Below are 57671 nucleotides of genomic sequence, written 5' to 3'. Positions count from 1 at the left end.
GTGGTCGGGATGATGTTCTGGATCTGCGGCGTGCCCGGCAGCGAATCCATCGTGAACGAGAAGGCGCCGAGCGCGATCGCGCCGGGCATCAGCCGCTTCGGGATATTGCTCTGGCGATACAGTTCGGCCGCGAACGGGTAGACGGCAAACACCACCACGAACAGCGAGACGCCGCCATAGGTGAGCAGCGCGCAGACCGCGACGATCACCGCATTGGCGCGCGAGCGGCCGATGTAGCGGATCGCGGCGGCGACGATCGCCTCCGAGAAGCCCGACAGCTCGATCACCTTGCCGAACACGGCGCCGAGCAGGAACACCGGGAAATAGAGTTTGACGAAGCCGACCATCTTGTCCATGAAGATGCCGGAGAAGACGGGCGCGACGGCGGCGGGATCGGTCAGCAGCACGGCGCCGAGGGCGGCGACGGGCGCGAACAGGATCACGCTGTAGCCGCGATAGGCGGCGAACATCAGGAACGCCAGGGCGGCGAGGACGATGATGAAGGACAAGTGAGTCTCCTGATTGTTTGATTCTGATTCTGTCGATGCGGTTGCCCGTGCGTGGGGCGCCGCAGTGGTGCAGTTTCCGTGCCAGTGCCCTTGCCGACTGGGCGCCGGCCGGCTGGCGCCGGCTTGGCCGGCCGCCGCCGATCGATTCTACTCAAGCCGTCCCGGTTTCGAGACGAAATGCCGGTTGGACTGTCGCCCGATTCCGACAAAACCCGAGGAAAAGCCTGCCGGGCCTTTATTGGCGGGCATCTCTTTGGTGAGACAATCCGTCCCAATTCGGAGACGATGCTTAATTATCCGAAGATAAATCGGAGACGACGACACCATGATGAACGACTGGTCGAACCTGCCGGCGGGTTACGGCGACGTGCTCACGCGCGCGGCCGAATCGCTGTTCCGCACCTTCGAGCATTCGAGCGCCGGCACCCTGATCGTCGATCGCGACGCGCGCGTGGTCTGGATCAATTCGCGTTATGCCGCGCGTTTCGGTTTCGCCGATCCCAGGACGGCGATCGGGCTGGACTGCGAGGCGGTGATCCCGCACAGCCTGATGCGCGAGGTGGTCGCCACCGGGCGGCCGATCCTGCTCGACATCATGGAGACCGGCCGCGAGCCGCTGGTGGTCACGCGCCTGCCGTTGGTCGACGAAGCCGGCGAGACGGTCGGCGCGATCGGCTTCGCGCTGTTCGACGAGCTGAAGACGCTGACGCCGCTGTTCGCGCGCTACATGCAGGTGCAGCAGGACCTGCTGGCCGCGCAGCGCTCGCTGGCGCAGGCGCGCCGCCCCAAGTACACCTTCGCGAGCTTCGTCGGCACCAGCGCGGCGAGCCTGGAAACCAAGCGCCAGGCTCGGCGCGCGGCGCTGGTCGACGCGCCGGTGCTGCTGCTCGGCGAAACCGGTACCGGCAAGGAGCTGCTGGCGCACGCGATCCATGCCGCCTCGGCGCGCGCGGCCCGGCCGCTGGTCACCGTCAACGTGGCCGCGATCCCCGACGCGCTGCTGGAAACCGAGTTCTTCGGCGCCGCGCCGGGCGCCTACACCGGCGCGGATCGCAAGGGGCGGGTCGGCAAGTTCGAGCTGGCCGATGGCGGCTCGCTGCTGCTCGACGAGATCGGCGACATGCCGCTGCCGCTGCAGGGCAAGCTGTTGCGCGTGCTGCAGGACAAGGAGTTCGAGCCGGTCGGCTCGAACCGCATCGTGCGCGCCGACGTGCGCATCATCGCGGCGACCTCGGCCGACCTGCCGGCGCTGGTCGCCGCCGGGCGCTTCCGCGCCGATCTCTATTACCGGCTGAACGTCCTCACGCTGAACCTGCCGCCGCTGCGCGAGCGCGCCTCCGATATCGAGGCGCTGGTCTACACCATGCTCGAGGAGCTGGCCGCGCAACACGGCCACGCCGCGCACTGCACGCTGACCGCCGACGCGCTGCGTCTGCTCGCCGCGCATGCGTGGCCCGGCAACGTGCGCGAGTTGCGCAACACGCTGGAGCGGGCGCTGATGTTGTCGGACAGCGCGGTGATCGATGCGCGCGTGCTGGCGCCCTTCGTCGGCATCGCCCTGCCGGCCGGCGCGGCGGGCCCGGCGAGCGGCGGTTTGCCGGAGGAACCGGGCGGGATGCGCGAGGCGGGTGCCTTCGCGCTCGACGCCCGCGGACCTGACGCGGGGGATGCCGCCCTGGCCGATCGGGCGCCGAGCACGATGGTTGCGCCGGCAACGGTTTCCTATGCAGCGGCCTTCGCCGACTGGGAGCGCCGCTTTTTGAGCGAGGCGCTGGCGGCCAGCGGCGGCCGCGTCGCCGAGGCGGCCGCGCGGATCGGCATTGGCCGCGCGACGCTCTACAAGAAGATCGCCGCGCTCGGCCTCGACGCCTGAAGATCGACTCGGCGGCGCGTCGGCTATCGATAAGGCGAAATGATGCGCGCGACAATCCTGATTACGGAATATTCCTCATTGCCGGCATTCCTTGCGCCGCATGTGTCATATCCGCGTGTTATTGACGCTTCGATAACAATCCGATACGGACCTGTATGTCAGACGAATAAGATTTTCTACACAATTACGATTGAAAATTAATCAATCGCAGTGCAGCATCCCGGCAATGTCGGCGGGCATATCGATATGAATACTTCGTTGAACTGCCGAATGCGCGAGCTTCCGCCCTGCCGCCAGCGGCGGCGGGGCTCGCCGGCCGAGCCGCGATGCGAGGGACGGCGAGCCGAAGGCCGGTGCGACTCGCGCCGTCGCCGGCGGCGCGCCGGCAAGCATCGATTGAACCCGGGCGGCACGCGTGGGTCGGAGTCGAATCGAGACTGGAACAATCCCGAAAGGGTAGACGGCGCATAGCCGTCGCCTCGTGATGTCGCGAACCGGCCCGGCTATTTCCCGTATAGCGGGCGAAGCCGGTTTTTATCGCGACTCGAATTGACTTTCGAGCGGGGCGGCATGGCATACTCGCGTCGTCCCAAAAGCATACAGACCGGAACCCTCCATGACATATCGACTGGCGAAAGCGCGTTCGTCGCGCAAGCCTGCCGTCCGACTGGCATTGACGATTGCCCTGTTCGCGAGCCTCGCCGGATGCGGTGGCGGCGCGCCGTTGTTTACGCCGGATGGACGCGCCACCACCCAGGTGCAATGTCCGGAAGGCGGCCCCTGGGATACCTGCTTCCAGAATGCGCGCGGCATTTGCGGCGGCGAGTTCGACACGATCCAGCAATCGGTCAACAACGGCACCCGCAGCCTGCTGTTCGCCTGCCGCTCGAATCGCGCCAATTGAGCGGAGTCGTTTGCGCGACGAGCGCGGCGCGCGAAAAAAAATGAACCCCGCTTGAATTGATTTCTATACTGTCCAAATAACCATTCAGGAGTCGGATTCGATATGGCGACCTATAGGCAACTGACGGCCCAGCTCGAGAAGCTGCAGCAGAAAATCGACAAGGAGCGCGAAAAGGCCATCACCGACGCGATTGCCGATATCAAGGCGAAAATCGCGGAATACGACATCACGCCCGAAGAGCTCGGTTTCCGCAGCATCGGCGCCGCCGCGAAACCGAAAAAGCCGCTGCCGCCGAAATACCTGAATCCGAAGACGGGCGAGACCTGGAGCGGCCGCGGCCGTGCCCCGGCCTGGCTGGGCAAGAATCGCAACCGTTTCCTGATCAAGGACTGATCCCGGAAAGTCTCACCTTTGGCGCCTTCTGCAACGGTGCGAATCGACTGCGTGTCGTTCGCACCGTTTTGTTTTGGGGAAAATGCGCGCGTGTGGAACATATTTCTAATTATGTTTCCCAGTGGCGCCTGAACTTGAATCCCCGTGAAATACCCTGGTAAATAAGGGCTTTGGCCTTAATCCGAAGCGAATTCGCGTTTGGGCTCGGGCAAGGCCGGGGCAATTCGGTCGTCGCGCCGACCGCGGTTTCGCGGCGCCGGGATGGCCGATCGGCATGCGAATTGCGGCCCCTCCCGGATCTCCTCACCTTCGCTCCCGAGCCGTCCACCCTCTCTCCCGAAAAACCTCACCTTTGCGAGCGCGAGCCCGGCAAAGCGCCGGGCAAGGCGCGCGGCGGCCCGCCCGGCGCGGCCTTGATCCGGCTCGCAATGGGCCGCGCCGGCCGGCGCCCGAGCTATAGGCAGGCCCCCGGCCTTCCCCTATGCTACGGCTCACCGTCGCGTCATACGCGGCATGCCTTGGGGAGACGCCGTGACCGTCCGCAATCTCGATGCCTTGTTCCGACCGAAATCCGTCGCGGTGGTGGGCGCGTCCCGCCGCGCCGGCAGCATCGGCGCGATCGTCTGGGGCCGCGTGCTTGACGGCGGCTTCGCCGGCCCCGCCTGGCCCGTCAATCCCAAGTACGACGAGCTGGATGGGCAACGGGTGTTCGCGCGCGTCTCGCAATTGCCCGAGGCACCTTCGCTGGCGATCGTCTGCACGCCGCCGGCCACCTGGCCCGGCATCATCAAGCAGCTCGGCGCGCGGGGCGCGCGCGGCGCGATCCTGGTCGGCGAGGCACGCACGGCCGCCGAGCGCGCCTCGGTCGAGCGCGCGCTGGAGGCGGCCCGGCCGCATCTGCTGCGCGTGGTCGGGCCCGGCAGCCTCGGCGTGATCACGCCGCACCTGAACGCGCATTTCGGCGCGCCCGCCTATCGCGTGAATGCCGGCGGCGTGGCCTGGGTCTCGCAATCGAACGCGCTCACCAATGCCGCGCTCGGCTGGGCGCACGCGCGCGGTCTCGGCTTCTCGCACGCGGTGGCGCTCGGCGACGAGGCCGACGTCGACGCGGGCGACGTGCTCGATTACCTGGCCAGCGATCCCGGCACGCGCGCGATCCTGCTCGAACTCGACAGCGTGAAATCGGCGCGCAAGTTCATGTCGGCGGCGCGGGCCGCGGCGCGCAACAAGCCGGTGCTGGCGCTGCGCACCGGGCGCGCCGATCCGGGCGACGCGCTCTACACGGCCGCCTTCCAGCGGGCCGGCATGGTGCGTGTCGAGGCGCTCGACGACCTGCTCGACGAGGTCGAGACGCTCGGCGTCGGCCGCATCGCGGACAGCAATGCAGCCACCGTGATCACCAGCGATGCCGGCGTGGCGAAGCTCGCCGTCGACGCGCTCGGCGCGGCCGGCGATCTGCGCCTGGCGCCGTGGCCGGCCGCGGCCACCGAGGCGCTGGCCGCGGTGCTGCCGCTGCCGCGCGGCATCGAGGCGGGCAACCCCCTGCTGCTCGGCGACGACGCGCGGCCCGAGGCGTTCGGTGCCGCGGTGCGAGCGCTCGGCGCGCACGGCGCGGCGGGCACGCTGTTCGTGGTGCATGCCACCTCGCACAACGCGCCCGTCGAGGCCGTGGCGCGCGAGTTGATCGAGGCGCAGCGAAGCGCCTCGCGCGGTATCGTCGCCTGCTTCTTCGGCGGCGTCGACGCGGCCACGCGCGATGCGCTGCACGCGCACGGCATCCCCGTGCACACCACGCCGCAGCGCCTGGCGCGCGCCTATGCGCGGCTGGTCGACTACCGGCTTGGCCGCGAGCTGCTGATGCAGACGCCCGAAGGTTCGCCGCCCGAGCCGCCGGCCTCGGTGGTGCAAGCGCAGGAGGCAGCGCGCGCTGCGCTCGCGCGGGGCCCGGCCGAACTCGACGGCGCGCAGGCCGCCGCCTGGCTCGCGCATTTCGGGCTGCAGGGCGTGCAGACCGACGCGGATGCGCGCGACATCATCGTCGAGGTCACGGTCGAGATGCATGACGACCAGAACTTCGGCCCGGTATTCCGTTACTCGGTGCCGGCGGCGGACGGCGCGTCGGCGCCGCTGGTGGTCTATGGGCTGCCGCCTTTCAACACGGTGCTGGCGCGCGCCGTGGTGCGCCGCTCGCCCTATTCGCGCCGCGCCGAGCCCGAGCCGCTGCTCGAGGCGCTGATGGCGCTGTCGCAGGCGGTCTGCGAGGTGCGCGAACTGGCTGCACTGTCGCTGGTGCTGCGCGTGCTGCCCCGGCACGTGACGATCCGCGACGCGCGGCTGCGTTTCGCGACGGGGCGCGGACGGCTCGCGATCATGCCGTATCCGCGCCGCCTGGAGCAGCAGTTCGAATGGCGCGGCCGGACCATGACGGTGCGGCCGATCCGCCCCGAGGACGAGGCCGCGCACACGGCGCTGCTCGGCGCGATGACGCCCGACGATCTGCGCATGCGCTTCTTCGGCTCGATCCGCAGCTTCGATCACTCGCAGGTGGCGCGCATGACGCAGATCGACTACGACCGCGAGATGGCGCTGATCGCCACCGCCGACGATGACGACGGGCAGCGGCAGACGCTGGGCGTGGTGCGCGCGGTGGCCGACCCGGACAACGAAACCGCCGAGTTCGCGATCGCGATCCGCCCCGACCAGAAGGGCAGCGGGCTGGGGCGGTTGCTGATGGGGCAGATCATCGACTACGCGCGCTCGCGCGGCACGCACTGGCTGATCGGCGAGGCCTTGCGCGAGAACGGCGCGATGATCGGCCTGGCGCGTGCCTCGGGTTTCGCGGTGAGCGCGGGCGAGGAGCCGGGTGTGGTCGCGTTCCGCTTGAAGCTGCGGGATTGATCGCGGCTGACGCGGCGTGTCGCGCGCGGCTTCGCCGTCGCGCAGCGAGGCGACAGGTGAGCCGATGCGGGAGCGGAGGTGAGGTTTTACGGGGGCGGCGGAGAAGGCGGCGAGATCGAACGACGCCGTCGCGTAGCAAGCGAATCGCGAGATGCAGGGCCGTCGGCGTTGATGACGCCAGCGGCCCTGTCTGTTTTCAAGCGGAGTTCAGGCCGCGAGCTTGTTCGAGGCGTCGTCGATCAGCGGGCGCGACAGCGCCAGTTCCTCGAGCAGCGCCTCCGCGTAGACGGCGCCGGTTTCGCGCTCGAGCCGCGCGATCGTCAGCGCGCAACGCGCCACGTCCTTGGGCATCGCGATGAAGCGCTTGACCGATTCGCCGGCCGTGAAGGCCTCGAACAGCGCGCCGCGCACCTCGTCGGGCAGCGTCTTGGTCCACTGGTAGGGCTTGCCGTTGAAGGTGATCGAGGGCGGCAGCACGCGCTCCTTCTTGCTGGCCGAGATCAGGCCGTAGGTGCGCGCCGCGTCGCCGATCTGCTCGGGCGAGAACAGCTCGTCGGGCGAGATGTCGAACTGCTCGATGTAGGCTTCGATCGCCTGCATCGCGGCGGCGCGATCGTCGCGTTTCTTCTGGGCGCGCGCGACGATGTCGCGCAGCTCGTCCGCCTCCTCGGGCGTGATCGTGAAGCTTGCCTGCTTCTGCTGAAGTTCGGAAAAACGCTGGAATTCGATATCGGTCAGAAGTTTGGCCATGAGGGTCATCGTGCGCGCGCCGCCGGATCGACGGGCGTCGGTTTGCGAAAGGGTCGCTATTTTAGCGTCGCGCGCCGATGCGATCCAGCGCGCGTGCCGCGGTGCCGTTCACGCGACGCGCCGGGGCCGGCGTTCAGGCCGCTTGCAGGCTGGCCATCGACAGGCTCTCGGCGGTCCGCCGCAGCAGCTCGGTGGCTTCGTCGAGCGTCGTCGCGCAGCGCGTGTCGATGCGCTGCACGTAAGGGCAGGTCAGCACCGCGATGGCCTGCCCCGAAGGCCCGAGCACCGGAACAGCGATATCGGTAACACCCAGGGCCCGGCGAGACGCCTGGCGCAGGCAACCCTGCTGCCGCGCGCCGATGGCGGCTGCCTCGAAGGCGGCTTCGTCGAGGCCGGTCGCGTCGGCGAGTTTCGCGTGCTCGCCGAGCATGTGCTCGCGCTGGCCCGGCGTCTGGAACGCCAGCATCAATTGTCCAGAAGCGGTATCGGTGAGCCCGACGCGCGAGCCGAGCCGCACCGTGATGCCCCAGGCGCCCGGGTCGTCGACCTGGGCGATCACCAGCAGGCCGCCGCGGTCGTGGACGCTCAGGTGGCAGGATTGCCCGGCCGTGTCGGCGAAGCGCTGCATCGGCGGCAGCGCCTCGTCGATCAGCCGGTTCATCGGCGGATGGCGGTGGGCCAGCGCGAACAGCTTGAGGCTCAGCGTGTAGCGGTCCCCGGACGAGGAGCGCGTCACGTACTGGCGCGCCACCAGGCGTTCGAGCATGCGGTAGATCTCGCTGGCGTTGCGGCCGAGCTGCTTGGTGATCTCGGTGCGGGTCAGGCCTTCCTTGCGTTGCGCGAGCAGTTCGAGGATATCGAGTCCCTTGTCGAGCGCCGGTGCGCGATAGCGCTCGACTTCCTCGGGCGTGCACGGGGAGGTGGCGGAATTCGCGAGAGCGGCAGATATGGTCGGCATCGTGAGTGGTGGTGGCATGATCGGGCGCTCGCGTCCCGAGGACGGGGTGCGCCAGGTTGTGGCTACGAGGGGCGGATCGGCACGCAGGCGCCCCGCGCCGGGCCTGACGTGCTCCCGCCGTGCGGTCGCACAATGGCGGGTGCATCAGTTGATCCGTTTATTTCCGGAAAGTAAACGTCAAGAAATGAACAGTAAGCATGTTTACGTGCGCCGAGGCCTGGCCACGGCCCCGGCGAGCGGGGCGGATTTCCTTGCCGTTTCAGTCAGTTCGGCGCGTGGCGGCCGAGCGGGCGCCGGTTCGGCGGCAACTGTTGTCGTTTGACAACATACGATGCGGCCTCCGGCGGAGGAAACCGGTCCCGGGCGGGGCCCTCGGCTGCCGCTGCAATAGTGGATATCCGTGAGCCATCATTCCGGCGTCGCACGCAGATGATAAAAATCGCCAACCGGGCCGGGACCGCCGCCGTCGCAGCCGCCGCCGCGAGGCAAGCCGGCGGCTGCGCAGGCACAATCGTCCCGCGCCGATTTCGTCCATGTGATCCAACCAGAGGAAGTTCGTCATGAAACTGCTGCGTTACGGCCCGGTGGGCCAGGAAAAGCCCGGCCTGCTCGATGCCGGGGGCCGGATTCGCGACCTGTCGGCGGTGATCCCCGACCTGGCCGGCGAGGCGCTCTCGGATGCCGCGCTGGCGCGCCTGCGCGCGCTCGATCCGGCCTCGCTGCCGCTGGTGCCGGGCGAGCCGCGCATCGGCGCCTGCGTCGGGCAGATCGGCAAGTTCGTCTGCATCGGCCTGAACTACGCCGATCACGCCGCCGAATCGGGGCTGCCGGTGCCGAGCGAGCCGGTGGTGTTCGCCAAGTGGACCAGCGCCGTGTGCGGCCCGAACGACGGCATCGAGATTCCGCGCGACTCGCTCAAGACCGACTGGGAGGTCGAGCTGGGCGTGGTGATCGGGCGGCCCTGCAAGAATGTCGACGAAGCCGATGCGCTCGACTACGTGGCCGGCTACTGCGTGATCAACGACGTGTCCGAGCGCGAATGGCAGATCGAGCGCGGCGGCCAGTGGGACAAGGGCAAGGGTTTCGACAGCTTCGGCCCGATCGGCCCCTGGCTGGTCACGCGCGACGAGGTGCCCGATCCGCAGCAGCTTTCGCTGTGGCTCGAGGTCGACGGCCATCGCTACCAGGACGGCAGCACGCGCACCATGATCTTCGGCGTGGCCGAGGTGATCGCCTATCTGTCGCGTTGCATGAGCCTGCAGCCGGGCGACGTGATCTCGACCGGCACGCCCCCCGGCGTCGGCATGGGCGTGAAGCCCGCGCCGGTCTACCTGAAGCCGGGCCAGACCGTGCGCCTGGGCATCGACGGCCTCGGCGAGCAGCGCCAGCTCACGCGCGCGGCCGACTGAGCTCCGCGCGTGCCCGCGCCGGCGGGTTTCGATATCGGGCCGCGTCGCGGCCCCGATATCGGATCGGGCGGCGCGGGCGATCCGCCAGGTCCAGACAGCGTCGCGCCGCCGCAATCGAGCAGGACTCCTCCTCAATGCGGCCAGTGGACGAGCACGATATCTCCCCTGAAATCCACGGATCGACCGGCAAGGGCGCGGCGGTCATCGCGTCGAAGCGCGGTTCGATCTCGACACCATTTTCATCTCCCCATCGAGCAAAAAAGGGCGCGAAATCCGGCCAGGCTTTCGTGACATTTCGCTGCGGAACTCCTGCGAATCTCGACGCGCGTCGCGGTTGACCCGACAGTCGGGCATCTCTCGCGATGTGATTCCCGATGATTCGCCACGGAGTTGACCATGGACCGCGTTTCCCCTTCCCTTCTCGCCGTCGAGGCGCCGCTTCAAGCACCGCCTGAGATACCGCTTCCCGCCCCGATCGTTCCCATTGCCGACGATGCGCCGCTTCGCAGCGAGCGGCTGCCGTTCACGATCCGCGCGGTGCGCGACGAGGCCGACCTCGAACGCGTGCTGGCGATGCGCCGCGCGGCCTATGGCCGGCACACGCCCGAATTCGCGGACGGCATGACGATCGAGGCCGGCGACCGGCGCGACGACACGGTGCTGCTGCTGGCCGAATCGCGGCTCGATCGCGAGGCGATCGGCACCATGCGAATCCAGACCAACCGGCACGGCCCGCTGCCGCTGGAAAGCTCGGTGGCGCTGCCCGACTGGCTGGACGGCTGCCGGCTGGCCGAGGCGACCCGGCTCGCGGTGCGCGGCGGCATGATCGGCCGCGCCGTCAAGGTCGCGCTCTGCAAGGCGCTGTTTCTCCATTGCCGCTCGGCCGCGATCGACTGGATGGTGATCACGGCGCGCGCGCCGCTCGATCGCGAATACCAGGCGATGCTGTTCGAGGATGTGCACGGCAGGCCTGAGTTCTTCCCGATGGCGCATGTCGGCGGCATGCCGCATCGTGTGCTCGCCAAGCGGGTCGACGCGGCGCGCCGGCGCTGGGCCGAGGTGCGGCACCCGCTGTACGGCTATGTGTTCGACACGCATCATCCCGACATCGACGTGAGCGTGCCCGAAGCCTGAGATGCGGGACGAGCGGCGCGTTGCTCCCGACTGCCCAGTCGGGAGCATCTATGGATTCCGATTCTTTCTTGGTGAGAATTAATAACAGCGCGGCGCATGAAGGCCGATTAGAATCGAATGCGTTTTGGTAAGCGACAAACGGGGGATGACAGACATGCGGCTGTCGGCTTGGGCATCAGGATTCGGATAGCTGGCGGGCGGGCGCTCATTCGACCGCTGGTTCGATGTCTTTTCGATCTATCTCGTGCCCGCGATCCTGGCGATATCGACCGCGCTGTTCTTTACGATATCGCCATCGGGCGATGTCTCGATCGAGACCACTCCCCTCGATTTCCACGCCTTCATCGACGGCAGCGACCGGGCCTCGCCGGCCGAGGCCCTGCGCGCGCTGCGCGAGGCGCCCGTGACGGGGCGCTTCGGCACGCACCTGTCCGAGCACCCGGTCTGGATCCTGCTCGACGCGCAGCCGGTGAATCCGGCAGCCGATTCACGCGACTACCTCGCCTTCGCGTCGCGCCACGCGAAGTCGCTGTCGTGCTGGAATGCCGGCACGCTGGCGCCGCTCGGCGCGGCCGATCGCGTCAGCCCGCAAGGCGCGATGCAACTGGCCGCGGCCGGTTTCGCGCTGCGCCTGGAGACGCCCGCCGCGGGCGCGCCGATCCTCTGCCGGGGCCTCTACAGCGGCCCCGCCTACGTGACGGCCAGCCGCCTGACGGGCCGCGCGCTGACGGCGGCGCGGCTGCAGTTCGAGCGCAATGCCTCGCTGATCGGCGGCGGGCTGTTGACGCTGGCGATCTTCATCTTCGTGACCGCGATGATCAACCGCGAGTGGACCTACGTGGTGTTCTCGGTCTGGCTGGTCGGCAACCAGCGCCTGGCGGCCAACGCGCTCGGCTTCGACAACGCCTGGCTCGGCCATACCCTGTCGCCGGCCTGGATCGACCTGGTCCGGCAACTGAGCTTCGCGATCTACTACATCGTCACGGTCTCGCTGTTCGGCCGGCTGTTCCGCCGCGAGATCGCGCGGGTCTCGCTGCAATGGCTGCTCAAGACCGTGCAGCTCGGCGGCCTGCTGTTGCTGTTGCTGTCGCTGGTGCTGCCCTACCGCCAATTCGTGCCGGCGCTCTGGGCGCTGGCCGGCGCCGGCATGCTGCTGCTGCTCTACCTGCTCGTCACCCTGCTGTTGCGGGCGCGCTCGCGCACCGTGATCTGGTACGTGGCCTCGCTGTCCTTCGTGCTGTTCGCGATCCTCTCCGAGGTGTTCGCCGCCGCGCTCGGCACGCGCATGCTGTTCGGCGGCCTGAATCCGGTGATCACCGCGCTGGTCTCGAGCATGATGGCGGCCTTCGCGATCGCCGAGCAGATGCGCGCCGATCGCGCCCTGCGCCACAAGTCCGAAACCGAGCTGCGCACCACCTACGACCTCACGCCGATGGGGCTCTTCACGCTCGACAGCGAGGGCCGCTTCACGCGCGCCAACCCGGCGCTGCTGGCGATGCTCGGGCTCGATCGCGACAGCTATCGCAGCCGCCACTGGACCGATTTCTTCGACGAAGGCTCCTGGATCCGCCTGCGCGACCTGGCGCTGCGCCGCGGCGAAAGCGCCATCGAGATCAACGGCTCGCCCGACGCGGGCACCGCCCGGCGCCGTTATTCGCTGCGCGCGATCTTCTCCGAGAACGCCTACGAGGGCTCGCTCGAGGAGGTGACCGAGCGCGCCGAGGCGGTCGCGCGGCTGCACTTCCTGGCCGAGCACGATTCGCTGACCGGCGCGCTGAACCGGCGCGGCATCGAGCGCGTGCTGGAGGGGCTGACCAGCACGCGGCCGTCGTGGTCGGTGGCCTATGTCGACCTCGACCGCTTCAAGCTGATCAACGACATGTTCGGCCACGCGGCCGGCGACGAGGTGCTGCGCCAACTGGTGGTGCGCATGACGGCGAGCCTGGAAGGGCGCGGCACCATCGGCCGGATCGGCGGCGACGAATTCGTCTGCGTGTTCGCCGAGATGGACGTGGACGAGGCCGCGGCGCTGTGCCGGCGCCTGGAGCACGCGGTCAGCGCGCTGCCCTATCCGATCGGCAGCCGCGCGTTCCGCGTGCGGGCCTCGATCGGCGTGGTCGAGTGCCTGCCGAACATGTCGGTGCAGGACATCGTCGCGCACGCCGACCAGGCCTGCCGCGAATCCAAGCGCGACGGCAACGGCAAGGTGGTGGTCTATCGCAGCGACGCGTTCGACCTGGAGCGGCGCACGCGCGACATCGCGCTGATCGGCACGCTCAGCGAGGATGCGATTCCCGAGGGCCTGGTGCTGGCGATGCAGCCGATCATGTCGGTCACGAACGCGGCCGAGTCGCTCGATTTCGAGGTGCTGCTGCGCTTGCGGCGCGACGACGGCACGATCCTCAGCGCGGTCGACTTCATCGACGCCTTCGAGCGCTCGGGCACCATCGGCGCGATCGATCTGTGGGTGCTGTCGATGGTGCTGGAGTGGATCGAGCGCAACCAGGCCGCGCTGACGAAGACGCGCTTCATCTGCGTGAACCTGAGCGGCGCCTCGCTCAACGACGAGCGCATCGTCGCCGAGCTGTTCCGGCGGCTGGAGGCGCATGCCTCGATCGTCCATTACCTGTGCCTGGAGATCACCGAGACGGTCGCGCTGCACGACCTGAAGACCAGCCAGCACTTCATCGCGCGGGCCCACGACATGGGGATCCGCATCGCGCTCGACGATTTCGGCGCGGGCCACACCTCGTTCAAGTACCTGAAGGCGCTGTCGGCCGACGCGCTGAAGATCGACGGCGAGTTCGTCAAGACCATGTGCGAGCACCCGGCCGATATCGCGATCGTCGAGTCGATGGTCAACCTGGCCCGCAACCTCGGCATGCGCACCATCGCCGAGTGGGTCGAGGACCTGCGCACCTTCGAGGCGCTGCGCGCGATCGGCGTCGACTACGTGCAGGGTTACGCGGTCGGCCGGCCGGTGATGCCGGAGCGGATCCTGGCCGCTGATTCCTGCCTCGACCTGGTGCTGCTCGACTCGATCCGGCGGGTGCTGGCCGAGCCGGCGCCGGCCGGTGCCGAGGCGGGCGAGGAAGCGAACGACGCCGCGCGCGCGGGCGATCGGGGCTGAGGAAACGGCGGGCGGGAACGGGATGAGCGGCGTGCGGCGCCGGCCGGCAGCGGGCAGAGGAGGAGACCCGCGAACCGGGCCGGCGCGCGCCGCGAGCGGGCGGCGCACCGGGCCGCTGCCCGTGGCGGGCGCGGCCGGTCGCGCCGGCAAGGCGGGAACGACGGAGTCGCTTCGACAGGGGCCGCGAGCGCGGCCCCGTCACGACACGGCGATCAGAAGTCGGTGGTCATCGACAGCCAGATCGAGCGCGGCTCGCCCTGGCTCAGGTAACCGCCGATGGTCGAGGCCCAGTACGACTTGTTGGCGACGTTGCGGACCATCACGCGGAAGGTGGTTTCCTTCTTGAACAGCTCGGTCTTGTAGCGCGCGCCGATATCGAAGCGGTTCCACGACGGGATCGATTGCGTGTTGGCGACGTTGAGATACTGCGAGCTGGTATGGATCCAGCGCGCCGTCAGCGTCGCGCCCTGCAGCATCGGCAGGTCGTATTCGGCGTTCGCGGTGAAGGTGAACTTCGGCACGCCGATCGGGCGGTTGCCGTCGCTCGTGCCGCCCGAGGTGCCCTCCAGCGTCGCGTCGATGTAGCTGGCGCCGGCGATCAGGCGCAGGCCCTTGACCGGTTCGCCGTTGATCGAGGCCTCCACGCCGCGGTGGCGCTGCGTGCCGTCGGCGCCGTAGATCAGCGTGTTGGGATCGGTGTAGGCCATCGGCTTCTCGATCTGGAACAGCGCGAGCGCGGCGCCGAAGCGGCCGGCGTCGTACTTGGTGCCCACTTCATATTGCTTCGAGCGGTACGGGGCGAGCACCTCGCCTACGTTGCGCGCGGTGGTCGGCGCCGTGCCGCCCTGCGTCAGGGCTTCCGTGCGGTTCGCGTAGAACGCCCAGTTGTCGGTCGCCTTGAGCACCAGGCCGAATACCGGCGTGGTGACCGACTGGTCGTAGACGCTGCTGACCGCGCCGGTATAGCCGTAGTTGGTGACGGCGATCGACTGGCGGCGCGCGCCGATGGTGAACAGCACGCGATCGTTGAGCAGGCCGAGCGTGTCCGACACGGCCACGCTGCGCGTCCAGGTCATCGCGGTGGTGCCCGGGTCGGACATGTTGCCGCCCGAGTACAGGTTGTTGCCCGGGAAGGGCACCGCCGGCGGATTGTCGAGCGTGGTCGGGAAGGTGCCCGACAGCGTGTAGGCCGACTGGCTGTTCAGGCGCGTGTAGGCCGCGCCGGCGGTCACGAAGTGCGTGACGGGGCCCGTCGCGAAGCGCCCGCGCACGCCGGCTTCGGCCGATTGCGCGTCTTCCTTGTGCGGAACCGTCATGCGCGAGGCGGTGACGGCGCCGGTCGAGGCGTTGTAGGTCGGCGAGGAATAGATGCCGTTCTCGTCCGTGTGACGCGCGCCGCCCGCCACGTAGGCGGTCCAGCCCGGGAAGAAGTCGTATTCGGCGCGCAACTGGCCGACCGTGTCCTCCAGGTCGCTGTAGGCCCAGGGCTGGGCGTAGTTGTGGGTGGCCGAGGGCGGCGCGGGAATCGCGCCGGTGCCGCTCACGTAGACCACCGAGCGGCCCTGGTCGTCGCGTTCGCGCTGGTGCAGGAAGTCGGCGTAGAGGCGCAGCTTGTCGCCGCGATAGTCGAGCGCGAGCGCCTGGGTGGTGGCGCGGTGATGCGCGTCGTCGATGTCGGTCGAGCCGCCGCTGCTCGCCTGGTTCACGCGGATGCCGAACTGGCCTTCGCTGCCGAAGCGCCGGCCGATGTCGATGTGCTCGCCCACCTGGCCGCCGGTGCTGCCGTCGAGCGTCACGCGCGTGAGCGGCTTGTCGTCGGCGCGCTTGAGCTGGATGTTGACGCCGCCGCCCACCGCGCTGCCGGTCGGCGAGGCGCCGCTCAGGAACGCGTTGGCGCCCTTCAGCACGTCGATCCGCTCGACCGCGTCGGTGGCCACCAACTGGCGCGGCGTGACGCCGTACAGGCCGTTCAGCGAGACATCGTCGCCGTTGAGCTGGAAGCCGCGGATGATGAACACCTGCGAGAAGTTGCCGTAACCGAACGCGCTGCGCACGGCCGGATCGTTGTCGAGCACGTCGGCCAGCGTGCGGGCCTGCTGGTCCTCGATCAGTTTCGAGGTATAGGTCGTCATGCTGAACGGCACGTCGATGTTGCGCTGCTTGCCCAGCACGCCGTAGTCGGCGCCGCGCGCCACCTGGCCGCCGCCGAAGGTCGGCGAGAGATCGCCCGGCAGCTCCTCGACCTTGCCCTTCACGGCGATGGTCGGCAGTGCCGCGGCGGGACGCGCGGCCGCGCTGCCGGTCATGCTCGTATCGGACGAGGACGGCGCGCTCTGGGCGATGGCGACGGCGGGAAAGGCGCAGGTGGCGGCGAGCGCGAGGCAGCCCCAGGAAATCGGCGAGAGGGGCCAGGACGGCGTTTGGAAGCTTGGCATAGGACGCACTAAACGGATTGAAGAAAACTCCGTCCCAGGGCGTCGTTCGGAATCCGGGCGGGCCGGCCGTTCCGTCAATCGATCCTGCGAGTCGGACGAAGGCGGGACGGCGTTTTTATGAAGACGCGACTATAAATTAAATGCGAATCATTGTCATCTTGAAAGTAGTTCTTATCTCTATTTGCAACAACGGCGGCGAAGCTTCGGGGTGACCCCCGGCAGGCGGGAAGAGGGCCGCAGGCCCGCGGCGAGGGGCTCGACGGCGAACGGCCAGGGCGTGGGGCGGATCGCGGCAGGGATCGCCAAGGCAGGCGATCCCTGCCGGCATCTGATGGGGTTGGATGACGAATTCCGCGATGCGCAATGCAGGCGCATCGCGGACGGCCTCAATCCGGCACGGCGACGTTCATTTCGCGCAGCAGGTTGTCGGCGTGGTCGAGGTGGTGCATCACCCACAGCATGTAGCGCACGTCGACATGAATCGAGCGCGTGACGGCCGGATCGAACAGCCAGCCCGCGCTGACGCCTTCCCAGGCGCCGTCGAAGACCAGCCCGACCAGCTTGCCGTCGCGGTCCAGCGTGGGCGAGCCCGAATTGCCGCCGGCGATGTCGAGGTCGGCGAGGAAGTTCACGGGCAGCGCGTCGGCGCCGGGGCCGGCGAAGCCGTCGAAGGCATGCGCGCGGATCGCCGCGAGTTCGGCGGCCGGTGCGTTGAAGGGCGCGACGCCGGTGTTCTTCTGCACGATGCCGTCGGTGGTGGTGAACGGCAGGTACTCGACCGCGTCGCGCGGCCGGTAGCCCTGCACGGTGCCGAAGCTCACGCGCAGCGACAGGTTCGCGTCGTGGTAGACGGGCAGGCCGCGTGCCTCGCTGTAGGCGGTCAGGGCCTTCATGTAGCCGGCGCGCGCGGCGGCCTCGTCGCCGTCCTGGGCCTTGTCCGCGTGCTCGATGGCCAGCAGGTCCGGCATCAGCGCGCGCGTCAGCGCGATCCAGCTATCGTGGCTCGCCGCGAGTTCGGCGGGCGTGGCCGACATCAGCGCGACGCGGGTCGCCTGGTCGGTCAGCCGGCTGCCCGCGTAGAGCGCGTCGACCTTGGCGGCGAGCGCCGCGGCGTCGTTCGCGCCGCCCAGCCAGCGATCGAGCGCGCCGATGTGCTGGTCGGCGGGCAGCTTCACGTAGCGCTGCAGCACATAGACCAGCAACTGCCGGTCGACGGCCGGATCGTAGCGGCGGTCGATGCTCTTCTGCTGGCCGAGCAGGTCGATCTCGTCGCGCTGGCGGAAGCCGTCCTCGCGTTCGGCATCGGGCTTCTGCTTTTCGTCGGCGAGCCGCACGATCCGATACGAGGCGCGGTACATCTGCGTCTGCTGCAGCAGGTGCAGGATCAGGTCGCGCTCGCGCGTGACCATGCGCGCGTCGACCAGACGGTTCAGCCGCTCGACGTCGGCCAGCCGCGCGGGGGCGTCGAGCTTGCCGCCGGCCGGTTGCGCGGCGAGCCAGCGGCGCAGCGCGGCCTCCTGCTCGCGCCGCGTCGACAGGGCCTCGCCGTTGGCCAGCTCGTCGCGGTTGCCCTGGTAGAACTTGATCGAATTGTTGAAGCCGGCCACCTGGTCGGCATAGGCCACCGCCACCGCCGGCCGCTGCTTGCCGGCCGTGTCGATGATGCGGTTCATGTCGCCGAGCGCGCGGATCAGCGTCGGATACTGCCAGTCGATCGCGCTGCGCAGTTCATCGGGCAGCAGGTGGCGATTGGTGCGGCCGGGGTAGCCGGCCACCATCACGAAATCGCCGGCCTTCACGCCTTGCGGATTCACGGTCAGCCAGTGCTTGGGGCGATAGGGCACGTTGTCCTTCGCGTAGGTCGCGCTGCTGCCGTCGCGTGCCACGTAGGCGCGCAGGAAGCTGAAGTCGCCGGTGTGGCGCGGCCACATCCAGTTGTCGATGTCGCCGCCGTACTTGCCGATCGACTCGGGCGGGGCGTAGACGAGCCGCACGTCGCGCAATTCCTTCTGGCGCACCAGTTGATAGTCGTAGCCGCCGCTGAAGGTCTGCACCTGGCAGTGATAGCCCGGTGTGGTGCATTCGCGCACCAGGCGGTCCTTCTCGCGATCGATCGCGACGTAGCGCGCATAACCGTCGCTGCCGGGCGGAACCGCCGCCTCGATGCGATCGGTCACGTCGGTCACCTGCTCGGTCACGTAGACGCGCTGGGTGGGCGCGGCGGGCAGTTCGTCGGCCTTGGCGCGGGCCAGGAATCCGTTCTCGATCAGGTTCTTCTCGGGCGTCGAGTTGTATTGCAGCGCGCCGTAGCCGCAATGGTGGTTGGTGACGATCAGGCCGTCCGGCGAGACGAACGAGGCGGTGCAGAAACCCAGCCCGACCACGGCATCGAGCGGCCAGGATTTCAGCGAGGCGAGTTGCCGAGGATCGAGCGCGAGCCCGCGTTGCTTGAGCTGGGGAGCCAGGGACGGCAGCTGGGACGGTTGCCACATGCCTTCGTCGGCGCGCGCGATGCCGCCGGCCAGCAACGAGACGGCGACGAGCGTCGCGCTCGCCGTGCATAACAGTTTGAGACGCATTCGGATCCTCGGATTGAGACGGCCTGTGATCGACAGCTTTATTCAATCGGCATTGCGACTGCCGTGCGATTGTAGTCCGGGGGGAATGAAGGCGGTATTTTTATATCTTTGTAAGATGTAGGGAAATGAAAATAAAAATGCCCAATGAATTTTCTTGAGAATGTTCTTTGCGTGATGAATGTATTGGCAATAATTCCGGATCTCGATGAATTGGCGATGACATGCAATGGTGTGACGGGTGAGATGCGAGAGGCATTGCAAGGCGTTCAGGTGCTTGTATCGCGTTGTTCATATCAAGCCGGCGAGCGACTTTGCCTGGCATCGGCATGCATGCCGATATTGAAATGTCGATTATAAAATGCCGATTGATTTCATCATCAATGAAGCCGCTAGGAATGTTCTTTTATGTGAGACAGGCAAAAAAAATCCCTCGCCGCATGAGGGGGCATGACGGCGAGGGGAGGAGGGGATGCCTTGAACAACAACGCGTATTGCAGGGAGCCGGCCGCGGCCGGCTTGGAGGTGCTTGCGAACCGCGATCACGCTTCGACGGCTTCGCGTACCGGTGCCGCTGCCGTCGCGGGTGCCTCGACGTCCTGGCGGATCAGGTAGTCGAAGGCCGACAACGAAGCCTTCGCGCCTTCGCCGACCGCGATCACGATCTGCTTGTAGGGCACCGTGGTCACGTCGCCGGCCGCGAACACGCCGGGAATCGACGTCGCGCCGCGTGCATCCACCACGATCTCGCCGTGCTTCGACAGCTCGATCGTGCCCTTCAGCCATTCCGTGTTCGGCACCAGGCCGATCTGCACGAACACGCCTTCGAGGTCGATGCGCTTGGTTTCGCCCGTTTCACGTTCGAGGTAGATCAGGCCGTTCAGCTTCTGGCCGTCGCCCGTCAGCTCCTTGGTTTGCGCGCTGGTCACCACCGTCACGTTCGGGAGGCTGCGCAGCTTGCGTTGCAGCACTTCGTCGGCGCGCAGCGTCTGGCCGAATTCGATCAGCGTGACTTCGCGCACGATGCCGGCCAGGTCGATCGCGGCCTCGACACCCGAGTTGCCGCCGCCCACCACGGCCACGCGCTTGCCCTTGAACAGCGGGCCGTCGCAATGCGGGCAGTAGGCCACGCCCTTGTTGCGGTACTCGCGCTCGCCCGGCACGTTCAGCTCGCGCCAGCGCGCGCCGGTCGACAGCACGATGGTCCTGGCCTTCAACACCGCGCCGTTTTCCAGGTGAATCTCGTTGACCTTGCCCGGCATCAGCGCCGCGGCGCGCTGCACGTCCATCACGTCCACGTCGTATTGCTTGACGTGCTGTTCGAGCGCGACCGCGAACTTCGGTCCTTCGGTTTCCTGGACGGAGATGAAGTTCTCGATCGCCATGGTATCGAGCACCTGCCCGCCGAAGCGCTCCGCCACCACGCCGGTGCGAATGCCCTTGCGTGCCGAGTAGATCGCGGCCGCCGCGCCGGCCGGGCCACCACCCACCACCAGCACGTCGAACACGTCCTTGTTGGCGATCGCGGCGGCGGCGCGCTCGCTGGCGCCCGTGTCGATCTTCGCGAGGATTTCCTTCACACTGCTGCGGCCCTGGCCGAAGCTCTCGCCGTTCAGGAACATGGTCGGCACCGCCATGATCTGGCGCGCCTCGACTTCGTTCTGGAACAGCGCGCCGTCGATCGCCACGTGGCGGATGCGCGGGTTGATCAGCGCCATCACGTTCAGCGCCTGGACCACTTCCGGGCAGTTCTGGCAGGACAGCGAGAAATACGTCTCGAAGGAAAAATCGCCGTCGAGGTTGCGAATCTGTTCGATGGTGTCCTCGTCGAGCTTGAGCGGGTGGCCGCCGACCTGCAGCAGCGCCAGCACGAGCGAGGTGAATTCATGGCCCATCGGGATGCCGGCAAAGCGGATCCCGGTGGCCTTGCCCGGTTCGCCGATGCTGAACGAGGGCTTGCGCTCGGCGTCGTCGCGGCGTTCGATCACGCTCACGCGCGGCGACAGCTCGCCGATCTCCTTCAGCAGCGCGATCAGCTCCTGCGACTTCGCGCCGTCGTCGAGCGAGGCGACGAGTTCGATCGGGCGGGTGAGCTTGTCGAGGTACGACTTCAACTGGTTCTTGAGATTGGCTTCGAGCATGATGTTCGGTGTGTCTTGTCGGTTGTCGTGTGCCCCGGCGCGGGGCGCTCGATACGGCGTTTGCGTGCGCCGTATCGAATCGTTCTTGATGCCTTGAAGGGCGGCCTCAGATCTTGCCGATCAGGTCCAGCGACGGGGTCAGCGTTTCCGCACCCGGCGTCCACTTGGCGGGGCAGACCTCGCCCGGGTGCGATGCCACGTACTGCGCGGCCTGCACCTTGCGCAGCAGCTCGCCCGCGTCGCGGCCGATGCCGTTGTCGTGGATCTCGGCGATCTTGATCTCGCCTTCCGGGTTGATCACGAAGGTGCCGCGCAGCGCCATGCCTTCTTCCTCGATCAGCACGTCGAAGTTGCGTGCCAGGCGCGCGGTCGGATCGCCGACCATCGGGTACTGGATCTTGGCGATGGTTTCCGAGGCTTCGTGCCAGGCCTTGTGCGTGAAGTGCGTATCGGTCGACACACCGTAGATCTCCACGCCCAGCTTCTGGAATTCGGCGTAGCGGTCGGCCAGGTCGCCCAGCTCGGTCGGGCACACGAAGGTGAAGTCCGCCGGGTAGAACACCACCACCGACCACTTGCCCTTGAGGCTTTCCTCGGTCACCGGCACGAAGGCGCCATTGTGGTAGGCGGTTGCATTGAAGGGCTTGATCTGGCTGTTGATGATCGGCATCGAATAGGTCCTTGGGAATCGTTGAATGAGGTGTGAATCAGTGACTGGGGCGGCCGGCCCCGCTCGGGCGCCGGCCGGCATCGCGATCAGCGATGGCGATACAGATCGCCGGTCGCGGCGGGCAGCTTCACGCCGCTTTCCACGCCGGCAGCCGAGTTGGCGCCGTAACCCGAATTGCCCTGGGCGGCGTGCAGACGCGCCTGGGCTTCCTGGATCTGGTCGGGGTAATGCGGGTTGTTGCCGGCGCCGGGGTGGTAGCCGACCTTGACGAGTGCCGCCAGCTCGGCGCGGACTTCGGCGCGGGTGAGCGGCTGGCTGGTCTGGGCGGAGGCCAGGACCGGTGCGAACAGGGCGGCAGCGAGGATCAGGGCAGAGGTTTTCATACGGGCACTCACCTATGGATGTAAAAAATCGATAGGTGGATGCTATAGAGTTGCCGCGGATAGTTGAAATACTTATTTCAAAACTAATCAATAGGCATTGTCTATTCGAACCGGCCCTCCCGCTTGCGCCGATCCGGCCCCGGTTCAGCCGCGACGCCGGCCGGGTTTGCCCTCGGCGGCGGCGAGCTTGCGCCACAGCGTGGTCTTGCTGATGCCGAGCACGGCGCAGGCACGCTCGCGGTCGCCGCCGCAGGCGTCCAGCACGGCGCGGATCTCGTCGACCTCGACGCGGCGCCGCCGCTCGGACAGCGTGGGGGCCGCGGCCGCGCCGGCCACGCCGGCGCCGTCTGGAACGCCGCTTCCGTCTTCGTCGACGTCCGCGGCCTCGCTTCCCGTCGCGCCTTCGCGCGCGATGCCCAACTCCGGCGCGATCGCCCGCAGCACCTCGACCGACAGCGGCGCCGCGCCCTCGCTCTCCACCAGCTCGACGGCGATTCGCTCGATCACGTTCTGCAGCTCGCGCACGTTGCCGGGCCAGCGATGGCGCGCCAGCACGCCCACCACCGGCGCGACCACGCGGGCCGCCTCGGCGGCGTCGCGCACGCGCTCGGCCAGCCGCGGCTCGCGCCGTGCCGCCTGGGCCAGCAGCTCGGCCGCCAGCGCGCCGATGTCGGCCGGCCGCTCGCGCAGCGGCGGCAGGGCGATGTTGAGGATGTTGAGGCGGTAGTAGAGATCGGCGCGGAAGCTGCCGGCCTCCACCGCCTCGAGCAGGGAGCGATGGGTGGCCGCCACGATCCGCACGTCGATGCGGATCGGTTCGGTCGACCCGAGCCGCACCACCTCGCGCTCCTGCAGCACGCGCAGCAGGCGGCTCTGCAGCGACAGCGGCATTTCGCCGATCTCGTCGAGGAACAGCGTGCCGCGATGCGCGGCCTCGAACAGCCCGGCCTTGCCGCCGCGCCTGGCGCCCGTGAAGGCGCCCTCGTCATAGCCGAACAGCTCGCTCTCGAGCAGCGCCTCGGGGAAGGCGCCGCAGTTGGTCGCCACGAACGGGAACTTGCGGCGCGCGCTCAGCGCATGCAGGCTCTGCGCGATCATCTCCTTGCCGGTGCCGCTCTCGCCGAGGATCAGCACGGTCGCGTCGGATTTGGCGTAACGCTGCGCGAGCTCGCGCACGCGTGCCATCGGCGCCGATGCGCCGATCACGTCGTCCAGCCGGTAGCGCGCCGCGAAGCGCTGCGCATGCGGCTGCGAGCGCAAGGTGCGGTCGAGTCGCTCGACCGCGCGCGATTCCTGGAAGGTCAGCACGCTGCCGGTGGCCGCGCCGCTGGCCTCCAGCGGCCCGCGATGGACCACGTAGCGGACCCCGCGCACGGTAGCCAGCGTGTCGCCCTCGTCGGCGGCGCGCAGCGCGGCCAGCTCGGGCGTCAGTTCGTCGAGCGCGCGGCCCACCGCGGCCTGCGCGTCGACGCCGAGCGCCAGCGCGAGCCGCTCGTTGATCGCCTCCACGCGGCCGCCCGCGTCGAGCGCCACCACGCCGTCGCGCAGGTGGCGCAGCAGGTTGTCGAGGCGCTGGCGGCGCAGTGCCTCGGCGTGCGTGGCATGAGCGACTTCGAGCGCGGTCTCGACCGCCGCGCGCACCGAAGCCTGCGAATACAGAAACACCGCGTTCATGCCGGCGCTGCTGGCCAGGTCGGTCACCAGCCCCGGCCCGACCACGGTCTCGATGCCGCGATCGCGCAGTTCGCGCACGCGCGCCTCGGCCTCCTGGCTCGACTGGTAGGTGGCGAACACCAGGTCGAGCCCGAAGGCGGCCGCGAAGCGACGCAGCTCGGCCGGCGTGTCGCCGTAGCTGACCAGCGCCACCGGCGAGGCCCCGTCGCGTCGCGCGCGGGCCAGCGCGTGCAGCAGGTCGTAGCCGGTCGGCGCCACCAGCACCACCGGCACCTCGACGTGGGTCTTCAGGTACATGCCGTTCGAGCCGGCCGCCACGATCGCGTCGGGCCGCTCGGCGCCGGCCGTGGCGAGCGCGGCGAGCGCCTCGTCGTAGCCGCGCGTGATGATGCGCAGGTCGGCGCGCTCCTCGTACTCGTCGGCGAGATCGCGGAACAGCGCACGCAGCCGGCTGATGCCGACCGCCCAGATGCGGGGCCTGAGGGACGGAACGGAGGAGGGCGTCATGACGGGATTCGGGCGGGATGCGGGCTGGAGGGATCAACGCATTATCGCAGTCGAATTTCAAATGTGGAATCGAGTGTTTCCATAATGAAACGGGTTGACGCCATCGCCGAATCGCGTTTCGATTGCGAATCAGCAGCTTAGCGGCGCCCGGCGCGGCTGGCCCGGTCCTTGCAAGATCCGGCGCGGCAACGATCAATCGTCAGGAGGCAGTCGATGGGCAATTCCCAACTTTCCAGCGCCGGCGCGCGCTTTCGCGCGGCCGTGGCGGCCGAGTCGCCGCTGCAGGTGGTCGGCGCGATCACCGCTTACGCGGCCAAGATGGCCGAGGCGAGCGGTTTCAAGGCGGTCTACCTGTCGGGCGGCGGGGTGGCCGCCAATTCGCTCGGCATCCCCGATCTCGGCATCAGCACCATGGACGACGTGCTGATCGACGCGAACCGCATCACCAACGCCACCCAGCTGCCGCTGCTGGTCGACATCGACACCGGCTGGGGCGGCGCCTTCAACATCGCGCGCACCATCCGCTCCTTCATCAAGGCGGGCGTGGCGGCGGTGCACCTGGAGGACCAGGTCGGGCAGAAGCGCTGCGGGCATCGCCCGGGCAAGGAATGCGTGCCGATCGACGAGATGGTGGACCGCATCAAGGCCGCCGTCGACGCGCGCACCGACGACCAGTTCGTGATCATGGCGCGCACCGACGCGGCCGCCGCCGAGGGCCTGGACGCGGCGATCGAGCGCGCGGTGGCCTATGTCGAGGCCGGCGCCGACATGATCTTCCCCGAGGCGATGAAGACGCTGGACGACTTCAAGCGCGTCAAGCAAGCGGTCAAGGTGCCGATCCTGGCGAACCTGACCGAATTCGGTTCGACGCCGATGTTCACCACCGAGGAACTGAAGGGCGTGAACGTCGATATCGCGCTCTACTGCTGCGGCGCGTATCGTGCGATGAACAAGGCGGCGCTGAACTTCTACGAGACGGTGCGCCGCGACGGCACGCAGAAGGCCGCCGTGCCGACCATGCAGACGCGCGCCGAGCTGTACGAATTCCTCGGCTATCACGCCTACGAGGACAAGCTCGACGAGCTGTTCAGCCAGGGCAAGCGCTGAACCGGCCCAAACCGATAACCAGACCATCAGGAGAGCATCACGATGAGCGAGACGAAAGACGCGGCGCCGGCCGCAGCGGGTGGCTTCAAGCCGAAGAAGTCGGTGGCGCTGTCGGGCGTGGCGGCGGGCAACACCGCGCTGTGCACGGTGGGCCGCACCGGCAACGACCTGCACTATCGCGGCTACGACATCCTCGACGTCGCGGAAACCTGCGAGTTCGAGGAAATCGCCTACCTGCTGGTGCACGAGAAGCTGCCCACGCTGGCCGAGCTGGCCGCCTACAAGGCCAAGCTGCGCGCCATGCGCGGGCTGCCCGCCGCGGTGAAGACGGCGCTCGAGGCGGTGCCGGCCTCGGCGCATCCGATGGACGTGATGCGCACCGGCGTGTCGGTGCTCGGCACCGTGCTGCCCGAGAAGGACGACCACAACCTGCCCGGCGCGCGCGATATCGCCGACCGCCTGATGGCCTCGCTGGGCTCGATGCTGCTGTACTGGTATCACTGGTCGCACAACGGCCGGCGCATCGAGACCGAGACCGACGACGATTCGATCGGCGGCCACTTCCTGCACCTGCTGCACGGCAAGGCGCCCTCCAAGGCATGGGTCGACGCGATGCACATCTCGCTGATCCTCTACGCCGAGCACGAGTTCAATGCCTCGACCTTCACCGGCCGCGTGATCGCCGGCACGGGCTCGGACATCTACTCGGCCATCACCGGCGCGATCGGCGCGCTGCGCGGCCCGAAGCACGGCGGCGCCAACGAGGTCGCGTTCGAGATCCAGAGCCGCTATCGCGACGCCGACGAGGCCGAGGCCGACATCCGCCGCCGCGTCGAGAACAAGGAAGTGGTGATCGGCTTCGGCCACCCGGTCTACACGATCTCGGATCCGCGCAACAAGGTGATCAAGGAAGTCGCGCGCAAGCTCTCGAAGGATGCCGGCGACACCAAGCTGTTCGAGATCGCCGAGCGCCTCGAATCGGTGATGTGGGACGCCAAGAAGATGTTCCCGAACCTCGACTGGTTCAGCGCCGTGTCCTACCGGATGATGGGCGTGCCGACCGCGATGTTCACGCCGCTGTTCGTGATCGCGCGCACGTCCGGCTGGAGCGCCCACATCATCGAGCAGCGCATCGACAACAAGATCATCCGCCCGAGCGCGAACTACACGGGTCCGGAGGATCTGAAGTTCGTCTCGATCGAGAAGCGCTGAGCGCGCCCGGGGCGGCCGGCATCGCCCGCCGCCCCGGCCCGTGAATTTCCCCGCATGCCCCAGAACATGAATACCGCCCATCGCAAACCGCTGCCCGGCACCGGGCTCGACTATTTCGACGCGCGTGCCGCCGTCGAGGCCCTCGCGCCCGGCGCCTACGACACGCTGCCCTATACCTCGCGCGTGCTGGCCGAGAACCTGGTGCGCCGCTGCGAGCCCGACCGGCTCGACGCGTCGCTGCGCCAACTGATCGAGCGCCGCCGCGATGCCGACTTTCCGTGGTACCCGGCGCGCGTGGTCTGCCACGACATCCTCGGCCAGACCGCGCTGGTCGATCTCGCCGGCCTGCGCGACGCGATCGCCGACGGCGGCGGCGACCCCGCCAAGGTCAACCCGGTGGTGCCGGTGCAGCTGATCGTCGATCATTCGCTGGCGGTGGAATGCGGCGGTTTCGATCCGGATGCCTTCGCCAAGAACCGCGCGATCGAGGATCGCCGCAACGAGGACCGCTTCCACTTCATCGAGTGGACCAAGACGGCCTTCGAGAACGTCGACGTGATCCCGCCCGGCAACGGCATCATGCACCAGATCAACCTGGAGAAGATGTCGCCGGTGATCGGCACCCAGGACGGCGTGGCCTATCCCGATACCTGCGTGGGCACCGACAGCCACACGCCGCATGTCGACGCGCTCGGCGTGATCGCGATCGGCGTGGGCGGCCTGGAAGCCGAGAACGTGATGCTGGGCCGCGCCTCCTGGATGCGGCTGCCCGACATCGTCGGCGTCGAGCTGACCGGCCAGCGCCAGCCCGGCATCACCGCCACCGACATCGTGCTCGCGCTGACCGAGTTCCTGCGCAAGCAGAAGGTGGTGGGCGCCTACCTCGAATTCCGCGGCGCCGGCGCGGCCAGCCTCACGCTGGGCGATCGCGCCACGATCTCGAACATGGCGCCCGAATACGGCGCGACCGCCGCGATGTTCTTCATCGACGCCCGCACGCTCGACTACCTGCGCCTGACCGGCCGCAGCGACGAGCAGGTGGCGCTGGTCGAGGCCTACGCGAAGACCGCCGGCCTGTGGGCCGACAGCCTCGCTGGCGCGCAATACGAGCGCACGCTGAGCTTCGACCTGTCGAGCGTGGAGCGCAACATGGCCGGCCCGTCGAACCCGCACAAGCGGCTGCCGACGCGCGAGCTGGCCGAGCGCGGCATCGCCGCGCCGCACGAGGACATCGCCGGGCAGATGCCCGACGGCGCGGTGATCATCGCGGCGATCACCAGCTGCACCAACACCAGCAATCCGCGCAACGTGATCGCGGCGGGCCTGCTGGCGCGCAACGCCAACGCGCGCGGCCTCGCGCGCAAGCCCTGGGTGAAGAGCTCGCTCGCGCCCGGCTCGAAGACGGTCGAGCTGTACCTGAAGGAAGCGGGCCTGCTGCCCGAGCTGGAAGCGCTCGGCTTCGGCATCGTGGCGTTCGCCTGCACCACCTGCAACGGCATGTCGGGCGCGCTCGACCCCGACATCCAGCAGGAGATCGTCGATCGCGACCTGTACGCGACCGCCGTGCTGTCCGGCAACCGCAACTTCGACGGCCGCATCCATCCCTACGCGAAGCAGGCCTTCCTGGCCTCGCCGCCGCTGGTGGTGGCCTATGCGATCGCCGGCACGATCCGCTTCGACATCGAGAAGGACGTGCTCGGCATCGACGACCAGGGCCAGCCGGTGCGGCTCGCCGACATCTGGCCCGACGACGCCGAGATCGACGCGATCGTCGCCGCCAGCGTCAAGCCGGAGCAGTTCCGCCACGTCTACGAGCCGATGTTCGCGCGTAGCGCCACGGCCGGCGCCAGCGTGCCGCCGCTCTACGACTGGCGGGCACAAAGCACCTACATCCGCCGCCCGCCGTATTGGGAAGGCGCCCTGGCCGGCGAGCGCACGCTCGCCGGGATGCGCGCGCTGGCGGTGCTCGGCGACAACATCACCACCGATCATCTCTCGCCCTCGAACGCGATCCTGGCCAACAGCGCGGCCGGCGAATACCTGGCGAAGATGGGCGTGCCCGAGGAGGATTTCAATTCCTACGCGACGCACCGCGGCGACCACCTCACGGCGCAGCGCGCCACCTTCGCCAACCCGACGCTGGTCAACGAGATGGCGGTGGTGGACGGCGCCGTGAAGAAGGGCTCGCTCGCGCGCATCGAGCCGGAAGGCAAGGTGGTGCGGATGTGGGAGGCGATCGAGACCTACATGGAGCGCAAGCAGCCGCTGATCGTGATCGCGGGCGCCGACTACGGCCAGGGTTCCTCGCGCGACTGGGCCGCCAAGGGCGTGCGGCTGGCCGGCGTGGAGGCGATCGTGGCCGAGGGCTTCGAGCGCATCCACCGCACCAACCTGATCGGGATGGGCGTGCTGCCGCTGGAGTTCAAGCCCGACGCGAACCGGCTCACGCTCGGCATCGACGGCACCGAGACCTTCGACGTGATCGGCGAGCGCAAGCCGCGCGCCGACCTCACGCTGGTGATCCGGCGCCGCAACGGCACGCAGTTGCAGGTGCCGGTGACCTGCCGGCTCGACACGGCCGAGGAGGTGTCGATCTACGAGGCGGGCGGCGTGCTGCAGCGTTTCGCGCAGGACTTCCTCGAATCCTCGCAGGCGGCGTGAAGGCGTGAGCCTGACACGCGGCCGGCATCGGTATCGCATGAGCTCGGCCTGAGCAGTCATCACAGCGCATCGCGGCGGCTGCCGCGATGCTTCCGGGCGGCAAGCATGCCGCCTTCGTTTTTTCAGGAAGATTCACCATGGCACACGTTCCCCAGATCCGGATTCCCGCCACCTACCTGCGCGGCGGCACCAGCAAGGGCGTGTTCTTCCGGCTCGAGGACCTGCCGGAAGCCGCGCGCGTGCCGGGAGCGGCGCGCGACGCCTTGCTGATGCGCGTGATCGGCAGCCCCGATCCCTATGGCAAGCAGATCGACGGGATGGGCGGCGCGACCTCCAGCACCAGCAAGACCGTGATCATCTCGAAGAGCACGCGGCCCGATCACGACGTCGACTACCTGTTCGGCCAGGTCGCGATCGACAAGGCCTTCATCGACTGGAGCGGCAACTGCGGGAACCTGTCCGCGGCGGTCGGGCCGTTCGCGATCGCGGGCGGGCTGGTGGCGCGCGAGCGCGTGCCCGACAACGGCGTGGCGGTGGTGCGGATCTGGCAGGCGAATATCGGCAAGACCATCGTCGCGCACGTGCCGATCCGCGACGGCGAGGTGCAGGAGACCGGCGATTTCGAACTCGATGGCGTGACCTTCCCGGCCGCCGAGGTCCAGCTCGAATTCATGGACCCGGCCGCCGACGAGGACGGCGCGGGCGGCGCGATGTTCCCGACCGGGAACCTGGTGGACGACCTGGAGGTGCCCGGCATCGGCACGCTGAAGGCCACCATGATCAATGCCGGGATCCCGACCATCTTCGTCGAGGCCGAGGCGATCGGTTATACCGGCACCGAGCTGCAGGACGCGATCAACGGCGACGAGGCCGCGCTGCAGCGCTTCGAGACGATCCGCGCCTATGGCGCGCTGCGCATGGGCCTGATCCGCTCGCTCGACGAGATCGCGCAGCGCCAGCACACGCCGAAGGTCGCCTTCGTGGCGCGGCCGGCCGATTATGTGGCCTCCAGCGGCAAGCCGGTGGCGGCGAAGGACGTCGACCTGCTGGTGCGCGCGATGTCGATGGGCAAGCTGCATCACGCGATGATGGGCACCGCGGCCGTCGCGATCGGCACCGCCGCCGCGATTCCGGGCACCCTGGTCAATCTCGCGGCCGGCGGCGGCGAGCGCGAGGCGGTGCGCTTCGGGCATCCCTCGGGCACCTTGCGCGTCGGCGCGCAGGCCAGCCAGGCCGGCGGCGAATGGGTGGTCACCAAGGCGATCATGAGCCGCAGCGCGCGCGTGCTGATGGAAGGCGCGGTGCGCGTGCCGGGGGATGCGTTCCGAGCCGCGCCGCGGACTTGATCGATCGAAGGAGGAGGCTGGCATGAACGACGCGGGCTTGCCGCTCGACGGCATCGAGGTGCTGGAATTCGAGGGGCTCGGGCCGGCGCCGCTGGCCGGCTGGATGCTGGCGGCGCTGGGCGCGCGCGTCACGCTGGTGGCGCGCCCGGGCGGGCGCGTCGGCGGACCGGCCGGTTTGAGCGGGCAGGATGGCGACCTGCTGCGCGAGCGCAAGACCGTGATCGAATGCGACCTGAAGGCGCCGGCTTCGCGCGAGGCGATGCTGGCGCGCGTCGCGCGCGCCGACGTGCTGATCGAGGGCTATCGGCCGGGCGTGATGGAGCGGCTCGGGCTCGGGCCGTTCGATTGCGCGGCGCGGCGGCCCTCGCTCGTTTATGCGCGCATGACGGGCTGGGGGCAGCAGGGGCCGCTCGCCGAGCGCGCCGGCCACGATCTCAACTACGTCGCGCTGACGGGCGTGCTCGCGCTGGCCGTGAAGCCGGGCGAGGCGCCGGTGATCCCGCCGACCGTGATCGGCGATGCGGGCGGCGCGCTGGGCCTGGCCTTCGGCATCGTCAGCGCGCTGCTGGCGGCGCGCGCTAGCGGACGTGGGCGCGTGGTGGACGGCGCGATCGTCGACGTGGCGGCGATGCTCGGCGCGCTGGCGCTGTGGGCGCGCGAGCGCGGCCAGTTGGGCACGCCCGATGCGGCTAGCCTGTTCCACGATGCGCCGTTCTATGCCGTCTATCGCTGCGCCGATGGCGCGTATGTCAGCCTGGCCGCGCTGGAGCCGGCCTTCTACCGGCAGTTCGTGGAGCGCTTCGGGCTCGACGGCGTGACGGTCGAGGCGCAATACGAGCGCGCCGCCTGGCCGGCCTTGAAGGCGCGCTTCGCCGCGCATTTCGCCGGCGAGCCGGCCGCCGCGTGGTGCGCGCGTTTCGAGGGCAGCGATGCCTGCGTGGCACCGGTGCTCGATTTCGAGGCGGCCGCGCGGCACGCGCACCTGGTCGCGCGCGAGGTTTATTCGCCCACGGGAGAGGGCGCGTTGCGCGTGCGCGTGGCGCCGCGTTTCACCTGGCTTGGAGATGGCGGCGGAGCGGGCGAGACTCGAGCGACGCCGCGCGCGAATTCGGATGAGGAATGAAAAAGGGACGCTTTCGCGTCCCTTTTGACATCCAGATGCTTGCACCTCGTCGCGAGGCGCGCAAGTTCGGCTCAGGCCGCCGATTCCTGCGCCGTGTCGGCCTCGCGTGCCTCGCTGATCCGGTTGATGGTGCCCTGCGCGACGGCCACCAGCCGCTCCTCCTTGCCGTCCACCACGAACACGTGACACTGGCAGGTCGCCTGGCTGCGGCCGCCATACAGCAGCTTGGCGCGCGCCAGCAGGCGGCCCTTCATGGCCGGGCGCAGGTAGTTGATCTTGTATTCGCCGGTGACCACGCGCGGGCCCAGCGCGAGCGCGCCCGCGAAGGTCAGCGCATTGTCGGCGAGGTAGCTGATCACGCCGCCGTGCACGAAGCCGTGCTGTTGCCTGAGCTCGTCGCGGATCGGCAGGCACAGCTCCACCTCGTCCTCGCCCATCGTCATGAGTTCCGTGCCGAGCAGCATGCTGAACGGCTGGGCCAGGAGCGCGCCGCGCGCGTGATCCACGATATCCGTCATCGACCTTCCTTCGCTGGTGGGGCGTCGCGCCCCGCGCGGCCGACGGGGGCCGGCTGCCTGCGCTCCACTCTAGGAAGCGATCGGTCGATAAGCAAGGAGATTCGAGGAAAGCCTTGAAACGGTCGCGGTGACCGAGGCGAAAAGCGTGACGGCGCTGCCGGCGGCGGCATGGGACTTGCGAACGGGCGGGGCAAGGCGGCGTGCAGGGCGCCGTCTTGCCGCCGTCGTTACGCCGCGCCGGGCAAGGCCGCGTAGGCAGTCGCCAGATGATAGGGCGTGGTGGAGGGCAGGTCGTCGCGCGATACCTCGCCGTCCGCGCGCTTGCACTCGTACCAGCCGCGCGGATGCAGGAAGCGGGCGGCGAAGCGCTCGATCTGCAGCGCGAGATCGGGCGAGCCGGGTCGTGCGCCGCGCGTGGCCAGCGCGCGCAGGTATTCGGTCTGTGCCCAGATGCGCTGGGTCGCGTCGAGACAGGCGCCGCTCGCGTCGGTGGCCGCGCACACGCCGCCCGTCGCCGCATCGACGCCATGCCGCTCGGCGAACCCATAGGCGCGTTCGAGCGCGTCGGGCAGGCTCGTCTCGGCGAGCCGCTGGCCGGCCGCGCTGACCAGGTAGTACCACTCGAACTGGTGGCCCGGCTCGAAGCGGTTGCCGGCCGTGCCGAGCGGCAGCTCCGCGACGCAGCCCGTGGCGCCGTCGACGAAGTGCCGCTCGACCGCGCCGGCGGTGCGCAGCAACGCGTCGTCGAAGGCGCGGTCGCCGAACGCGTCGCCGGCGGCGAGCCAGGCTTCGGTCAGGTGCATCAGCGGGTTCTGCAGCGGGCCGCCGTCGAGCGGCGAGAAATCCTCGGCGCGCGCGGCATCGAGGCAGGCCTCGCCCGCGTTCGGCGCGAAGCGGTCCTCGATCAGCGCCGCGGTGTGCTCGGCGAGCCGGCGCGCGTCGCGGTTGCCGGAGGCGGCGAAGTAGCCGGCGCAGGCGAACACGATGAAGGCGTGGGTGTAGAGATCCTTGTTGCGATCGAGCGGCGCGCCTTGCGCGTCGACGCTGTAGAACCAGCCGTCGTGGCGCGGATCGCGGAAATGACGGCACAATCCGTCGAACAGCGCGTCCGCGTGCGCCAACTCGCCTGCCCCGGCGAACACGAACAACTGCCGCGCGCAGGCCATCGCGCGAAAGCGCGAGACCGGCAGCGGCGCATGCGTGTCGGGCGCGACGGCTTCGAACGGAAGCCCGATGCCGGTGTCGAAACCGGGGCCGCGCCACAGCGGCAGCACGATTTCCGCGAAATGCCGGCGCAGTTCGGCGGCCTGGACGGTGGCGGGGCGGGTAGCGGACATCATGGAACTGAACTCGTAGGTCGATCAAGGTACGGCGAGGGCCAGGGGCAAGGGGCGGCGGGGCCCCATCTCCGGTCATTCGGCCAGCGACCGTATCGCGCCGACACAATAACAGGAAGGAGAGAAGGCATGCTCAACAACATCGAACTCGTCTCGCGGCTGGTGCTGGCCGCCGCCCTCGGCAGCGTCATCGGCTTCGAGCGCGAACGCCTGTCCTGGGCCGCCGGCCTGCGCACCCACATGCTGGTCTGCGTCGGCTCCGCGCTGATCATGATCGTTTCCGCATTCGGCTTTGCCGACGTGCTCGGCAAGCCCGATATCGTGCTCGATCCGTCGCGGATCGCCGCGCAGGTCGTATCGGGCATCGGCTTCCTCGGCGCCGGCTCGATCCTGATGCGCGGCGAGATCGTGCGCGGCCTGACCACGGCGGCCAGCCTCTGGTCGGTTGCGGCGGTGGGCCTGGCGGTGGGCGGCGGGCTCTACGTGGCGGCGATCGCGGCCACCGTGATCGTGCTGGTGATCCTGGCCGGCATCAAGCCGCTCGAGAAGCGCTACATCACCGTGCGCCAGCGCCGGCACATGTCGCTGCTGGTCGAGCGCGGCACGCTGACCTTCGCCTCGCTGCATGCGGCGCTCGGCGCCGACAGCGCGCGCGTGAAGCAGTTCATCGTGCAGCAGAGCGAGGAAAGCCCCGAATGCGATGACGTGACGATCTCGCTGGCGCGCGTGTCGCCGGTCGAATACCAGCGGATCTCGTCGCAACTGCGGCACCTGCCGGGCGTGCAGGTGTTCAAGGAGCAGGAGGGCGCGACGGGCGCCGAGTGAGGCGGGCACGGCGCTCGCGGGCCTGCCCGGCACAGGGAGCGGGCCCGGGCGGCGAGCATGCGACAATGCCTGCTTTCCGTCTCAGGTAACTTCGCCCGCTGTCCGGGCAAGGCGCCTCCGCCGCGCGAGCCTCGCGCCGGAAGCGTCCGGACATCGGGCGCGCAGCCACCGATCCATGACCGAATCCCGCATGCCTCCCCGTCCCCGTTCCCCCCGTTCGACCAAGCCGACGCGCCGGCGCAGCGCCGCCGCGGCCGGCGGCGAGCGCCCCGCGCGCAACGCCGTGCGCGTCGATGACGAGGAGGCCCGGGCACGGGAGGCGGAAGCCGCCGGCGAGTCGCAGGACGAGCAGACGCCCGACCTGTTCGGCGGCTTGCCTGCCGGTGGACGCGGCACGCAGGCACGCCAGCCGAGCGCGGCGACGGCCTCGATCGGCGAGGCCGCAGCCCAGGAGACGGCGCCCGATACGCGGCAAGGCAGCTTCTTCGATGGTTTGGAATTGCCGCAAGCAGCTGCTCCGGACGAGGTGCGGCAAGGCGAGCCGGCCGATCGCGAGGCGCCGGCCGTGACGCAGGGCGGCGAGCCGCATCCGGCCGCGGTCGAATCCGCAGCCGCGCTCGCAGTGGATGTCAGCGAAGTGGCGCAGGCCGTGCAGGGTGCGGTTGCCGGGCTGGCTGCCGACGTGGCGGTACCGGATCAGCCTGCGCCGCAGCCAGCCGTCTCCTCTGCCGCTTCCAGCGAGGCAACGGCGGCTGTCGCGCCGAAGGTCGCCGGGGCGAAGCGTGCCGCCGCTGGCCGGCGTTCGGAATCCGCGCCGGCCTCGAGGCGGCGCCAGGCGGCGGGCAGCGCCGAACCGGCGATCGAGGCCGGCGACAGGCCGCCTGCTAGCGCGGCGGTAGCATCGCCTGTCGATCCGGTGCGCGAGCCCTCGTTCGCCAGCGGCTCGTCGGCCGATCCCGCGCCGAATCCGGCCGTGAATCCGGCTGTGAATCCGGCCGCCGCGCCGGCCATCGATATCGAGGCGCAACTGCGTCCGCTGAACGAACGTCTGCGCGCGACGCAGGCCGAGGGCGCCGAACTGCGGCGCCAGGCCGATCGCGAGATGCGGCGCGTCAACCGGCTGCTGCTCGCCCTGGCGGTGGTGCTGGTGATCGTGATCGTCGCCTTGGGCCTGCAGACGGCGGCGCTGTCGAGTGCGCATCGCGACGCGGCCGAACTGCAGGGGCTGCAGCAGCGCGTCGATCGCCTGACGGCATTGCAGGAAACGCAGCAAGCCGATCTGGCCGCCGCCCAGCAGCGTGCCGACGAACTCGGCGCCCAGGTCCAGCGCCTGACCAATCGCCTCGCCGTGGCCTCGCGCCAGCAGCCGGCGGCTGCCGCTGCCGCGCGCCGGGAGCGCCGCGCGCGCTAGCCCCGCACGCCGCTCCGCAAACGCGCCCAGGCCGGACGTCTCGCGACGATCCGGCCTTTTTCATGACGCGTTTCATGGGGCGATAACAGTCGAAAATCGGGGCGCCATGCTGTGTGGCGAGGTGTCGCGTCGCGTTTTCGACACGGAATGCTGCGCTGCACTAGCGTTGTTCAGGGAAAACCCTTAATATTCGTGCCTAGGGAAAACCCTGACCACCACTGTCCGTTGGGAGCTGGAAATGAGCCTCATCTTTGCGCTGCTTCAAAAGATCGACGATCTGTTCGTTTCGCCGCACCTGCCGCTCGACCGCGACTATTCATACGCCGCCCGCCATGCGGAAGCCGAGCGTCAACGCAAGTCGCAGGTGTCGCGCTTCGGCCTGCTGCGTCGCTGATCGTCCCCGCTGTTCGTTTCATCGCTGTTTCTCCCGTCATCGCCGCCGCCTGATTTCGCGTCGGCGCTGCCGGGTGTGTTTACCCCGCCTGTGCCGCTGATGGCGCGGGACCGGGATTCCGCCTCACGAGCGCCCTGCTCGATCTCTCGTTCGATCCCTTTCAGGCCCGGGCCGTGTCGGCTCATCCGCCGGCCTTGATTCCACGCATCCCCTCTTCACCGATCCGCTGCCCTCTGACGGCTTCGACGCTCGTCGCGCATGCGCGCAAGCGGCCTCGCCATCCGCTCATTCCGATTCGATGCCTCGATCCTCGTGGCGCAGCAGGCTGCGCGCGGCCTTGATCACGCGCGCCGACAGCGACGCCATGCTCGGCGACTGGACCTTCCACGCATGCCAGTACAACTCGACGTCGAGCGGATGCGCCGGCGCGAGATCGACCAGCCCGGTTTCGGACAAGGGCCGGTCGAGCGTCAGCAGTTCGGGAACCATCGCATAACCGAGCCCGTGCTGGACCGCCTGGAAATGCGTGTGCGTGCCGGGCACGTAGTGGCAGGGATAAGCGCCGTCCGGCAGGCCGAGCCGCTTCTTCAGGAACGAGGAGGACAGCGTGTCCCGCCGCGAATAGGCGACCACCGGTGCCTGCCGCGCGTCCTTGCGGTTGAGCCCCTGGGGGAACCAGCGCGCCGCGAAGGTGGCGGCGGCCAGCAGGCGGTAGCGCATCGCGCCGAGCGCGGTGGCGCTGCAGCCGCGCATCGGGTTCGGTTCGGTCGAGACGCAGCCGATCGTCATGCCGCTCTCCAGCAAGGCGAAAGTGTGGTCCTGGTCCTCCATCACGATCTCGAACAGCAGCCGGTCGCCGGCGAGGATCGACGACAGGGCCGGCAGGAACCAGGTGCCGAGGCTGTCCGAATTCAGGGCGATGGCCACCGGCACGGGCGACTGATGGTCGGCGCCGAGATCGGCCTGGAGGTCGGCCTGCAGCAGCGAGATGCGCCTCAGGTATTGCAGCAGGCGCATGCCGGCCGAGGTCGGGCGGCATGGCCGGGTGCGTAGCACCAGCGAGGCACCCAGCGCGGTTTCCAGGGCGCGCACGCGCTGCGTGACGGCCGAGGCCGTCACGTGCAGGCGCTGGCTGGCCTGCTCGAAGCTGCCGCTCTCGACCACGGCGAGGAAAGCCGCTGCCTGTCGGGGATCGATGTCCATCCGTCAATCCTGAAAAATTTTAAGCATCGGCAAGTTTCCTTAAGTTTGGTTTCGCTGACAAGTCGGCATCGGGACAATGCCGGCTTGGTCGTTTCCGATTCGCGCCGCGACATGGCACGAGCGAGGCGATATCGCCGAAATCCGTCGGCACCCCTGCATTCGCAGGCCTTTTCCTCGAATCGAATCGTCCGGAACCGTCATGCACATCCTCTACCTCATCGCGATCACCGCCGAAGCCATGTCGGGCGCCGTGATGGCCATGCAGCGCAGGATGGACCGCTTCGGACTGGCCTTCGTCGGCTCGGTCACGGCGCTGGGCGGCGGCACGGTGCGCGACGTGATCCTCGGCCACTACCCGCTGGTGTGGATCGAGCAGCCGGGCTACCTGCTCGTCACCTTCGGCGCGGCCACGCTGTGTTCGTGGATGGTGCGCCACCTGGCGAAGCTGCGCGCGGTGTTCCTGATGGTCGACGCGCTGGGCCTGGCGGCCTTCTCGATCATCGGCAGCGACGTGGCCGCGAGCGTCAGCGGCAATGCCATCGTCATTGTGTTGTCGGGCGTGATCACCGGCGTATGCGGCGGCATGCTGCGCGACCTGCTGTGCAACGAGGTGCCCCTGGTCCTGCGCGAGGAGCTGTATGCCAGCGTGGCGGCGCTCACGGCCACGCTTTATATCGTGATGCAGAAAATCGGGATGCCGATCGAAATCGCGACGGTCGCGGCGCTGCTCGCCGGCTTCGCGACGCGCATGCTCTCGCTGAAATACGGCTGGCGGATGAAGGCCTTCGATACCTCGGTGCGGGATTGAGGCGGATGGCGACGAGCGCGACGATGGAACCAGGCGACGGGCAAGCCGGCATGCTGACCTACCGGGATCTCTGCGAGGCGCAGGCGCGCAGCGAGGAACGGGCGATCGCGAGCGGCAGGGAGATCCGGCGGCAGCTTCCCTTGTTCGCCGAGGGCTATGCCGACTTCATCGATGCGCCGCGCTCCACCTATGAAGCCGACGACGGCTCCTTGCGCGAGCATGTGCGGCTGGTACAGGTCCTGTCGGCGGCGCCGCCGCGGGAAGCGTCGATGCGCGGCGGCGGGGCCGGCGAAGCCGTCGGCCTCGACGAGCACGGCATGGTCTGGTTCGAACTGGAGCTGGCCTTGCGGATCGACGGTGGCGCGGGAGGCACCTCGATCCATCGCTTCCGGATCGGCATGAAGCTGGTGCGCGACCGGATCTTCGTGTTCTTCCCGCGCAGCCGGAAGACGATCTCGGCCGAGCGCAGCCGCGACGCCTACGACTATGGCGAGGCTTATCTGGAGATCAACCGGGCCGTGCTGGAATCGATGGAAAGCGGGTTTCCGCTGTGGTCGCGTCAGTGAGGGGGCGTTCATGAGCGCGAGGCGAGGCAGGAAGGCGGTTCCGTCGCCGTCCTTGATGCCGGTGCGGCAGGCGCGCGACGTCCAGCTGAAGTATTACCTGGCGCTCGACGCACTCTGCATCGGGGCCGGCTCGCGGGAGAGCGTCGCGACCCTGCTGGGCGTGGTTCATACCGCGTATCGCCTGCGTGAATTCATCGGCGTGGCCGATGCGCAAGGCTTTCGCGCGGCCGAGAATGCCTTGCTGGCCTGCCTCGATCGCCTTGAATGCACGGCATCGCCCGAGCCGGCCGCGACCCTGCAGGCAAGCGAAAAGGCCGCCGTCGCACCCGTGTTGCGGTGCTTCGACGGCCTGCTCGAACGCGTGCCGATGCCGCTCTACCTCGACGCCCTGCTGGCCGCGATTGCCTGCCTCGACGCGCAACTGCCCTCGCCGATTCCGCCCGCGGCCACCGAGCCTAGCGCGCCTCGCCCTTCCACATCTTCAGCAGCAGCGCATTGGTCACCACGCTGACGCTGGAGAAGGCCATCGCCGCGCCGGCGATCATCGGATTGAGCAGCCCGAAGGCGGCCAGCGGCACGCCCACCACGTTGTAGACGAAGGCCCAGAACAGGTTCTGCCGGATCTTGCGATAGGTGCGACGCGAGATGTCGATGGCCGCCGCCACCAGGGCCGGGTCGCCGCGCATCAGCGTGATGCCGGCGGTGTGCATCGCCACGTCGGTGCCGGTCGCCATGGCGATGCCGATATCGGCGGCGGCCAGCGCCGGCGCGTCGTTGATGCCGTCGCCGACCATCGCCACCACGCCCTGGGTCGAGGCCTTCAGCTGCGCGATCACGCGTGCCTTGTCGTCGGGCAGCACCTGGGCGTGGACTTCGTCGATGCCGAGTTCGCGCGCGACGGCCGTCGCGCTGCCCGGGTTGTCGCCCGTCACCAGCGCGGTGCGGATGCCCAGCGCATGCAGCCGGGAAATCGCCTCGCGCGCGCTCGGCTTCACGGTGTCGCCGAAGGCGATCAGGGCCAGCACCGCCGCCGGCGCGTCGAGCCGCATCAGCCAGGACACGGTATTGCCGGCCGCCTCGAGTTCGGTGGCACGCTGGCGCGCGGCGGCCGGCACCTCGATCGCGAGTTCGTCGAGCCAGCGCGCGCTGCCGATCGCGTGGCGCGTGCCGTCGATGCGCGCTTCCACGCCGCGTCCGGCCACCGCCTTCGCGTCGCTTGCCTGAGGCGCGCGCGCCTCGCCATGCGCTTCGCCGTGGTGGGCCGCGACGATCGCGCGGGCCAGCGGATGCTCGCTGTGCCGCTGGATCGCGGCGGCGATGGCCATGGCCGTCTCGCGCGTCGTGCCGATCGGCTCGAAGGCGGTGACCGAGGGCTTGCCTTCGGTCAGCGTGCCGGTCTTGTCGAAGGCGACCACGGCGGTGCGCTGCGCGAGTTCGAGCGCCAGCGCATCCTGGATCAGCACGCCGTGGCGCGCGGCCACGCCGGTGCCGGCCATGATCGCGGCCGGCGTGGCGAGCCCGAGCGCGCAGGGGCAGGCGATCACCAGCACCGCCACCGCGTTGAGGATGGCGGTTTCGGCCGGCGCGCCGGCCAGCATCCAGCCGGCGAAGGTCAGCACCGCGAGCGCGAGCACGGCCGGCACGAACACGGCGCTGACGCGATCGACCAGGCGCTGGATCGGCGCCTTCTCGGCCTGGGCCGATTCGACCAGGCGGATGATGCGGGCCAGCGTGGTTTCGGCGCCGATCGCGGTGGTCTCGACGCTGAGCGCGCCTTCGGCATTGATCGAGCCGGCCGTGACGCGATCGCCCGGCGCCTTCGCCACCGGCAGGCTCTCGCCGGTGATCAGCGATTCGTCGACGTGCGAGGCGCCGGCGGCGATCCTGCCGTCCACCGGGAAGCGTTCGCCCGGCCGCACCGCGACGATCGAGCCGACCCGCACCTGGGCCAGCGGCACCTCGCGTTCCACGCCCTGTTCGACGATGCGCGCGCGATCGGGGCGCAGCGCGTTGAGCGCGCGGATCGCGTCGGTGGTCTGGCGCTTGGCGCGCGCCTCGAGCCATTTGCCGAAGCGCACCAGGGTGACGATCACGGCGGCCGCCTCGAAGTAGAGGTGCCCGGCCTGCTCCGGCGCGCGCAGCATCTGCCAGACGCTCAGGCCGAACGCGGCCGAGGTGCCGAGCGCGACCAGCAGGTCCATGTTGCCGGCGCGCGCGCGCAGCGCGTGCCAGGCGGCGCGGTAGAAGCGCGCGCCGAAACCGAATTGCACGATCGCGGCCAGCACGAATTCGAGCGGCGCCGGCAACATGAACGACAGGCCGAAGGGCGCGGCGAACATCGGCGCGACCAGCGGCAGGGTCAGCACGGCCGAGCCGATCAGCAGCAGGAGATCGCGGCGCGCCTCGGCGGCCTTGCGTGATTCGGCGCTCGGGCGCGGGGCGGTGGGGGAGGTGGCGGCAGGGGCTACCGCGCCGATCGAGCCGGCAGCGAGCGTGGCGCGATAGCCGGCTTTCTCTACGGCGGCCACCAGTTGCGCGACTGACACGGCGGCTTCGGCGCTGACGCTGGCGCGCTCGGTGGCGAGGTTGACGCTGGCGCGCGAGACGCCCGGCACCTGCGCCAGCGCCTTCTCGACGCGGCCCGAGCAGGAAGCGCAGGTCATGCCGCCGATCTCGAGTTCGATCGGCTGCCGCGCCGGGGCTGCCGGCGCCGGCGCGCTCTCGATGTCACTGGCGCCGGCGCCGAGCGGCGTGGCGCGATAACCGGCCTTCTCGACAGCCGCGATCAACTGCGCGGCGGAAACGGAAGCTTCGGCGCTGACGCTGGCGCGTTCGGTGGCGAGATTGACGCTGGCGCGCGAGACGCCCGGCACCTGGGCCAGCGCCTTCTCGACGCGATTCGAGCACGACGCACAGGTCATCCCGGCGATATCGAGTTCGATCGGAGCCGTAGCCGCGGTCGGTGCGGGAGCCTGCTCGATCGCCGCCGGTTCCGCGTGGTGCGCATCGCTTGCCGCCGGCTTCGCACGCGATTTCGGCTTCGGCATCGGCACGAAGCTGACCGCGACCGGCGGAGCTGCTGGTTGCGGCGCCGGTGCGGCAGGTGCCGCCAAGTCCGCCGCATCGCCCTCGATACGCTCGGCCTGATAACCCGCCGCGGCAACCGCCGCGACCAGCGCCTGCGCATCCACCTGGGCATCGGTGGCGAATTCCACCTCGGCCCGCGTGGCGGCCAGGTCGACCTTTGCCTGCGCGACGCCGGGCACGGCGGCCAGCGCCTTCTCGACGCGCCGCGCGCAGCCGCCGCAGGTCATGCCCGTCACACGCAGCGCGACAGCCGATGCAATCCCGCGAGCTCGCGCCTGGGCGCGATAACCGGCGCGCTCGACGGCCTCGACCAGGCTCGCGGCCCCGACTTCAGGCGCGGCGCTGACGCTGGCGGTCTTGCCGGCGAGGTCGACATGGGCGGAGATCACGCCGGGAAACTGGGCCAGCGCGGTTTCGACACGGCGGGCACAGCCGCCGCAAGTCATGCCCTCGACATCCAGCTCGGTGATCTCGGGCGTAATGGGATGGGACAGGTCGTTCATCATGTTTACCGGTCGGAAGCGGCCGAAGCCGACAATGGACGCAGTATCAAGCTTCCCATCATGGGAAGGTCAAGCGCTTTCTCGACGATGATTTCGACCTTGCGCGACCGACGACGTTTCGGGGTGCAAGCGATCCCGCCCCGAAAATCGGGCGACGGCCGCCCACAGCGAAACGGCCCGCCAGAGCGGGCCGCGAACCATCACCGGGCTGCCCCGGGTGCCATCAGAACTTCCAGAAATGCCCGCCCGGCGACGGGGGCCCGAACACCTGGCACTGGCTGTCGCTCGCGCTCAGCACCAGTGAATCATCGAGCGTGGTGCCGGCCGCCACCGAGTAGTGGAACACCTTCTGCGCCGAACTCAGGGCGTTCACATAGACGATGAAGGTGGCGGCGGCGCTGGATTTCGTATTGTCGAAGCTCAGCGCGATCGAGGTGCCGGACTTGCGGGCCGTGACCGCGGCCTGGTAAGGCAGCGGGCAGGCGCCGCGCGACTTGGCGGGCACGCCCGGCGAGAAGGTATCGCCGTCCGAATACGGATAGGGCGCGTAGCTCGCGTTCGGCCCGTTGCTCGGCTCGGTGATCGACCAGTGCAGCACGTCCGAGTCGCTCGGCGTGTTGACGGGCGCCGCCAGGTTCAGCGTCTCGGTGAGATCGCCGCACACGGCGCGGCGCCAGGCCGAGATGTTCGGGCATTGCACCTTGCCGGCCGGATAACCGCGCGCGGTGAGCCAGGTCTCGAGGAAGCGGATCACCGAGGTGTGGTCCGAGAGCCGCGAGGACACGCGCCCGCCCTTGCTCCACGGCGACACCACCATCATCGGCACGCGCGGCCCGAGCCCGATCGGGGTCGACTGGTAGGTTTCGTCGCCGAGATCGATCGGCGTGCCGGCGGCGGTCTGCAGGTTGTGCTTGCCGTAGCCGTCGAGCGGCGGGATCGGCGGCGGCACGTGGTCGAAGTAGCCGTCGTTCTCGTCATAGGTGATGAAGATCGCGCACTTGCTCCACACGTCCTTGCTGCCGATCACCGTGTTGATCACGCGCTCGGCGAAGGATTCGCCGTCGCTCGAGAGCGCGGTCGGGTGCTCGCAATAGGTATAGGGCGCGACGATCCACGAGACGGCCGGGAAGCGGCTCTTGCCGTTCGCGTCCTTGGCCGCCAGGTCGGCCTGCAGCGCGGCGATCAGGCCGTTGGCCGATTGCGCGTCGTTGTCGCCGGACTTGCCGCCGTAGCTGCGCGCCCGCGCGATCTTGTCGGCATCGCCGCCGCGCCGGAACGGGTTGAAGTAGGCCAGCGCGTTGTCGCCGTAGTTGCCGTAGCCCTGGTACACCTTCCAGTTCACCTGGTTGTCCTCGAGCACGTCGGCATAGGTCTTCCAGTCCCAGCCGTTCTGCTGGCCCCTGTCGTTGGCCGGATCCGAGGTGACGTTGCTCTCCCACGGGTCGTCGTTCTCGACGATGTAGTGCTTCCAGGACGAATTGGTGATCGTGCTGGCGCCCGAGGTGCCGGTCCACAGATAGCGGCGGTTCGGGTTGGTGGGGCCGAACAGCGAGCAGTGATAGGCATCGCAGACCGTGAAGGCATTGGCGAGCGCGTAGTAGAAGGGCAGGTCGGCGGGCTTCAGGTAGCCCATGCTCCAGTAGCCCTTCTTCTGGATCCAGGCGTTCCAGTTGGCCCAGGTGCTCTGCGAGCCCTTCCAGTCGTGATTGAGATTGACGCCCTGGTAATTGACGGGGCTGCCGGTGCCGGGGTTGAGCGGATAGGGCATCACGTTGGCCACCAGCTTGCCCGAGGGATTGCGCGCGGCGTAGCTGCCCGAGCCGTTGTTCGGCTGGTACCAGATCGTCTGGCCGCTCGGCAGCGGCGCCGGATGCGGATCGGAGAGGCCGCGCACGCCCGGCAGCATGCCGAAGTAATGATCGAACGAGCGGTTCTCCTGCATGAAGATGATCACGTGCTCGATGTCGGCGAGCTTGCCCGGCGGCGTGGTCTGGGCGAGCGCGTTGCGGATCGCGGGGGGTAGGACCGACGCCATGCCGGCGGCCGCCAGCGTGTGGGTTCCCAGTTTCAGAAAATCGCGGCGTTTGTTCGATGTCATTGGATGCCTCGTTTGTTCATGGGGTGACAGGCACGATGGCGCCGCCCGGCCAGTCGACGGCGCCCAGCACGATAACCGCGAAAGATGAAACGAAAATGGCAACGCGATCTCGCCAACGCAGCATGAAAAATCAAAAAGCCGCGAGGCTGATGGAATTCGACGGATTTATGTCATCGAGCGACAAAAATCGATGATTTCACGGGGAAATTCGGCGGAAGAGGCGGGGTGAGGCTTGGCGAAATGCTTAATTAAATATGTCGTTCATTTCGCGGAAGCAATAATGCGAATCGATTACCGATTTCAGGAAATGCGAATTGAGTCTCACCGGGGAGCAATTGCCGGTAATTCGAAACTCCAGGTTGAATCATTCGGGAGGTGCATCGAGCGATGCGAACCCCCGAACGACGAGCGGCAGGAGGCAGGGCCGGCTAGCCGAACAGCGCCTCGAGACGCAGTTGATGCGAGCGGCCGATCCACACCGCGCAATCGCGATGGTCGCGCAGCGCATCGCCGGTGTTCGGATGGACGAACACGTCGAGTGCGCCGTGGTTGAGCGCGAGCCAGCCGAGCACGGGCGTGAGCTGGCTGCCGTCGAAAGCGAGCTGGTACGACCACATCGGATGCGGGCCGACCGGGCGTTCATGGAAACGGCCGAGTTGCACGCGAGCGCCGAGCTGCTCGTCGATCACCTTGCGCAGTGCCCACGCGGCGTCGCGGCTGTCGGCGTCGAAGTAGACGTGAGCGTGCCAGCTATCGATGCTGGCGGGGTCGAGTAGGGTCATGAAGGGAGAACGGGATGTCGGGAAGGGCGAGCGATCATTGTGCGCGATTTCGGCCGGGGCTTGCTTGGCGTGGCGCTGGTTGCCCGGCGAGGTGTCCTGTGGAAAAGGTTCCGGATCGAGGCGGGGCGCTGGATCCGGTCCCATCGTGGCGAATCTCACGCATGTGAATAACTCAACAATGACGCACTATTTTGCCGTATTGCTGCGCATTAAGATTCAATGTGGTTTCCGGCATCGAGAGCTGTGCATGCCCACTGTTTTTGTTCCGACGCGCGCGGTACGATGCACGCCGTTCGAGGAATCGAATGCAGCCCGTCACACGCTACGAGGAAGACCCGCGCGTCCGGCTGCCGCTCAACATGCGCAGCCAGGCTGCGCCGCGCGCCAACACCAATGACAATCTTTCGCCAACTTCCCGTCGCCCGGCTGACCTTCGGCGCGACGGCCGCCGTGTTCGTCCTGCTGGCCGGCTGTGCGTCGCCGCAGCAGCCGCCCGATGTCGTCGCCCGCAAGACGGGCTGGATGCGCAGCGAGGTCGCCGACTCCTACCTGTATGCCTACCCGCTGGTGATGATGGAGGTGGCGCGTCAGGCCGCCACCGATCCTGGCGCCGCCGGCCCTGGCCAGGCGCCCGCCAACACGCTGCGCATCGACGCTTCGTTGCCGCCCGCCGGCGCCGTCAATCCGCCGCTGCCGGGCATCGACACGCTCGACGCGAGTGGCTGGCTCGATGTCGGCACCGAGCCGCTGATCCTTTCCCTGCCCGATACGCGCGGCCGTTACCTCGACGCGCGTGTGCTCGACATGTGGACCAACGTGGTCTGGTCGACGGGCGCCGAGGCCAGTCCGCGTAATGGAAGCAGCCGGGCGCAAACGATTGCGCTGGTCGGGCCGGGCTTCCAGGGCACGCTGCCGGCCGGCGTCAAGCGCGTCGACCTGCCGGCGCGCCACGCCTGGCTGGGCGTGCGCGTGCGCAGCGGCGGCGCCGGGCGCGAGCTGGCCGAGGCGCGGCGCTGGCAGCGCGCGGTTCGGCTGGTGCCGTTGTCGGCCTGGAGCGCGCGCCCGGCGCGCGGCGCGGCCTCGGCGGGGGCTGCCGCGGTTGACGCGAACGCGGACAACGGTGCGGCCACCTCGGCAAGCGCCGCCGCCCGCGTCGCCGCGCTCGATGCCAAGGCCTTTTTCTCGCGCTTCGCCAGCGCCTTGCCCGACAATCCGCCGCCGCAGCCCGATCCGCACGTCGACCAGGTACTCGACGAGATCGGCGTGAAGGCCGGCGTCGAGCCCGACTGGAGCGGCGAGCGGCTCGCCGCCGCCGCGCGCGGGGTGGAGGATGCGCGGGCACGGCTGAGCACGCCGCCGTCGAACCTGTTCGCGGCGGACGGCTGGCGCTGGCTCGGCGGCGATGCCGGCCGCTACGGGCAGGACTACACGCTGCGCGCCTACGCGGCGGCGACGCATTTCGGCGCCGGCACGCGCGACGACGACACGGTGGCGATCGTGGCCGCCGACGGCGATGGCGAGGCGCTGAACGGCGGGCGCCGCTACGTGCTGCATTTCGCTGCGCGCGAACTGCCGCCGGTGCGTGCGTTCTGGTCGCTCACGCCTTATACGGCGGATGGGGCGCTGCCCGATCCGGGCCGTGGCCGGCGCGCGATCGGCAGCCTCGACCGGCTGCAGCGCAATCGCGACGGCTCGGTCGACATCGTCGTATCGGCCAGCTCGCCGGGCCGCGCCCGCGCGGCCAACTGGCTGCCCGCGCCGCGCGCCGATTTCCAGTTGGCGCTGCGTCTCTACGCGCCCAAGCCCGAGGCGACCGACGGCTCCTGGCAGCCGCCGCCGCTGGTGCGCCAGTAAATGGGCGGCTAATGCATAAGTGAGCGGTTGCTATCGAAGCAATCAGACGGCGCCTTCGGGCGCCGTTTTCGTTTGGGGCGAGGTGTGTCGGAGGGTTTTGTTCTCCCAAGCCTCGCTGGACAGAGGGGCTCGAGACAATCGACCCCAATTTTCCCTTCCATATTTCTTTCGATGATGTCTGTAATCACAAATACAATACCGATTGTGACCGTGATTGCAGACTTGACATCGTTCATCGCAAACCTAAAATGTCCGCAAAGATAGACTTTACGGATATTCAGACTGGGATTGCAGACATGAAGCGCGATGAGCAACCGTTGATGAGCCCTGAGCGGCTACAAGAAGCTCGCCAGTTGGGAGAGAAACTGGCTCGTCTGCGTATCGCCCGTCGCATTCGGCAGGCGGACGCGGCTACTCGCGCCGGGATTTCTCGCTCCACGGCGGTTCTGTTGGAGAAGGGGGACCTCGGTCGCACACAGGCCCAGATACTTCGATATTTGGAAGCTATTGCACCTGGTGTCAGCCTGCTTTCACTGTTGAAGGAGGACGACCCTTCGCTTCAGGCGTTGGCGGCACGTGAGACGACGCAGCGCGTTCGCGAGGCGAGCAAATCCGAACTGCAACGGCTGGATTTCTGATGGCACGCAAGAAAACGGAGGTTTTCGTATTCGGCCACCTTGCGCAAGCTGACGGCAATCGGTTCGTACCAGCGGGCATCCTTGGTCTCACCGAGACAGAAGGCGCGCGTGTCGCAGATCGTGGGCTTGCCAGTGAGTTTGCGTATGGCATGGGATACCTCCGGCGAGGCGAGTCGTTCGAGCTGGACCCGGTGAGTTTGGCACTGGGTGAGCGTGAGTCCATCAGGGGGAAGGTTCTGTTTCCCGTGAACGGGCTCGGTGAATTTGGCGGTATTCGCGACGCGGCTCCCGATGCCTGGGGGCGCAGGGTAATTGAAGCTCGCCTCAAGGCGCCGGCGAACGGTTTGCTCGAAGTGGAGTACCTGCTGCATGCCGGCGGGGACCGCGTTGGCGCCCTGGACGTGCGGGAAGACATCAAGAGCCCTGATTCGGCGTCCGCGAGCGACATGCATTCGCTGGAATATGTACTGCAGGCGTCGGAGGCGGTCGAGAACGGGGCGCCGGTACCGACAAACCTGGAGCGTTTCCTGGGCTCGGGCCCATCCGCCGGTGGTGCTCGGCCGAAGGCGTCTGTACGAGACGGGGACGGCGCACTGTGGCTGGCCAAGTTTCCCGCGAATGGCGATAGATTCGACGTGGCGCGCGCGGAGTCCTGCACCTTGGAGCTTGCCCGCCGCTGTGGTCTGACGGTCCCGGAGGTACGCCACCAGGATATCGGCGGCCGGCCTGTCATGCTGATTCGTCGCTTTGACCGCTACTGGAGCCAGGTTGGTCAGAAGCCGCCTGAAGGCGCCTTGCACGATACCCGCCCTGGGGAGGGCCGCATCGAAGGCCGGCTTCCTTTCGTCAGCGGCCTTACGCTCACCGCCTGCAGCGAGCTGGAGTCGCCCGACAAGACCTATGCCGACCTGGGCCGCGCCATCCACAAATACGTCCACCTGGATCGTGTCAAAGCCGATGGCGAGGAGATGTTTGCTCGCATGGTGTTCAACATTTTCGTGACCAACGACGACGACCATCTTCGCAATCATGGCTTCATACGGGACCCACGGCGTAACGGCTGGGTGCTCAGCCCTCTGTACGACGTCGTTCCGCACCCCGTTCTTGCCAGTGAACGAAGACTGCACCTTGGTGTAGGAGAGCACGGCAAACTCGCCACCCTGGATAATGCGTTGAGTCATTACGCCGCTTTCATGCCGGCGCGGCCGACAGCAATCGGCATCATGCGTCGAGTCTGGGGTGAGGTACGCGAATGGATGACGTGCTTCGAAGAGCATGGCGCCGACAAAAAGCTCCTTGACCAGCTATCACGAGCCTTTCGCGACATCAGCGACATCGCTTCGCCAGGGCTCGAGGCTGAAATACGCAGAGGGACGTAAGGGCAAGGCGTGCTTTGCCGCTCCCGGCGTCGCCAAATACAGCTGGCAAAAGGGCATTGCCTATGTCCAGGCACGAATCGGGCGATGTCCCGCCCTGTCATGAAAAGTGAGCAGACGCTTTCCGTATAATCCACGACTGGCGAGCATCGACCCGCTTTGAAGGTGCGGCGGGCAGGCCGCCCGGCAGCACCATCGCGAGATGCGTCGTCGCGGCTGGCGATCGCCCACGAGGCGACATCGCCCATGCCCGCCGAGCGCCTATACTTCGGAAAGCCGGGCTTTCCGTCCCGATTTTGCAGACGACGTTCGTCGTCCTCTCAACGGCACCTCAGCATGGCCAGCATCCAGAAAAATCAACCTGAGAACTCCCGTCCGTCCGTCGGCAAGCGGCTCGGCGACGTGGCCCGGTCGCGCCGCACCAGGCGCGTCGCGCTCGGCATCCTCATTTTCCTGGTCGTGTTCGGCCTGCTCGGTTTCTTCGCGGCGCCGCCGCTGATCCGCCATATCGCCGAGCAGCAGTTGAGCCGCCAGCTCGACCGCCCCGCCACGATCGCGCGGATCGCGCTGAACCCCTACACGCTGCGGCTCGAGGCCGACGGCGTCCATATCGGCGAGCGCGGCGGGCAAGGCCCCTTCGTCGACATCGGCAGGCTGACGGTGCGGCCGGCCTGGAGCTCGCTGCTGCGCGGCGCGCCGATCGTCGACGAGGTGCGCATCGACGCGCCGCGCTTCCACATCGTCCGCTACGACGCGCAGCGCTTCAATTTCACCGACCTGATCGAGAAGTTCTCGAAGCCGTCGCAGCCGTCGTCCTCCGGGCCGACGCGCTTCTCGGTGTCGAACATCCAGGTCACCGACGGCCGGATCGACTTCGACGATCGCCTGCTCGGCGCCAGGCACGTGGTCGATCAATGGGCGCTCGGCGTGCCCTTCGTCGCCACCCTGCCCTCGAAGACCGACATCTTTGTGCAGCCGACCCTGAAGCTGCGCCTCGACGGCAGCCCGATCGCGATCACCGGCAAGACCAAGCCCTTCTCGCAGACGCGCGAATCGGAGATCAACCTGAAGTTCGACGGGCTCGACGTGCCCGAGCTGCTGTCCTACGCGCCGGCCAGGCTGCCGGTCCAGATGAGTTCCGGCAGGCTGTCGAGCGACCTGGTGCTGCGCTTCTCGATCGACGGCGAGACGCCCGCGCTGCGCGTGTCGGGCACGGTCGACCTGGCCGACGCGAATCTCAGCGATGCGGCGAACCATCCGCTGTTCGCGGCGCGCGCCGTGCATGTGGCGGCGGGCTCGCTCGAACCGCTGCGGCAGGTGCTGCATTTCGACGAGATCCGTGTCGACGCGCCGGTGCTCATGCTCACGCGCGATGCGGCCGGCGTGCTGAACGTGCAGAAGCTGGCGGCGGCCCAGGGCGGCGCGGCGAATGCGGCGAACGACGCGAAGGCCGGGAGCGCCGCGAAGGCGGCGCCCGCCGCGGCCTCGTCGCCGGCGGCCGTCACGGCAGCCGCGTCGGCACCGGCAGGCGCGGCGAGCGGTGCGAGCGCAACCACGCAGACCCAGGCCAAGCCGGCCGCCGAGGACGCCAAGCCGCAGCCGCTCGACCTGACGATCGCCCGCCTCGCGATCGACGACGGCACCATCCACATCAGCGACGCCTCGGTGGCCCCCGCCGCCGATCTCACGCTCGCCAAGCTGAAGACCACGCTGTCCGGTTTCACCCTGCAGGGCCGGCAGCCGGCCAAGTTCTGGATCTCGACCCAGCTCGCCCAGGGCGGCGCGCTGAACGCGGCCGGCGCCGTCAGCCTGGCCCAGCAGCAGGTGGGTGGCCATCTGGGCATCGACGGCTTCGCGCTGCCGGCGATCGCGCCGTACCTGGCCGGGGCGAGCTCGGCGAAGCTGCTCGACGGCAGGCTCGGCGCCTCGATCGACGCCTTCGCGGATTGGTCGAAGCCGGAGCTGGCGGCCAATGTCGGCCCCAGCAACCTGACGCTCGATGCGCTGAAGATCGGCGCGCCTTATGCGAAGGCGCCGGTGCTGGCCTTGTCGAAGGCCGACGTGAAGCTCTCGCGCATCGATCTCGGCGCGCGCACGGCCGAGGTGGCGAGCGTGGCCATCAACGGCCTGGACGTCGACGCGGCGCGCCTGAAGAACGGCGAGATCGACCTGGCCGCGCTGGCCGAGCCGGCGGCATCCACGCGCGGCGCGCGTCGCGAGCCGGCGGAGAAAACCGCCGCCCAATCGGCTGCAAAGCCGGCCGCGAAGCTGGCCACAAAGCCGGCCAACGGCAAGACCACCGCGCCCTGGCATTACCGGATCGGCGAGCTGAGCCTGGCCGGCGCCAAGGCCAGCTTCACCGACCTGTCCACCCCGCGCCCCGTGAAGCTGGCGTTCGCGCCGCTCGACGTGAAGGTCGGGCCGCTCACCGACGATCTGTCCAAGCCGCTACCGGTCTCGCTGCGCACCACGCTGAACCGCAAGGGCAGCTTCGCGGTGGCGGGCGAGGTGACGGCCACGCCGCTCGACGCGAAGCTGCGCATCGACGGCAACCGGCTCGATGCGGCCGCCTTCGAGCCGTATTTCGGCGGCGCGCTCAATGCCACCATCGCCAGCGCGCTGCTCAATGCAAAGGGCAACCTGGCGGTGTCGCAGGCGAAGGCGGCGACCAAGGCCTCGTATCGCGGCGATCTCGCCGTGGTGGACGTGCGCATGCTCGACAAGGCCAGCTCGGACCCGTTCGCGGGCTGGCGTTCGCTGGCGCTGTCGAACCTGAAGGCGAACTACGACAGCGAGCGCGGCACCGATGTCGACGCTGCGCGCGTGACCTTCTCCGGTTTCTACGGCCGCGTGCTGCTCGACGCGCAGGGGCGCCTGAACCTCAACGACGTGGTGGCCAGGCAGAGCGGCCCGGCGCAATCGCTGACGCGCGACGCCAGCGGCGCCGAACCGGTGCCCTTGTCGCCGACGGCCGCGGCCGTCGCGGCGGCGAGCGCGCATCCGGCCTCGGGCGCTTCGGCGGCCACCGCCACTACCGCGACCGCCTCGGGTGCCGCCGCGCCGCTGCCGGCCTCGGTGCCGAGCGTGGTGGTGAAGGCCGCGCCGGCGCCGAGCCAGCCGGTGCGGATGCGCTTCGGCGAACTGGTGCTGCAGGACGGCCGCGTCACCTATACCGACAACTTCATCCGCCCGAACTACACGGCGGACCTGGTGGCGATCAAGGGCACGGTGGGCGCGTTCGGCACCGATTCGCAGACCAGCGCGCCGGTCGACATCGCGGCCAGCCTGGCCGGCAACGGCCCGATCTCGATCAAGGGTTCGGTCAATCCGCTGATCGCCAAGCCGGCGCTGGATCTGACGGCCTCGGCGCACGGCATCGAGCTGACCAACCTGACGCCGTACTCGGCGAAGTACGCCGGCTACCCGATCACCAAGGGCAAGCTCAACGTCGACCTGCACTACCAGCTCGCCGACGACCAGCTCAGCGCCAACAACCACATCTTCATCGACCAGCTCACCTTCGGCGACCACGTCGACAACGACACGGCCACCAAGCTGCCGGTGCGCCTGGCGATCTCGCTGCTGAAGAACTCGCGCGGCGAGATCGACGTGAACATCCCCGTGTCGGGCTCGCTGTCGAACCCCGAGTTCAGCATCGGCGGGCTGATCTGGCATGCCGTGCTGAACCTGCTGAAGAAGGCGGTGACGGCGCCGTTCTCGCTGATCGCCAGCGCCTTCGGCGGCAACGGCGAGGAGCTCGGCTACGTCGAATTCGCGCCGGGCGTGGCCACGCTCTCCGACGCCTCGAAGCAGAAGCTCGACACCATCTCGAAGATGCTGGCCGAGAAGCCCTCGATCCGCCTCGACCTGACGGGCCGCGTCGATCCCGCGCGCGACGCGCCGGGCCTGCGCGATGCCTATGTCGAGCGCCTGGTGCGCCAGCAGAAGCTCAAGGACGTGGTGGGGCAGGGCGAGAGCATCGACCCGATGACGGTCAAGGTCACGCCGGAGGAATACACGAAGTACCTGACCAAGGCCTACAAGGCGGCCGATTTCAAGAAGCCGCGCAATCTGATCGGCATGCAGAAGACGCTGCCTGACGCGGACATGAAGGCCGCGCTCGAGGCGCACGCGCCGGCCGACGACGCGGCCCTGCGCGAGCTGGCCCAGCAACGCGCGCAGGCGGTGCGCCAGTACCTGGACGGCAAGGTGGATGCGAGCCGGATGTTCATCGTGGCGCCCAGGCTCGACGCCAAGGGCATCGAGGACAAGGGCGCGACCACGCGCGTCGACTTCGGGCTCAAATGAACGCGAGGGCCCGCGCCGATGAACGGCGTGGGCCCTCGCGGCGCATCGGCGGCGCAGGCGGCGGCCGATGCTCGGGCCGGCTCGCGCGCGCGGCACGGCCGACCCGCTGCTTCAATGCTTCAACCTCAGCGCTTCAGTCGGCGTGCGCCGGCTCGCGCTTGGCGATCTCCTTGCGCGCCGCCAGCGGAATGCGTGGATCGTCCCAGGTGCTGAGCCATTCCACTTCCTTGGTGGTGAACACCTGGCCGTAGTTGCGCAGCGCGTACTGCAGCGAATCGATGATGTGGTTGCGGATGATTTCCGGCGTGTGCGCGTCGTCGAGCACCGAGCGGAATGCCTCGAGCGTGGCCATCGTCTTGCTCCGGGTGACTAAGGGATAACCCGGTTATCGCACGTCAATAGTCCCGCGCCAAGCCCGAAAAAAATAATTCGTGCGACGCAGCAATGCCGGGCGGGGCGCGCGATCTGCGCCGATCCGGAGCGATGTCGCCGAACGCCGCCGCAGCCTGCCTCAGCGTCCCGCCGAGCCCGCAATCCGGCCCCGGAGGTGGATCCAGGCATTCAGCGCCGCGCACAGCACCAGCAGCGCGCTGGTGACGAAGAACACCGCATGCAGCCCGACATGCGCACCGATCTGCCCGCCGATCAGCGGCCCCACCACCTGCCCCGAGAACTGCGCCGACTGCAGGTAGCCGAGCACGCTGCCGGAGCGGTGTTCCTCGACCGAATGGCGCACCAGCTTGGCGATCGCCGGCAGCAGGCCGGCCAGCGACATGCCCATCGCGCCGCGCAGCACGGCGAGCTGCCACCAGTGCGTGACGAAGGCCTGCGGCAGCATCACCAGGCCCGTCACCAGCAGGCAGCCGATGATCACCGGCCAGCCGCCGATGCGATCCGCCAGGGCGCCCAGGCGCGGCGCGGTCAGCATGCTGCCGAAGGCGGAGGCGGCCATCACGATGCCGGCGGTGCGCGCCAGCGCGGCATGCGCCACGCCGAGCTGGCCGATGTAGACGGTGATGATCGGCTCGATCGACATGTTGGCGAGCAGCACCATCATGGCGGTCAGCAGCAGCGCGCCGAGCGCGGCGCGGCCGGCGGCGCGCGGCATGGCGGCCCGGCCGGCCTTCGTGGCACCCGCGCTGTCGCGGCGCGCGTCGATGCGCCGGTCGAAATCCTCGCGCACCAGGCCGATGGTGGCCGCCGCGGCCACCGCGATCATCGCGCCGCCCACGAAGAAGGTGCCGCGAATGCCGACCAGGCCCGGCAGGAAGCCGCCCACCAGCGGCCCTACCAGGTTGCCGGCCAGCGCGCCGGTGGACAGCACGCCGAGCGCCCAGCCGGCGCGCTCGCGCGGTGCCTGGGTGCCGACCATCACGATCGAGGCCGAGGCGTAGCCGCCGATCAGGCCGGCCGCGAGGCGCAGCGCCACCAGTTGCGCGACGCTGTGCGCGATGCCGATCAGCGACATCACCACCGCCATGCCGAGCGCGGCGCGCACCAGCATCGGCTTGCGGCCGTAGCGGTCGGCCAGGCGCCCCCACAGCGGCGCCGTGATCGCCGTGCCGAAGAAGGTCGCGCCGAAGGCCACGCCCGACCACTGCACGATGCCGGCCGGCGAATGCACGCCGAGCTGCTCGACATAGAGCGGCAGGAAGGGCAGCAGCATGCTCAGGCTCACCAGGGTGGTGAACGAACCGAACACGCAGACGGCGAGGTTGCGGCGCCAGTAGGCGGCATTGCGCTCGACGTAGGCGCGCGCCTCGGGCGGCTGGGGCTGCTGGGACGGGACGGCGAGCTCGGGAGCGGCGGCGGGGCGGGACATGGTGGTGTCTTCCTTGGACAAGCCGTGCGGGGTTCAGGTCTTGCGGGCCTGGATGCCGGCGACGAGGTCGATCGCGAGCGCCAGCAGCATCGCCGCGGTGCCGATCGCGAACAGCATGCGGTAGTCGCCGCCGTTCTGCGAGAACACGTAGGACAGGCCGTAGGCGGCGAGCGCCTGGCACAGCGCGAAGCCGACCGTGGCGGTACGCCACGCCGGGTCCTGTTGCGAAGGATGATGGGCGAGCAGCTCGTGCAGGCGCCCCAGCACCAGCGGCACGGTGCCGGTGACGAAGGCGCCGACCAGCACGCTCGACAGCATCAGCCAGAACGGCCCGAGTCCTAGCACGGGAATCGCCACGCCGCCGATCTCGAGCACGAAGGCCAGGCGCAGCGCGTGGCCGAAGCCGATCCGGTCGGCCAGCGCGCCGGCCAGCACCGGCCCCAGCGTGGCGCCGACGCCGAACAGCACCCAGTATTCGGCGCCCACCTGCAGGCTCTGGCCGAGGCCGCGCGTGACGTAGTCGACCAGGAAGATCATGTGCGGCACCCAGCCGGCCGCGTTCAGCGCGTATTCGGCGTAGAGCGCGCGCAGCGGGCGCGGCGTGCTCGTGCGGCGATGCCTCGCGGGCGCGGCGGCGCGCGGCGCGGTCTCGCGCGGCCAGCCGTGCCAGGCCAGCGCGGTCAGCACCAGCGAGAGCAGGGCCAGCCCGAGCCAGGTGTCCTGCAGGCTGCGCTGCAGCAGCAGCGGCACGACCGTGCCCGAGGCCACCACACCCACGCCCACGCCCATGAAGATCACGCCGCCGGCCAGGCCGCGGCGCGAGGCCGGCACGTGCGCGAGCACGGTCGGGGCGGCCAGCACCATCAGCGCGCCGCCGGCGATGCCGGCCAGGAAACGCCAGGCGAAGAACCAGCTGAAGGACAGCGGCCAGGCGCAGGCCACGAAGGCGAGGGTGGCCAGCAGCATCATGGTGCGCAGCGTCAGCGTGACGCCGGCCCGGGCGGCCAGCGCGCGGCCCGCCAGCGCGCCGCCCAGGTAGCCCGCCAGGTTGGCCGCACCGAGATAGGCGGCCAGCGAGGGCGCGAACCAGTGCGCGTCGACGATCGCCGGCAGCAGCGGCGTATAGGCGAAGCGCGCCAGGCCGATGCCGACCAGGCTGGCGCTGAAGCCGGACAGGGTGGCCCGCCCGAGGCTCACGCCGCGCGTCTCGCGCCTCGCGTGAGCGTGGGAGTCGACGGCGCGTTCCATATGCGTTCCCTTCACTCGATTCGATAGCCGCAGCGTACGCGCGATCACCGATCCTCAGAACTGATTTGTCGAGATAAGGGATATCTGGAATCGAGATAGCTGTTATGCTGATTTCCCGTTACCCGGCGCGCGGGCCGCCTCGCTACAATCGGTTCATCGATAGCCCGCGCGGCGCCTGCACGTTTTCACGCGTACTCCTGACGATCATGGACATAGCCGACCTGAAGACCTTCGAAGCCGTCGCCCGCCATGGCAGCATGAACAAGGCGGCGGCGGAGCTGCACACGGTGCAGTCGAACGTGACCGCGCGGATCCGCGCGCTCGAGGACGAACTCGGCGTGGCGCTGTTCCAGCGTCACGCGCGCGGCGTGACCATCACGCCGGCCGCGCAGCGCATGCTGCCCTTCGTCGGCCGTATCTCGCAACTGGTGTCGGAGGCGCGCGCAGCGGCCACCGACAGCGGCGAGCCGACCGGCACGCTCACGCTGGGCACGCTCGAAACCACCATGGCGCTGCGCCTGTCGCCGCTGCTGACCGAATACGCGCGCACCTGGCCCGACGTGCGGCTGGTGGTGAGCGCCGGCACCACCGCCGGGCTGATGCAGGACGTGATCGACTACCGGCTCGACGGCGCCTTCGTGGCCGGGCCGATCCGGCATCCGGCCCTGCATGTCGAGCCGGTGTTCACCGAGGAACTGGTGCTGGTGACCAGCCCGGCGATCCGCACCCTGAAGGACCTGCCCGGCGCGCGCGACCTGAAGACGGTGGTGTTCCAGTTCGGCTGCTCGTATCGCCAGCGGCTCGACGCGTTTCTCGCGGGATTGGGGATCGTGGTGGCCAGGCCGCTCGAATTCGGCTCGCTCGACGCGATCGTCAACTGCGTGTCGGCCGGCGTCGGCATCACCCTGCTGCCCAAGGGCGTGGTGGCCGACGCGGTGACCGCCGGCGACGTCGCCATCCATCGCCTGCCGCGCGAGCTGGCGATGGTCGAGACGCTGTTCGTGCGTCGTGAGGACAGCTATGTGTCGAGCGCGATGACGGCCTTCCTGGAGCTGGCCAGGCGCGTCTATCGGCAGTCGAGGACGGGCGTGCCGGTGCGC

The 57671-nt window shown here is 68.8% G+C and carries 43 protein-coding genes (2 of these 43 only partly in view); 25 read left to right on the top strand and 18 right to left on the bottom strand.

Features of this window, described 5'->3' with window-relative positions:
• Positions 1 to 509, bottom strand: the beginning of a protein-coding gene (locus FB600_RS15650; protein WP_025098460.1) for a GntP family permease. 895 nt of this gene lie to the left of the window's left edge; the window shows 509 of its 1404 coding nt (coding positions 1-509); the start codon lies at positions 507 to 509; its stop codon lies beyond the left edge, outside the window.
• Between the two features lie 325 nt (positions 510 to 834).
• Here FB600_RS15650 and FB600_RS15645 point away from each other — a divergent pair, with 325 nt between their 5' ends.
• From FB600_RS15645 to FB600_RS15630, 4 genes are all read left to right on the top strand, one after another.
• Positions 835 to 2382 (top strand): sigma-54 interaction domain-containing protein, encoded by a 1548-nt coding sequence (locus FB600_RS15645; protein ID WP_096752089.1) that lies wholly within the window; start codon positions 835 to 837, stop codon positions 2380 to 2382.
• A 616-nt stretch (positions 2383 to 2998) separates the two neighbouring features.
• Positions 2999 to 3286 (top strand): hypothetical protein, encoded by a 288-nt coding sequence (locus FB600_RS37740; protein WP_043279025.1) that lies wholly within the window; start codon positions 2999 to 3001, stop codon positions 3284 to 3286.
• A 102-nt stretch (positions 3287 to 3388) separates the two neighbouring features.
• The gene (locus FB600_RS15635; protein WP_046574818.1) at positions 3389 to 3679 is read left to right on the top strand and encodes an H-NS family nucleoid-associated regulatory protein; all 291 of its coding nucleotides are present in this window, start codon (positions 3389 to 3391) and stop codon (positions 3677 to 3679) included.
• 531 nt (positions 3680 to 4210) lie between these two features.
• A complete protein-coding gene (locus FB600_RS15630; protein ID WP_096752088.1) occupies positions 4211 to 6577 on the top strand; it encodes a GNAT family N-acetyltransferase in 2367 nt (788 codons plus the stop codon).
• Positions 6578 to 6784: 207 nt separating this feature from the next.
• Here the strand turns inward: FB600_RS15630 and FB600_RS15625 are convergent, their stop codons facing one another.
• Both FB600_RS15625 and FB600_RS15620 read right to left on the bottom strand, forming a co-directional pair.
• A complete protein-coding gene (locus FB600_RS15625; protein WP_036055238.1) occupies positions 6785 to 7336 on the bottom strand; it encodes a hypothetical protein in 552 nt (183 codons plus the stop codon).
• A 124-nt stretch (positions 7337 to 7460) separates the two neighbouring features.
• A complete protein-coding gene (locus FB600_RS15620) occupies positions 7461 to 8285 on the bottom strand; it encodes an IclR family transcriptional regulator (protein WP_096752087.1) in 825 nt (274 codons plus the stop codon).
• Positions 8286 to 8845: 560 nt separating this feature from the next.
• On the opposite strand from FB600_RS15620, the gene FB600_RS15615 reads away from it, so the two are divergent.
• The 4 genes from FB600_RS15615 to FB600_RS15600 all read left to right on the top strand — a co-directional run bounded on the left by FB600_RS15615 (position 8846) and on the right by FB600_RS15600 (position 13958).
• Positions 8846 to 9694, top strand: a complete 849-nt coding sequence (locus tag FB600_RS15615; protein ID WP_046574823.1) for an ureidoglycolate lyase — start codon at positions 8846 to 8848, stop codon at positions 9692 to 9694.
• Positions 9695 to 9837: 143 nt separating this feature from the next.
• Entirely contained in the window at positions 9838 to 10032 is a 195-nt protein-coding gene (locus FB600_RS15610) for a hypothetical protein (RefSeq protein WP_124076844.1), read from the top strand.
• 58 nt (positions 10033 to 10090) lie between these two features.
• Entirely contained in the window at positions 10091 to 10828 is a 738-nt protein-coding gene (locus tag FB600_RS15605; protein ID WP_096752086.1) for an N-acyl amino acid synthase FeeM domain-containing protein, read from the top strand.
• Between the two features lie 244 nt (positions 10829 to 11072).
• Positions 11073 to 13958 carry a putative bifunctional diguanylate cyclase/phosphodiesterase gene (locus FB600_RS15600; protein WP_227742707.1) on the top strand — a complete coding sequence of 962 codons (2886 nt, stop codon included), beginning with the start codon at positions 11073 to 11075 and terminating at the stop codon, positions 13956 to 13958.
• A gap of 212 nt (positions 13959 to 14170) precedes the next feature.
• Here FB600_RS15600 and FB600_RS15595 read toward each other — a convergent pair whose 3' ends face one another.
• The 6 genes from FB600_RS15595 to prpR form a co-directional block, all read right to left on the bottom strand.
• The gene (locus tag FB600_RS15595) at positions 14171 to 16393 is read right to left on the bottom strand and encodes a TonB-dependent receptor (protein ID WP_098151413.1); all 2223 of its coding nucleotides are present in this window, start codon (positions 16391 to 16393) and stop codon (positions 14171 to 14173) included.
• A 386-nt stretch (positions 16394 to 16779) separates the two neighbouring features.
• Entirely contained in the window at positions 16780 to 18972 is a 2193-nt protein-coding gene (locus FB600_RS15590) for a S46 family peptidase (RefSeq protein ID WP_145756986.1), read from the bottom strand.
• A gap of 539 nt (positions 18973 to 19511) precedes the next feature.
• Positions 19512 to 21110, bottom strand: coding sequence for an alkyl hydroperoxide reductase subunit F (gene ahpF / locus FB600_RS15585; RefSeq protein WP_145756987.1), 1599 nt, complete (start codon positions 21108 to 21110; stop codon positions 19512 to 19514).
• A 106-nt stretch (positions 21111 to 21216) separates the two neighbouring features.
• Positions 21217 to 21780 (bottom strand): alkyl hydroperoxide reductase subunit C, encoded by a 564-nt coding sequence (gene ahpC / locus FB600_RS15580; protein ID WP_013691620.1) that lies wholly within the window; start codon positions 21778 to 21780, stop codon positions 21217 to 21219.
• A gap of 86 nt (positions 21781 to 21866) precedes the next feature.
• On the bottom strand, positions 21867 to 22163 hold the full coding sequence (locus FB600_RS15575) for a DUF4148 domain-containing protein (RefSeq protein ID WP_096752082.1): 297 nt from the start codon (positions 22161 to 22163) through the stop codon (positions 21867 to 21869).
• A 144-nt stretch (positions 22164 to 22307) separates the two neighbouring features.
• The gene (gene prpR, locus FB600_RS15570; RefSeq protein ID WP_096752081.1) at positions 22308 to 24344 is read right to left on the bottom strand and encodes a propionate catabolism operon regulatory protein PrpR; all 2037 of its coding nucleotides are present in this window, start codon (positions 24342 to 24344) and stop codon (positions 22308 to 22310) included.
• 213 nt (positions 24345 to 24557) lie between these two features.
• Here prpR and prpB point away from each other — a divergent pair, with 213 nt between their 5' ends.
• From prpB to FB600_RS15545, 5 genes are all read left to right on the top strand, one after another.
• Positions 24558 to 25451 carry a methylisocitrate lyase gene (prpB, locus tag FB600_RS15565; protein ID WP_013691617.1) on the top strand — a complete coding sequence of 298 codons (894 nt, stop codon included), beginning with the start codon at positions 24558 to 24560 and terminating at the stop codon, positions 25449 to 25451.
• A 42-nt stretch (positions 25452 to 25493) separates the two neighbouring features.
• On the top strand, positions 25494 to 26663 hold the full coding sequence (prpC, locus tag FB600_RS15560; RefSeq protein WP_013691616.1) for a 2-methylcitrate synthase: 1170 nt from the start codon (positions 25494 to 25496) through the stop codon (positions 26661 to 26663).
• 66 nt (positions 26664 to 26729) lie between these two features.
• Positions 26730 to 29324, top strand: coding sequence for a Fe/S-dependent 2-methylisocitrate dehydratase AcnD (gene acnD, locus FB600_RS15555; RefSeq protein WP_096752935.1), 2595 nt, complete (start codon positions 26730 to 26732; stop codon positions 29322 to 29324).
• Positions 29325 to 29461: 137 nt separating this feature from the next.
• Positions 29462 to 30670 carry a 2-methylaconitate cis-trans isomerase PrpF gene (gene prpF, locus FB600_RS15550; protein ID WP_145756988.1) on the top strand — a complete coding sequence of 403 codons (1209 nt, stop codon included), beginning with the start codon at positions 29462 to 29464 and terminating at the stop codon, positions 30668 to 30670.
• Between the two features lie 22 nt (positions 30671 to 30692).
• The gene (locus FB600_RS15545; RefSeq protein WP_098151408.1) at positions 30693 to 31793 is read left to right on the top strand and encodes a CaiB/BaiF CoA transferase family protein; all 1101 of its coding nucleotides are present in this window, start codon (positions 30693 to 30695) and stop codon (positions 31791 to 31793) included.
• Positions 31794 to 31864: 71 nt separating this feature from the next.
• Here the strand turns inward: FB600_RS15545 and FB600_RS15540 are convergent, their stop codons facing one another.
• Together FB600_RS15540 and FB600_RS15535 are read right to left on the bottom strand one after the other, a co-directional pair.
• Positions 31865 to 32311, bottom strand: coding sequence for a PaaI family thioesterase (locus FB600_RS15540; RefSeq protein ID WP_013691612.1), 447 nt, complete (start codon positions 32309 to 32311; stop codon positions 31865 to 31867).
• Positions 32312 to 32538: 227 nt separating this feature from the next.
• The gene (locus tag FB600_RS15535; RefSeq protein WP_098153126.1) at positions 32539 to 33648 is read right to left on the bottom strand and encodes an AGE family epimerase/isomerase; all 1110 of its coding nucleotides are present in this window, start codon (positions 33646 to 33648) and stop codon (positions 32539 to 32541) included.
• A 129-nt stretch (positions 33649 to 33777) separates the two neighbouring features.
• Between FB600_RS15535 and FB600_RS15530 the strand changes: the two genes are divergently transcribed.
• The 3 genes from FB600_RS15530 to FB600_RS37215 all read left to right on the top strand — a co-directional run bounded on the left by FB600_RS15530 (position 33778) and on the right by FB600_RS37215 (position 36278).
• On the top strand, positions 33778 to 34473 hold the full coding sequence (locus FB600_RS15530; RefSeq protein WP_013691610.1) for an MgtC/SapB family protein: 696 nt from the start codon (positions 33778 to 33780) through the stop codon (positions 34471 to 34473).
• Positions 34474 to 34663: 190 nt separating this feature from the next.
• Positions 34664 to 35884, top strand: a complete 1221-nt coding sequence (locus tag FB600_RS15525) for a hypothetical protein (RefSeq protein WP_145756989.1) — start codon at positions 34664 to 34666, stop codon at positions 35882 to 35884.
• 238 nt (positions 35885 to 36122) lie between these two features.
• Entirely contained in the window at positions 36123 to 36278 is a 156-nt protein-coding gene (locus FB600_RS37215) for a hypothetical protein (RefSeq protein ID WP_013691608.1), read from the top strand.
• 285 nt (positions 36279 to 36563) lie between these two features.
• On the opposite strand, the gene FB600_RS15520 is transcribed toward FB600_RS37215, so the two are convergent.
• Positions 36564 to 37481 (bottom strand): HTH-type transcriptional regulator ArgP, encoded by a 918-nt coding sequence (locus tag FB600_RS15520; protein WP_096752076.1) that lies wholly within the window; start codon positions 37479 to 37481, stop codon positions 36564 to 36566.
• A gap of 199 nt (positions 37482 to 37680) precedes the next feature.
• Here FB600_RS15520 and FB600_RS15515 point away from each other — a divergent pair, with 199 nt between their 5' ends.
• From FB600_RS15515 to FB600_RS15505, 3 genes are read left to right on the top strand one after another with little or no spacing between them, the layout of a single operon-like run.
• Positions 37681 to 38289, top strand: coding sequence for a trimeric intracellular cation channel family protein (locus tag FB600_RS15515; RefSeq protein WP_096752075.1), 609 nt, complete (start codon positions 37681 to 37683; stop codon positions 38287 to 38289).
• Between the two features lie 23 nt (positions 38290 to 38312).
• On the top strand, positions 38313 to 38855 hold the full coding sequence (locus tag FB600_RS15510; RefSeq protein ID WP_145756990.1) for a hypothetical protein: 543 nt from the start codon (positions 38313 to 38315) through the stop codon (positions 38853 to 38855).
• Positions 38856 to 38865: 10 nt separating this feature from the next.
• Positions 38866 to 39366 (top strand): hypothetical protein, encoded by a 501-nt coding sequence (locus FB600_RS15505; RefSeq protein ID WP_124076846.1) that lies wholly within the window; start codon positions 38866 to 38868, stop codon positions 39364 to 39366.
• Here FB600_RS15505 and FB600_RS15500 read toward each other — a convergent pair.
• Entirely contained in the window at positions 39311 to 42445 is a 3135-nt protein-coding gene (locus tag FB600_RS15500) for a heavy metal translocating P-type ATPase (RefSeq protein WP_409995224.1), read from the bottom strand. The genes FB600_RS15505 and FB600_RS15500 overlap by 56 nt on opposite strands.
• A gap of 223 nt (positions 42446 to 42668) precedes the next feature.
• Positions 42669 to 44543, bottom strand: coding sequence for an alkaline phosphatase family protein (locus FB600_RS15495; RefSeq protein ID WP_145756992.1), 1875 nt, complete (start codon positions 44541 to 44543; stop codon positions 42669 to 42671).
• On the opposite strand from FB600_RS15495, the gene FB600_RS15490 reads away from it, so the two are divergent.
• Positions 44537 to 44737, top strand: coding sequence for a hypothetical protein (locus tag FB600_RS15490; RefSeq protein ID WP_124076847.1), 201 nt, complete (start codon positions 44537 to 44539; stop codon positions 44735 to 44737). The two genes, FB600_RS15495 and FB600_RS15490, sit on opposite strands and share 7 nt — an antisense overlap.
• 234 nt (positions 44738 to 44971) lie before the next feature.
• On the opposite strand, the gene FB600_RS15485 is transcribed toward FB600_RS15490, so the two are convergent.
• On the bottom strand, positions 44972 to 45325 hold the full coding sequence (locus FB600_RS15485; RefSeq protein ID WP_096752070.1) for a DOPA 4,5-dioxygenase family protein: 354 nt from the start codon (positions 45323 to 45325) through the stop codon (positions 44972 to 44974).
• Positions 45326 to 45718: 393 nt separating this feature from the next.
• Here FB600_RS15485 and FB600_RS15480 point away from each other — a divergent pair, with 393 nt between their 5' ends.
• The 4 genes from FB600_RS15480 to FB600_RS15465 all read left to right on the top strand — a co-directional run bounded on the left by FB600_RS15480 (position 45719) and on the right by FB600_RS15465 (position 53501).
• Positions 45719 to 47179 carry a DUF1254 domain-containing protein gene (locus tag FB600_RS15480; RefSeq protein ID WP_096752069.1) on the top strand — a complete coding sequence of 487 codons (1461 nt, stop codon included), beginning with the start codon at positions 45719 to 45721 and terminating at the stop codon, positions 47177 to 47179.
• Positions 47180 to 47427: 248 nt separating this feature from the next.
• Entirely contained in the window at positions 47428 to 47817 is a 390-nt protein-coding gene (locus FB600_RS15475; protein WP_227742706.1) for a helix-turn-helix domain-containing protein, read from the top strand.
• Positions 47817 to 49196, top strand: a complete 1380-nt coding sequence (locus tag FB600_RS15470) for a type II toxin-antitoxin system HipA family toxin (RefSeq protein ID WP_145756993.1) — start codon at positions 47817 to 47819, stop codon at positions 49194 to 49196. Before FB600_RS15475 ends, FB600_RS15470 begins: the two co-directional genes overlap by 1 nt.
• A gap of 333 nt (positions 49197 to 49529) precedes the next feature.
• On the top strand, positions 49530 to 53501 hold the full coding sequence (locus tag FB600_RS15465; RefSeq protein WP_145756994.1) for a DUF748 domain-containing protein: 3972 nt from the start codon (positions 49530 to 49532) through the stop codon (positions 53499 to 53501).
• A 133-nt stretch (positions 53502 to 53634) separates the two neighbouring features.
• Here FB600_RS15465 and FB600_RS15460 read toward each other — a convergent pair whose 3' ends face one another.
• From FB600_RS15460 to FB600_RS15450, 3 genes are all read right to left on the bottom strand, one after another.
• Positions 53635 to 53853 (bottom strand): hypothetical protein, encoded by a 219-nt coding sequence (locus tag FB600_RS15460; RefSeq protein ID WP_013691600.1) that lies wholly within the window; start codon positions 53851 to 53853, stop codon positions 53635 to 53637.
• A gap of 159 nt (positions 53854 to 54012) precedes the next feature.
• The gene (locus FB600_RS15455; protein WP_175427823.1) at positions 54013 to 55323 is read right to left on the bottom strand and encodes an MFS transporter; all 1311 of its coding nucleotides are present in this window, start codon (positions 55321 to 55323) and stop codon (positions 54013 to 54015) included.
• Positions 55324 to 55356: 33 nt separating this feature from the next.
• Entirely contained in the window at positions 55357 to 56571 is a 1215-nt protein-coding gene (locus FB600_RS15450; RefSeq protein WP_145756995.1) for a YbfB/YjiJ family MFS transporter, read from the bottom strand.
• A gap of 206 nt (positions 56572 to 56777) precedes the next feature.
• On the opposite strand from FB600_RS15450, the gene FB600_RS15445 reads away from it, so the two are divergent.
• On the top strand, positions 56778 to 57671 hold the 5' portion of the coding sequence (locus tag FB600_RS15445; RefSeq protein ID WP_013691597.1) for a LysR family transcriptional regulator. It continues 39 nt past the right edge of the window; the window shows 894 of its 933 coding nt (coding positions 1-894); it begins with the start codon at positions 56778 to 56780; its stop codon lies beyond the right edge, outside the window.

Source organism: Burkholderia sp. SJZ089, from assembly GCF_007828315.1.
Taxonomy (GTDB): Bacteria; Pseudomonadota; Gammaproteobacteria; order Burkholderiales; family Burkholderiaceae; genus Burkholderia; species Burkholderia gladioli.
This window is presented reverse-complemented; position numbering and strand designations above follow the sequence as displayed.

What these genes read in the sequence shown, in the direction of transcription:
- FB600_RS15645 (WP_096752089.1), top strand. Translation starts at nt 835, where the DNA reads ATGATGAACGACTGGTCGAACCTGCCGGCGGGTTACGGCGACGTGCTC.
- FB600_RS37740 (WP_043279025.1), top strand. Translation starts at nt 2,999, where the DNA reads ATGACATATCGACTGGCGAAAGCGCGTTCGTCGCGCAAGCCTGCCGTC.
- FB600_RS15635 (WP_046574818.1), top strand. Translation starts at nt 3,389, where the DNA reads ATGGCGACCTATAGGCAACTGACGGCCCAGCTCGAGAAGCTGCAGCAG.
- FB600_RS15625 (WP_036055238.1), bottom strand. Translation starts at nt 7,336, where the DNA reads ATGACCCTCATGGCCAAACTTCTGACCGATATCGAATTCCAGCGTTTT.
- FB600_RS15620 (WP_096752087.1), bottom strand. Translation starts at nt 8,285, where the DNA reads ATGCCGACCATATCTGCCGCTCTCGCGAATTCCGCCACCTCCCCGTGC.
- FB600_RS15615 (WP_046574823.1), top strand. Translation starts at nt 8,846, where the DNA reads ATGAAACTGCTGCGTTACGGCCCGGTGGGCCAGGAAAAGCCCGGCCTG.
- FB600_RS15605 (WP_096752086.1), top strand. Translation starts at nt 10,091, where the DNA reads ATGGACCGCGTTTCCCCTTCCCTTCTCGCCGTCGAGGCGCCGCTTCAA.
- FB600_RS15595 (WP_098151413.1), bottom strand. Translation starts at nt 16,393, where the DNA reads ATGCCAAGCTTCCAAACGCCGTCCTGGCCCCTCTCGCCGATTTCCTGG.
- FB600_RS15590 (WP_145756986.1), bottom strand. Translation starts at nt 18,972, where the DNA reads ATGCGTCTCAAACTGTTATGCACGGCGAGCGCGACGCTCGTCGCCGTC.
- ahpF (WP_145756987.1), bottom strand. Translation starts at nt 21,110, where the DNA reads ATGCTCGAAGCCAATCTCAAGAACCAGTTGAAGTCGTACCTCGACAAG.
- ahpC (WP_013691620.1), bottom strand. Translation starts at nt 21,780, where the DNA reads ATGCCGATCATCAACAGCCAGATCAAGCCCTTCAATGCAACCGCCTAC.
- FB600_RS15575 (WP_096752082.1), bottom strand. Translation starts at nt 22,163, where the DNA reads ATGAAAACCTCTGCCCTGATCCTCGCTGCCGCCCTGTTCGCACCGGTC.
- prpR (WP_096752081.1), bottom strand. Translation starts at nt 24,344, where the DNA reads ATGACGCCCTCCTCCGTTCCGTCCCTCAGGCCCCGCATCTGGGCGGTC.
- prpB (WP_013691617.1), top strand. Translation starts at nt 24,558, where the DNA reads ATGGGCAATTCCCAACTTTCCAGCGCCGGCGCGCGCTTTCGCGCGGCC.
- prpC (WP_013691616.1), top strand. Translation starts at nt 25,494, where the DNA reads ATGAGCGAGACGAAAGACGCGGCGCCGGCCGCAGCGGGTGGCTTCAAG.
- acnD (WP_096752935.1), top strand. Translation starts at nt 26,730, where the DNA reads ATGAATACCGCCCATCGCAAACCGCTGCCCGGCACCGGGCTCGACTAT.
- prpF (WP_145756988.1), top strand. Translation starts at nt 29,462, where the DNA reads ATGGCACACGTTCCCCAGATCCGGATTCCCGCCACCTACCTGCGCGGC.
- FB600_RS15545 (WP_098151408.1), top strand. Translation starts at nt 30,693, where the DNA reads ATGAACGACGCGGGCTTGCCGCTCGACGGCATCGAGGTGCTGGAATTC.
- FB600_RS15540 (WP_013691612.1), bottom strand. Translation starts at nt 32,311, where the DNA reads ATGACGGATATCGTGGATCACGCGCGCGGCGCGCTCCTGGCCCAGCCG.
- FB600_RS15535 (WP_098153126.1), bottom strand. Translation starts at nt 33,648, where the DNA reads ATGTCCGCTACCCGCCCCGCCACCGTCCAGGCCGCCGAACTGCGCCGG.
- FB600_RS15530 (WP_013691610.1), top strand. Translation starts at nt 33,778, where the DNA reads ATGCTCAACAACATCGAACTCGTCTCGCGGCTGGTGCTGGCCGCCGCC.
- FB600_RS15525 (WP_145756989.1), top strand. Translation starts at nt 34,664, where the DNA reads ATGCCTCCCCGTCCCCGTTCCCCCCGTTCGACCAAGCCGACGCGCCGG.
- FB600_RS37215 (WP_013691608.1), top strand. Translation starts at nt 36,123, where the DNA reads ATGAGCCTCATCTTTGCGCTGCTTCAAAAGATCGACGATCTGTTCGTT.
- FB600_RS15520 (WP_096752076.1), bottom strand. Translation starts at nt 37,481, where the DNA reads ATGGACATCGATCCCCGACAGGCAGCGGCTTTCCTCGCCGTGGTCGAG.
- FB600_RS15515 (WP_096752075.1), top strand. Translation starts at nt 37,681, where the DNA reads ATGCACATCCTCTACCTCATCGCGATCACCGCCGAAGCCATGTCGGGC.
- FB600_RS15510 (WP_145756990.1), top strand. Translation starts at nt 38,313, where the DNA reads ATGGAACCAGGCGACGGGCAAGCCGGCATGCTGACCTACCGGGATCTC.
- FB600_RS15505 (WP_124076846.1), top strand. Translation starts at nt 38,866, where the DNA reads ATGAGCGCGAGGCGAGGCAGGAAGGCGGTTCCGTCGCCGTCCTTGATG.
- FB600_RS15500 (WP_409995224.1), bottom strand. Translation starts at nt 42,445, where the DNA reads ATGAACGACCTGTCCCATCCCATTACGCCCGAGATCACCGAGCTGGAT.
- FB600_RS15490 (WP_124076847.1), top strand. Translation starts at nt 44,537, where the DNA reads ATGTCATTGGATGCCTCGTTTGTTCATGGGGTGACAGGCACGATGGCG.
- FB600_RS15495 (WP_145756992.1), bottom strand. Translation starts at nt 44,543, where the DNA reads ATGACATCGAACAAACGCCGCGATTTTCTGAAACTGGGAACCCACACG.
- FB600_RS15485 (WP_096752070.1), bottom strand. Translation starts at nt 45,325, where the DNA reads ATGACCCTACTCGACCCCGCCAGCATCGATAGCTGGCACGCTCACGTC.
- FB600_RS15480 (WP_096752069.1), top strand. Translation starts at nt 45,719, where the DNA reads ATGACAATCTTTCGCCAACTTCCCGTCGCCCGGCTGACCTTCGGCGCG.
- FB600_RS15475 (WP_227742706.1), top strand. Translation starts at nt 47,428, where the DNA reads ATGTCCGCAAAGATAGACTTTACGGATATTCAGACTGGGATTGCAGAC.
- FB600_RS15470 (WP_145756993.1), top strand. Translation starts at nt 47,817, where the DNA reads ATGGCACGCAAGAAAACGGAGGTTTTCGTATTCGGCCACCTTGCGCAA.
- FB600_RS15465 (WP_145756994.1), top strand. Translation starts at nt 49,530, where the DNA reads ATGGCCAGCATCCAGAAAAATCAACCTGAGAACTCCCGTCCGTCCGTC.
- FB600_RS15460 (WP_013691600.1), bottom strand. Translation starts at nt 53,853, where the DNA reads ATGGCCACGCTCGAGGCATTCCGCTCGGTGCTCGACGACGCGCACACG.
- FB600_RS15455 (WP_175427823.1), bottom strand. Translation starts at nt 55,323, where the DNA reads ATGTCCCGCCCCGCCGCCGCTCCCGAGCTCGCCGTCCCGTCCCAGCAG.
- FB600_RS15450 (WP_145756995.1), bottom strand. Translation starts at nt 56,571, where the DNA reads ATGGAACGCGCCGTCGACTCCCACGCTCACGCGAGGCGCGAGACGCGC.